Genomic DNA, 56,703 nt, shown 5'->3' with positions numbered 1-56,703 from the left:
CGAATGAGATCGGACCGGGGTTGCGATACGTGACCATGGGTGTCTCTCAGTCCGGGTCTTCGTCGAGTTGGTGGATTGCCGTGATACCGTCGATCGCGGCGAGGACCGTCGGTGCGTTGAGGATGCCGCTGCCCGACAACGTCAGCACCACACCGGAGCGACCCCCGGTGCCGAGCGGCTCACCGGGCGCATCGGCGGCCAGATCGGTCAGCTGCCACTGACGGCGGTCGCACGCCTGCAGGAGTTCGCGCATCACACCACGTCCCTCCTCGTAGGTGACGTGCATACGCACCGATCCGCTGAGTCGGGCCGCGAGCCGCCGGGCCAGTGGCATGAACCCCAGGACGATCACAAAGTGCATCACGGTCACCGTGCAAGCAAGCAACAGCAGGCCGGCACCGGCGGCCATGCCGATCGCGGCCGACTCCCAGACTGCGGCCGCAGTCGTCAGCCCGTGCACCGAGCCGCGGCGGAAGATGATGATGCCTGCCCCGAGAAAACCTATGCCGGAGACGATCTGGGCGGCGACACGGGACGGATCCACCACCACGGTGCCTTCCGCCAGCACATCGCTGAACCCGTACTTGCTGACGAGCAGGATCAGCGCGGCCGCGGTGCCCACGATCGTCTGCGTACGCAGGCCGGCGCTCTTGCCCTGAACCTCCCGTTCGAGGCCGATCAGCGCGGTCAACCCGAACGCGACGAACAATTCGATCAACTGTCGGGTGCCCTGTCCCGGTCCGCCGAAGAAGGGCGCGTCGGCCAGCCAGAGGTCCATGCCGAACAAATTAGCGCGGATGCGATGACTTTCGGGTGCTGAGCGGGTCGATATCGGTGAGGCGATTTTCCGACGAGGAGTGATGCTCATGTCTGCACAACCCACCGCATATCCCGACGTCGCCACGCGCGACGACTGGCTTGCCGCCCGCAAGAAACTGTTGGCCCGCGAGCGCGAAGTCACCCACCTGCGCGATGCCGTCAACGCCGAACGACGCCGGCTGCCCATGGTGAAGGTCGAAAAGGACTATGTCTTCGAAGGTCCGGATGGCGAGGTCCGGTTGCTCGACATGTTCGAGGGACGCAGCCAGCTCTACATCCACCACTTCATGTGGATCGACGCCAACGATGCCGGCTGCCCGAGCTGCACCGCCGCGGCCGATCTCACATTCACCGAACAGGACCGGGCGTTGCTGCACGCCAAAGACGTCACGTTCGCATGCGTGTCGCGTGCGCCGTACGCGAGCATCGCCCGCTACCGCGACCAGCATGGCTGGACCTTCCCGTGGTACTCGTCGCGCGACGGCGACTTCACGTACGACTATCACGTGACGCTCGATCCGGCCCGGGCGCCGGTCGAGTACAACTACATGTCCCTCGGCGACCTGCATGCCGCCGGCTTCAGCGATGACGATTTGCACGGTGACTGGCCGGGTGCGAGCGTCTTCCTCCGGCGCGGCGACGAGGTGTTCCACACCTATTCGGCCTACGCGCGGGGTCTCGACCACTCGTCCGTGGGTTACCCGTTCCTCGACCTGACGCCATATGGCCGTCAGGAGCCATGGGAGGACTCGCCGGCCGGATGGCCGCAGGGCGGAATCGCCGCGGGCATGCCCGTTGCCGGTCCGTCCGAGGGATGCGATCACCACGATTGAAAACCTGGGCCGGTGCCAACCGCCCTGGCACAGTCTGTTGTGACGCGGGTGTGGCTGAGTGGCTAGGCACCGGCCTGCAAAGCCGTTTACACGGGTTCGAATCCCGTCACTCGCTCCAGCACGTCTGCGCCGCCCCGTGCGCAAAGAAGTATGCACCGGGCGGCGTGGACGGTTCGCCGCATCCCGTCGTCGAACTGGTTAGCATCACGGCGTGACCGGCAGTGATCCCATGGCTGCGGTGCGCCGTTACGTCGACGCTTTCAACAACGGAGACGCCGAGGAACAGGTGGCCGCATGCCACGACACGATGCAGATTCTTGACGGGATGTCGCCGCATGTATGGCAGGGCCCGACAGCCGCCCAGGACTGGTGGCGAGACGTGCTTGCCGAGGGCGAGCACTTGGGGGCCTCCGGGTACCGCATAACGCTCGCCGAGCCAACGCATGTCGACGTGACGGCCGACTACGCCTATGTGGTCGTGCCCGCGACCATGACGTTCGACCTTCGGGGGCAACACGTGACACAGAGGGATTCCGTCTTCACGGTTTCGCTGCGCCGAGTCGGCACCGTTTGGCGTCTCACCGCATGGGCATGGGCAAAGGGGCACCGCGCATAATGCTGCGGTGCCCCTGCCGCAGTTAGCCGACATCCTGGCCACACTCGACCTTGCCGGCTCCGGCGACAACACGTTCGTCGCCACGCAACTCGACAATGCCAATCACCACATCGTCGGCGGCCACATCGCCGCGCAGGCGCTCATGGCGGCAAGTCGCACGGCACCCGGACGGCTGCCGCACAGCGTCCACGTGTATCTGTTGCGGGCGGGTGACGCGCGCTATCCGGTCGACATGGAGGTCGTGAACCTGCGCGACGGCGGCGCGCTGTCGACGCGGCAGGTGCGGGCTCAGCAGGGCGGTGAGGTGTTGTTGGAAGCCCTTGTCTCGCTGACTGCCCCGGTGGACGCGATGGACTATCACCAGCCGTTGCCCGATGTGCCCGCCCCCGAGGCGCTTCCCGCGGTCGAGGATCAGCTGCGCGCCTATGCCGACGAGCATCACGGGTTCTGGGTGCGCCCGCAGTGGATCGCGCGACGGTATGTCGATGCCCCGCCGCGGCTGGCCATGGACATGCCCGACCCGCCGCAGCACACCCGGATGTGGTGGCGGCCAATGGAACCCGTCACCGACGATCCGCTCATCAACTGCTGTCTGCTCACCTATGTCACCGGTACCACGATGCTCGAAACCTCGGTGACGATGCGGCGCACCACGCAGATCGACTCGTTCTCGGCACTCATCGACCATGCGGTGTGGTTCCACCGCCCCGCCGACCTGTCCGATTGGGTGTTGTCCGATCAGGTGTCGCCCAGCGGGATCGGTGGCCGTGGGCTCGCCACCGGCATGATGTACAACCGCGCGGGGCAGCTTGTGTGCACGGCGACGCAAGAGATCTACTTCGGCCGTGACCGGCGCGGCTGACGCCTACCGGGTCGATTTCACCACCTGGGCGAAGCTGAATTGCCAACGCTCCACGATGTGAAAGCCGAACCCTTCCGGCACTTGGTAGACCGGTGCCCGCTTGAGCCGGGGCCCCGGATCGAGCGCCTCACCGCTCTGCCGGTCGGGCACCGACGGATCGCGTTCGGACACCGTCCACAGCACCGTGCACTGACGAACCTGTTCGGCAACACCTCGGATGCCGAGGTGGGCGTCCCACAGCCGATTTCGGTCGACGGCTGTTCGTCCGCGGCCCGGATCGACGAGTTGGGCGTAGGCGGCGGGCCGGGCCGCGGTGATGGGCCGGATGGGTCCGGGCTTCCAACTTGCGGTGTTGTCGAGTATCAGGCAGTCACCGGGGGAGGAGTGGGCGGTGATGACGTCGGCGACCTGGCTGTAGTCCATGCCCTCCTTGGCATACGGCCCGCGCTGTACCCCCAGGTAATTGGGTGTCGCAGCGAGCGCGAACAGCGCGAGTACGGCGGTGATCCATTCCCTGCTTCGGGCAACCGCCACGACGCAGGCGGCGAGCAGAAGCGCTGCGGCCGGAGCGGTGAAGGAGAGGTAGCGCGGATAGTAAAGCGGTTGCGCGACAGCCGAATAGGCGAGTAGAACCGCGGTGGGTGCGACAACCCACACTGCGGCGATCACCGCCAACTGCCTGCTTCCGGTATCCGCCACCCGCAATCGCCGGATCAGCAACGGCGCGATCAGGACGGCCGCGGCCAGCAGCGCGAACGCCACACTGCGGTCGAAATACTGTTCCAGTGCCACCTCGGCGAAGGTGTGGGAGCCCAGCGGAGAGATCCAACCGACCTGAAAACTCTGGGAGCGGCACCACAGGATGAACGGTGTCACGGCCAGCACCGCCGGAACCGTCGCGGCGAGCCACGGCGCAACGGCACGGCGCGACAGCAGAACCACGGCGGCGGCATGGGGCAGCACGATCAGAACGACGAAGATGTTCAGCAGCGTCGAGAGGGCAAGCGCCGCACCGTATACCGCCCACAGCGTGCCGCGGCGCATCCGGATGGCGGTGATGAGAAGCACTGTCAGCCACACCGCGGCCAGTGCGGTCCACGCGTACGAGCGGGCCTCGATGCCGGCCCAGGTGACCCTCGGCAGGATCGCGAACAGTATTCCGGCGCAGACCGATAGCGTGCGGCTGGAGAACTGCCGCCCGAGTATCACGACACCGGCCGTGGCTCCGCCGATCGCCAGGCAGCTGGAGAGCCGTGACCAGAACTCGGTGACGGGGAAGATCGAGAACCACCCGTGCATGCCCAGGTAGTACAGGCCGTGCACGGCATCGATGTTGCCGACCAGCGCCCAGAGTTCGGGCACGGGCCGCGTGGCCGCCGAGATCGTGGCGGCCTCGTCGAACCACAGGGACGGTCTCGCCGCGCCCGCCGCGCTCAGTGCGATGGCGAACATCGCGACCGGTATGGCGTCGAAACGGCCGGCGCGTTGCCGCACGCCGAGGCCGGTGGCGCGCGCAGTGTTGAACGACAGATCTGCGTGAATGGCCGTTTACCTCCCCCCAAGACGGCAAAACCGTAACCCGAAGACATGCCATCTGCGTGAAGAGGTGATCGTGAGGCGTACCGTGGCACATCGCCAGCAGATTGCCAGCACGGCCGCGAGCTCTCGTCCGGTTGCGAAAAGTGGTCTGTCTGTGTGCTTTTGGCGTATAGCCATGAGCCCGGTCACTTCTACGTCGGCGGTGGACGTCGGCAACTCGGCCCGGCGCGGCGTCGGCTGTGTCACGGTCGGCACCGATTTGCGGCGAGCTGTGGTTAACATCAGTGCCGATAAACGTCACCGAGACGGATGCCCGACCGATTTGTGAGCTGCACGTACGGGTGTCGTGATTTGCGCCCCTGTCCAGCGGGTAGGGGTTACTGTCTCGGGTGGCGTTGGAACTGACAGTGGGAGGATATGGATGAGCGCCTATCGAACCGTGGTGGTCGGTACGGACGGGTCTGATTCGTCACTGCGTGCGGTGGACCGTGCCGGTCAGATTGCCGCCGGGTCGAACGCGAAGCTGATCGTTGCGACGGCGTACTTCCCCCAAAGCGAAGACCAGCGTGCTGCCGACGTGCTCAAGGACGAGGGCTACAAGATGGCGGGCAACGCTCCCATCTACGCCATCCTGCGCGAGGCCACCGACCGGGCGAAGGCCGCAGGTGCCACCGATATCGAGGAGCGCCCGATCGTCGGCGCCCCCGTGGATGCGCTCGTCGAATTGGCCGACGACGTCAAGGCCGATCTGTTGGTCGTCGGCAATGTCGGCCTGAGCACGATCGCCGGCCGCCTGCTGGGGTCGGTGCCCGCGAACGTGGCCCGTCGGTCGAAGACCGACGTGCTCATCGTCCACACGAGCTAGCGCGGCGTCCTACCAGCCGCGTTCGCGCCATTCGGGCAAGTTGGGGCGCTCGGCGCCAAGCGACGTGTCGTCGCCGTGGCCGGGATAGACGACCGTGCTGTCGTCATAGACGTCGAACACCTTGGCGGTCACATCGCCGAGGAGCCGTTCGAAGTCGCCCGGCTGCCACGTCTTGCCGACCCCGCCGGGGAACAGGCAGTCGCCGGTGAACAGGTGAGTGGCTCCGGTGTCGTCAGCGCCCGACAGGGCCAGCGCCACCGAGCCGGGCGTGTGCCCGCGCAGGTGGATGACGTCCAGGGACAAGTCGCCGATACGGATGGTGTCGCCGTCGGCGAGGATGCGGTCCGGCGGCACCGGCAGCGGCTCGGCATCGAGTTGGTGGGCCGCGGTCGGCGCACCTGTGCTTTTTGCCACTGTTTCCAGCGCCTGCCAGTGGTCGAAATGCTGGTGGGTTGTCACGATCAACGACAGCTTGGGCGCGTGCTGTTCGATGAGCGCCAGCAGGGTGTCGGCGTCGTTGGCCGCGTCGATCAACAGCGTTTCGCCGGTTGACGTGCAGGTCACCAGGTAGCAGTCGTTGTCCATCGGACCCACCGACACCTTGATGATCGAGGCGTTGGCGAGGGTGCGCCGCGCAGCGGTTCCCGGATCCACATGACCGGTGTAGGTGTCGTCGACCGTGATGTTGGTGGGGGTCATATCGCCACCGTATCGGGCTTGTCGGTGCCCGCACATAGCATGGGTGTGAAGTCTGTTCGTGGAAAGGAACCGGGTGTCTGAACGCCTGATCATCAAGGGTGCGCGGGAACACAACCTGCGCGGAGTCGACCTCGACCTGCCCCGGGACTCCTTGATCGTGTTCACCGGCTTGTCCGGCTCCGGCAAATCGTCGCTGGCCTTCGACACGATCTTCGCCGAGGGCCAGCGACGCTACGTCGAGTCGCTTTCGGCGTACGCGCGGCAGTTCCTCGGCCAGATGGACAAGCCCGACGTCGACTTCATCGAAGGGCTGTCCCCGGCCGTCTCGATCGACCAGAAGTCCACCAACCGCAACCCGCGTTCGACGGTCGGCACCATCACCGAGGTCTACGACTACCTGCGTCTGCTCTACGCCCGCGCGGGCACCCCGCACTGCCCGGTCTGTGGCGAGCGGATCGCCCGGCAGACCCCGCAGCAGATCGTCGACCAGGTGCTGGCGATGGACGAGGGGCTCCGGTTCCAGGTGCTGGCCCCGGTCGTGCGCACCCGCAAGGGCGAGTTCGTCGATCTGTTCGACAAGCTCAACACCCAGGGCTACAGCCGTGTCCGGGTCGACGGAGTGGTGCACCCGCTGACCGATCCGCCCAAGCTCAAGAAGCAGGAGAAGCACGACATCGAGGTGGTCATCGACCGGTTGACGGTCAAGGCCACCGCCAAGCAGCGGCTCACCGATTCGGTGGAGACGGCGCTGAACCTCGCTGACGGCATCGTGGTGCTCGAGTTCGTCGACCGTGAGGACGACCATCCGCATCGCGAGCAGCGGTTCTCCGAGAAGCTGGCGTGCCCGAACGGCCACCATCTCGCAGTCGACGACCTCGAACCGCGCTCGTTCTCGTTCAACTCGCCCTACGGCGCCTGCCCCGAGTGCACGGGCCTCGGTATCCGCAAAGAGGTCGACCCCGATCTGGTGGTCCCCGATCCGGAGCTCACGCTGGCCGAGGGGGCCATCGCGCCGTGGGCGGTGGGGCAGAGTGCCGAGTACTTCACCCGCATGCTGTCGGGCCTGGGTGACCAGATGGGCTTCGACATCGACACCCCGTGGAAGAAGCTGACGGCCAAGGCGCGCAAGGCCATCCTGGAAGGCTCCGACCATCAGGTGCACGTCCGTTACAAGAACCGGTACGGCCGTACCCGGTCGTATTACGCCGATTTCGAAGGCGTCATGGCGTTCCTACAGCGCCGCATGGAGCAGACCGACTCGGAGCAGATGAAGGAACGCTACGAGGGCTTCATGCGTGACATCCCGTGCCCGGAATGCGACGGCACGAGGCTCAAGCCGGAGATCCTCGCGGTGACGCTCGCCGCAGGCGACTACGGGGACAAGTCCATCGCGCAGGTGGCCGAACTCTCCATCGCCGATTGTGCCGACTTCCTCAATGCCCTCACGCTCGGGCATCGTGAGCAGGCCATTGCGGGCCAGGTCCTCAAGGAGATCCAGTCCCGGCTCGGGTTCCTGCTCGACGTCGGCCTGGACTACCTGTCGCTGTCCCGGGCGGCGGCCACCCTGTCGGGCGGTGAGGCGCAACGGATCCGGCTCGCCACCCAGATCGGCTCGGGCCTGGTCGGGGTGCTCTACGTGCTCGACGAACCATCGATCGGCCTGCATCAGCGCGACAACCGCAGGCTCATCGACACCCTGGTGCGGCTGCGCGACCTCGGCAACACGCTGATCGTCGTCGAGCACGACCTCGACACCATCGCGCATGCGGACTGGGTCGTCGACATCGGCCCCGCGGCCGGTGAGCACGGCGGCCGGATTGTGCACAGCGGACCGTACGACGAGTTGCTCCGCAATCCCGAATCGCTCACCGGCGCTTACCTTTCCGGCAAAGAGAGCATCGAGGTTCCAGCAATCCGCCGGCCGACGGACCGTCGTCGTCAGGTCACGGTCGTCGGAGCCCGGGAGAACAATCTCCGCGAGATCGATGTGGCGTTCCCGCTGGGCGTGCTGACGTCGGTGACCGGTGTCTCGGGCTCGGGCAAGTCGACGCTCGTGAACGACATCCTGGCGTCGGTGCTGGCCAACAAGCTCAACGGTGCCCGCCTGGTGCCTGGTCGGCACACCCGCGTCAACGGGCTCGACCAGCTCGACAAACTGGTCCGCGTCGACCAGTCGCCCATCGGCCGCACCCCGCGGTCCAACCCGGCCACCTACACCGGGGTGTTCGACAAGATCCGTTCGCTGTTCGCGGCCACGACCGAGGCCAAGGTGCGCGGCTATCAGCCGGGCCGGTTCTCGTTCAACGTCAAGGGCGGCCGCTGCGAGGCCTGCTCGGGTGACGGCACCATCAAGATCGAGATGAACTTCCTGCCCGACGTGTATGTGCCGTGCGAGGTGTGCCATGGCGCGCGCTACAACCGCGAGACGCTCGAGGTGCACTACAAGGGCAAGACCATCTCCGAGGTGCTCGACATGTCGATCGAGGACGCCACGGAGTTCTTCGAACCGATCAGCTCGATCCACCGCTATCTCAAGACCCTGGTGGACGTCGGGCTGGGCTACGTGCGGTTGGGGCAGCCGGCGCCGACGCTGTCGGGCGGTGAGGCGCAACGCGTCAAGCTGGCCGCCGAGCTGCAGAAGCGATCGACCGGCCGCACGATCTACATCCTCGACGAGCCCACGACCGGTCTGCACTTCGAAGACATCCGCAAGCTGCTCAAGGTGATCAACGGCCTTGTGGACAAAGGCAATACGGTGATCGTCATCGAGCACAACCTCGACGTCATCAAGACTTCGGACTGGATCGTCGACATGGGGCCCGAGGGCGGGGCCGGCGGTGGCACCGTGGTGGCACAGGGCACGCCAGAGGATGTCGCGGCCAACCCCGACAGTTACACCGGCAAGTTCCTCGCTGAGCTGCTCGACGTGCCGTCACCGCGGCGCAAGCGGCGCAAGGTCAGCGCTTAGACACCGGAGACGGAAAGCGCGGGTTGACGCGCGCCGCGGCCAGCCATTCCGTGAGCTCGTCGGCTTTGCGCTGCAACGCCCTGCTCATCGCGCTGCCCGTCTCTTCGAGCAGGCACAGCACGACCCGCCCGTTCTCGTCCTGGCGCCAGCCGCCGACGATGCGGCCGTCGCACCACACCGTCGGGCCGGCATTGCCGTTGGTGTCGAACACCTGGCTGCGGTGTGGGCCGACATACCAGTCGCGGTCGAACCATCCCATGGTGGTGACGTCCAAACCGGGGAGCAGGGCACACCACGGGCCGGGATCCGGGTCGTCGTCGAGATCATCGGACAGCACATAGCCGGGGGTTCCCGCTAGATCGACCTCGACCGCCCCGAGGTCGCGCAGCGCGCTGCGGGCCCAGGTCAGGGTGTTGCCGAACCACCATTTGATGTCGGTTACGGTGGCCGGCCCGAACGCGGCCAGCCAGCGCCGCACCAACTCGGTGCGCGCCTCGTCCCCGGGTACCGGCCCCGGTTTACCGTCCAGCCAATCCGCGGTGATGGTCCAGCGCGGCCGCGAGACCGTCCATGCGCCGTCGTTGGGCCCCCGCACAATCTCGCCTTGGACTCCGAGCACGGTCAAAACCCTTGGCCCGAGCGGTATCTCACCACCCCACCGCTTGCCGGGAGCGGGGTCGTGGCTGCCGGACAATTCCGGGAGCGCCGCACGCAACTCCTTGGCGCTCGTCGGCCCGTGCTCCTGGAGGTGACGCAATACCGCCGCGCATGCCGAGCTCACCCATCGCGCGCCGTCCGGTGCGACACCGGACTTCTCGACGTCACCGATCAGCTTGCGAAGTTCGTTGCCGGCGACCCGGTCGCTGGCGCCGGCCTGGATCGCGGCGAGGTCGTGCGTGTGCACCATCCAGAGCGTGCGTCGCATCGCGAGGTGTTTGACGACCGTGCGGCGCTCATACAGCTCGGTGTCGAGGTCGGCGACCGCGAAGCCGGGCAGCCGAGCCCACAGCGACAGGTATGGCGTTGCCGGGTCGGTGGAATGCAGCCCGACCAGACTCGCGGCCGTGCCCGCGATCGAATCGGCAGGCGCCGTCAGGAAATGGCGCCGAGCCAACCGCGCCCGCCGCTCGGCGACAGTGAAAGTTCGCACTGCTCAGTGCTTGTCGCTGTCGTCGTCCCGCATGGACTGCCGGATCTGCTCCAGGCGCTCGGCCGCGGCCCGTTGCCTGGCCTCGTACTGCTCTTCGACTGCGCGGCCCTCCGCAGTCTCGCCCGCGAGCTCCGACGCCCCGATCGAGGTGCCGTAACGGGTTTCGATCTTCTCCCGCACGGACTCGAAGGTCGGCACACCGGCCGCCGTGTAACCGGTCTCCGACGGCTGCGGTGTTGGCGTGGCCGCGGGTGGGACGACCTCGCCCTCGACGACGGGTTCGTCAGGTTCAGCGGGCTGCTCGGGCTGCTCCGTCATGAATTCACCGTACCCGCGGCGACCGACATTTCTTGGGATCGGTAGCCGCCGGCCCCGCATTGACTGAGGGCACGACGGAGCCATCGGGGCGACGCGGAACACGAAGTGGAGGACGGGGAAGATGAATCGAGTTATCGCAGGCGCCATGGGACTGCTCGCGACCGGCGCGGTGCTGGTGGGCTGCTCGGACGACAAAGCTGAGCCGACGGCTTCCGGTGGCGACAAGCCGGTGGCGGCCGCGGGTGCTTCGGACGTCAAAACCGGCGGCAAGACCCAGGTCAAGGTGGACGGGAAGGACTTGGCCGGGCTCGACGTCAACTCGGTGACCTGTGTCAAGCAGGGCGGCAAGATCAACGTCGCGAGCGCCGCGATAGGTGGTCAGCAGGGGCTCGGGGTCGTCATGACCGACGAAGCGACGCCGAAGGTCGAGTCGCTGGGCCTGGTGTACGACGGCAGTGCGCTGGCGGTCAGCGAGAACATGGGCGTCAAGGTCGGCTCGGCCGAGGTCAAGGCCGACGGCGACACCTACACGATCACCGGCGAAGCTTCCGGCGCCGACATGAAAAACCCGATGGCCGGGATGATCAACAAGCCGTTCACCATCACGGTGACCTGCAGCTGACCCATCCCGACGGCGGCGGGCATCCGGGGGATGCCCGCCGCTTCCTATGATGCGACCGTGACGATCGTCGGGGAGCTGGACCGCGCTCGTCACCTCGCGTTGGCCGGCGACGAGGACGCGGCGCGCGACCTGCTGGTCGGGCTCCTGCCGCAGATCGAACGCGCCGACCGCGACGACTACGCACTCGAGGTGTTCGCCCAGCTGGGTGAGATCTATCTCGTGCGCAGTGCCCATGACGGTGTGGTCGAGAGCATCCGGCGAATCCGCGACTGTCTGGCGATCTACACCGCGATCCGGTCCGGGCGGATGCCAGAAGCCGCGGCTCAGGTGACGATGACCGATGCCGAGCTCGATCACATGATCTGCCGATACACGCGCCGGGCCGACTTCCTCGCCGCCGGACTCGCCGCGGCACAGGGTGATCATGACGGCGCCGCAACGCATTTGGCCGCGCTGATCGGGGCCGACGTCGGTTTCGAGGATCTCGACCCCGAGTACCGGCGGCTGGTCTGCCATGGCCGCACGCTGGTGGCCGCAGGGCTGTGCGATGACGATCTGTACGCGCGGTCCGTCCCGCTGTGGGACGAGGTGCTCGCCGACATCGATCGGCCGGGCGACGGCACGGCCGAGACCGATCACCTGTTCGTCTCCGGGGCGTTGGGCTACGCGCGGTTCTGTGTCGAGTCCGGACGGCTGGACGAGGCCCAGCCGTGGCTGCGTCGCGCCGGTGCTCGGGCCGAAGCCCGTGGCTGGCAACTGGCCGCCGCGCGTAGTCAACTGGAACGGGCCGCGGCGTGTTGGTCGTCGGGCGAATACGCCGAGACTCAACGGCTCGTCACCGAGGCGTACCCGGTCATCGCCGCTCACGCCAGGGCGCACGACGTATCCCGAAGCTGGCTGTATTTCGGGCTGATCCGCGTGGGCGTTGGCGCGTTGCAGGAAGCCGATCAGTGCTGGGAGCACGCCGAGAGACACTGGCGCGAGCTGGGCAAGCCGCTGCACATCCATCGGATATTGCTGCAACGCAGCTGGATCGCGATCTTCCGCGGCGCCTTCGAAGAAGCCAGAGACATGGTGGGCCAGGCCAGGGAATGGCTCGACGCGTCGCCCCGGCACAGTTGGCTGCAATACGCCCGGCTGGACTCGCACCTCGGAAACATCTGGCGCGCCGAGGCGCTCGCGGAAATGGGATTCGACGGGCTGGGCGAGCCAGGGCAGGACTGGCATCAGGTCGAGGCCAGGCATGCCGCCGGGACCGCTTACTTCAGCTGCGAGCCCGGCAGTCCCGAGTATGAGAGTGCCATGGTCAAGCTCGAACGCGCCGCCGATCTGAAGGTTCCCGCGGCGCTCGCAGTCGATTCCCTCCGCTACACGATCGCCGACGCCGGGGCCCGCATGCGTTGGGCGAGCAGCGTATCCGCGCCGATGCTGGCCGGTGCGTTCGCGGTGGCCTGGGAGTCCGACAACATCGAGCTGCTCTGCGAACTGGTCGAGTACCACAGTGCGCGAGGAACTTTCACCACGGAAGCTGCCCCGCAGCACGTCAGCGACTGGACCGCCACCGCCACCGCGGCGGTTCCGCTCGAAGCGGAGCTGGCACCTGAACTCGCGATCGCGGCAGCAGCCCCGGCACCGGTCGGCAGCAGTGTGCTGACCCGGCTCGGACCGTTGCCGCCGTTGCGGATGGACCCGGATAGCGCGCCCATTCTGAGCCGGTACCGCGAACTGGCTTCGCAACGCTACGGCCGCGAGGTCACCGCACCAGGGACCGAATGGACGACGTGGCCGTGACTCAGACCCTGGTGCTGCGGTTCGCCGACGTCGGAATCGCGACATATGCCACTCTGCGGGTCGTGGGGGAGCCGCAGCGCTCGGTCACCTGGGTGATCGAGGAGCCGTATCTGCAGGCGGCCTGCGACGCGCTGGACGCCGCGCTACCCGACCCCGGTGACTCCGAGACGCCCGCACAAGCCATCCAACGGGCCGTGGCATCTGGGCCGTTCGCCACTCCAGATGACGAACTCAACCTCGCCCGCACGCTCGGCGCCCAGCTGATCGGCATGGCCGGCTGGCAGCTGCTGGCCGACTGCGTGGCATCGCCGCGAGCGGTGTTGTTCGTGACGCCCAGTCCGCGCCTCGGCCGGGTGCCGTGGGGACAGTTGGCCATGCCGGGTCCCGACGGTTTCCGGTTGATGGAGTTGGCGGACGTACTGATGGCGGTGCCGCCGAACATCGTGCATGCGCCACGGCAGCCGGCGCGCTGGTCCGAGCGCCGCGACCGCCCGGCGGTCCTGGTTCTCGACCCGCGGATCCCCGGACAGCGGCCGGACTCCGCGCTGGGTTCGGTGTTGGGCCGGCCGTCGCCGCAGACTCCACTGGCGCGCCATTTCGGTGGTCTTGTAGGCGACCAGGCGCTGCCGGCCGTCGCGGATCCCGTGGAACTGTTCCGGCGCACCGACACCGACCGGGGCTGGCTGGCGGAGGCATGTGCGCAGGCCCCGGCGCGGCTGCTCTATGTCGGACATGCCAGCGCCGCCGAGCACGATGCGGGCCACGCCGACCGTGCCGCGCTACACCTCGCCGAAAGCCGTCCACTCACCGCGGGTGACATCATGTCCGCGCAACTGCCTGTCCCGCCGCGTGTGGGTCTACTGGCCTGCGCGTCCGGCGGGGACTACCGGTTCGATGAGGCCACCGGCCTGGTCGCGGCGCTGATCCTCGGCGGTGCGCAGTTGGTCACCGCGACCCTGTGGTCGCTGCCGACTACTACCGGCTACCGTCAATTCACCACCAGCCCAACGGATTCGGCTGTCGATCCGATGGCCGACACCGTCGCGGGCGTCGATCTGGCGCACCGCGAAGACGATGCGGGGCTCGCGGTGAACCGCTGGCAACGCGCGCAGCTGCGGCGCTGGCGCGCCGGAGACGCCACCGCGAGCCCGCTGTACTGGGCGGCGCTGGTCACGTTCGCCGTCGACGGCGCCCGGTGACAGTCAGCCCGGCGACACGCACACCGCGATGGAGCTCTCGTCGCCGGGCCGGAAATACGCGTCGATCACGCTGCCCGGCGTCAGCTTCCGCAATGACGATGCCGGTATCAACGCGGTCTGGTGGGCGGGAAACTGTCCGCCGCCGGGTCGGCTCACCATGAGGTCCAGCTCGACCTCGCGGAAATCCTCCAGGGTCGCGCCGGTGGGACGCATACCGGTGACGACGCCGCGGGATCGGATTCCGTTACGTATCAACGCGAGCTGCGTGCTCGTCAGTAAACCCTTGCGGATCAGCATGTGGTCGAACTCGGCCACGAGCTCCTCGATCGTGGCCAGGCGCTCGGTGGCCTCGTCGTCGGGGCGCGCGCAACGGGCGCGGCGCGCGGCGGCGAGCATGGCACTGGCGGCTCCGCCGCACAGCAAGCACAGGACGGCGATCATCATGGCGTCGGTCATGCGACGAGCATCGGGCCGGGTGCGAGCTACCGAACCCAAGTTGGGCCGCTCTATCCTGGTGCCGGTGAGCACCGGTTCCGATACAGCGTCCGCCGGCGCGACGGATCGGGTGAACTCCGCCCGGCCGCGTCGTGCGGTGATCGACCGGGCTTGGCGCGCGATCGGCGCCGGCGTCGAGGTGCTCAGCGGCGACGACGGCGGCCCGTTACGCCGGACCGTCAAGCGGATCATCGACCCGCTGGTGCTGCGGCTGCGCAGCAACACCCAGTACTCGGCGGCGGTGCTCGGCCCCGAAGTGGCCGACGCGATGCACGCGACCATCGTGGGACACGCGGCCCAATTGCGTGCCGCGGCCGCGTGGTTCGTTCTCCTCAAGCAGGAGCGACGGCGTCAGCGCATCACCACCGGCAACGCCCAGGAACTCTATTTTCCGGTGTGTTTCGAGCTTGCGGTCACCGACGGCACCCCGGCCGCTGACGCATCGCAAACCGCGGCTGCCGTGCTCGCCGACATCCACGGCGGCCGCGACCGAACCGCGATCGAGGTGCTGAACCGATACGTTAGCGATCCGCACGTCGTCGCGAAGCTGCGGCGCCAACTCGAGCGCAGCTGGATCGATGTGCAGCCGACGCCCGCCATCACCAGCCCGTTCTTCGCCGGACTCGCAACGGTGCTCGGCCCGGCCGACAGCCACCGCGCCGCGATGGCGCGCCAGCGGGTGTGGTCGGCCCTGGTCGCCGACGCCACCCCGTACAACCTCGGTGCGACGGCACGCGATTCGGTCACCGGACTGCCGTGGTCGATCGTCGACGTCGGGTTGTGTTCGATTGCGCCGCAACAGCCCCCGGTCATCGACGGGGCGACGGATGGCGACCGGCCGCTGGACCGCAGCGTGGTCGATCGGGTGCGTGCGACCCTGCGGCGGGCGCTCGACCGCGACGAGTTGCCCGACGTTCCGCTGCTGTGCGCCGAGGAGGTAGACCGGGCCTGCGCCCCGTGGGGCCTGCTGGCCGAGGACAAGCAGGCGGGGCTGCTCACCGGCATCGAGGTCGCGGCCGACCTGCAGCCGTTGGCGACGAACGTTGCCGCCCGATACGAGCTGTCCGCGCGTATCCAGGCGCGACTGGCCAAGGAGGCCTACGTCCTTCACGCGCGTCGCTATCTCGCCGACGGCGGTCCGATCCACCCGCGCCAGCGGCAGGTGGTCGACGACCTCGCCGCGTTCGCGCGGCCCTATCTTGGCCGGTTGTGGGCCAGGTTGCACGGCCGCGACGTCTGGCAGGAATCCTGCGAGGACGTCGACGACATGCGATCCCTGCTGGAAGGGGTGGCGAGATCGGTGAGCCTCGACCACCGGCAGCGCATCAAGTCGATGCTGGAAATGCAGGTGGCCGGATGACTTCGATGACACTTCGCGTCGACTCCGGTCTGTGGTGCACGGGGTCGCTGTCGGTCCAGCCACCCCTTGTCGCGGTCCTCGAAGTCAGCGGGGCCGTGTTGTCCTGGACGGTGGATGCCGATCCGGCCGAACCGCCGGTGATCGCCTTCACCGATCCGCTTCGGGCCGACTGGCTTTGGCGGGTGATCGGGGAAGCCGGCCATGTCGCCGTCGTCGAGGCGCTGCAGTATCGCGATTCCGAGCAGCCACTCGAGCTGAACGGTGTCGCGGTGCGGCCGGGTTCGGCGGACGGGGCACGGCGACTGGCCCTCGGTCACTGGATGCGGCGTTGGTGGCCGGCCAGTGATCGCGACGGCATCGCGGCCCTCGACCGGGCCGTGCTGGACGCAGAGATCGCGCTGCTGACCGCGGCCGCCGAGGACTACTTCACCGACGACACCATCGACGCCGAGGTGACCGGCCTGCTGCGGCCTCACATGACCGTTCTGAATTCCATTGCGGCTCAAGTAGATCCGCGGATCTCCGCGATCGTGGAGGAGTGCCGCGACCTAGCTGCCGAAATCGGTCTGACCTGGGACACGGACACGGCCCCGGTGCGGCGCCGTGACGACTATGCTCTTGCGGCGGGCTCGGCCGGCGGATCAGCTGGGCGGGCTGCCATTGCCGGCGGAGTCGCGACCGTCAACTGGTCGGCGGTGCCGCCGGCCATCTTCGACGCAGCCGACGACACGGTCGACTGGTCTGTCGTCGCCACGCTCGGCACCGTGAACATCGTTGTCCACGTTGCTTTGTCGGGTCCGGGCCACGCGGCTGGAATCGAGATACGGGTCCGCTGCGGCGACTACCGCGGCACCGGGGTGCTCGACGACGCCGGACGCGCGATCCTGCCGGTGCTCGGCTCCGACGGGCAACCATTGACCGAAACCCAGGCCTGGAACGTCGACTGGTTGTCAGCCGATGTCCGGATCGGCGCCGGCGCCGCGGAATCCGCCTCGACCCGGGACCGGGTCCGAGCGCTCGCCATGGCCCGCCTCGCCACTCCGCGTGACGATGCCTACCTCGCCGAGATCCTGGCCGCCGAATCCGATTACTGAGCCTGGCTGCGGCTACTTCGCCGCGGTCTGCACGTACGCGGGCGAGGCCGGCTGGGCCGGTAGTCCGACCGCGGGCACCTGCGGGGTGCCGATGGCGCCGGCAAGCCAGGGCAGGGCGGCCGAGAACGCGCGGGTGGCGAACGGCCAGTCGTGAGTGCCGGGTTGGGTCACCACCGCACATGCGATGCCGTGTGCCGAGCCCAGTGCGCACAACGAGTCTGCGGCCTTGGCCTGGTCGTTGGACCGGCCCGCGGGTTTGATGGTCGCCTGCGAGTCGTTGACGTCGAACCACCCCGCCACGCCTTGATATTGGCCATGCCGGTTGATGACCGTCGTCGGATCGAACGCGTCCCACGCGGCGGCGTTGCCACCGAAGAGCCGCTCGATCGTCTGTGCCTTGGTACCTGAATTCGGTCCGAGGTCTCCGGCGATGTCGACGAACGCGCTGAAGAGGTCGGGATGCATGACCGCCAGATCGACCGCGCATGTGCCGCCCATCGACCAGCCGACGATGCCCCAGTTGGCCGCGGCCGGGCTCACCCCGTAGTGGGCATTCATATACGGCACGACGTCTTTGGTGAGGTGATCGGCGGCATTGCCGCGTGTGCCGTTCACGCATTCGGTGTCATTGTTGAATGTGCCGCCCGGATCGACGAAGACGAGCACCGGTGCGTATCCGTGGTGGGCGGCGGCGAATTCGTCCATGGTCTTGACGACGTTGCCCGCCCGCATCCAGTCGGCCGGGGTGTTGAACTCGCCGCCGATCATCATGACCGTCGGGAGTTTCGGTGGGGGATTGGTCCCGAACCACGCAGGCGGCAGATAGACGTACTCGCCTCGGTGCCGGAATCCCGATGCGGTGTTGGCGATCTCGACCGGCACCACCGTTCCCTTGGCCGGGATGGAGCCTTCCCTCTGCATGGCCGCGACGGTGACCTGATCGGTCTGGTCGGGCAGCGGTCCCGCCGTCAACTGGTTCCAGGCGGTCTGCACCCACGGGAAATACCCGACCCACAGGTTCAGCGCCAGCGCCGCGCACAACACGCTGAGCGGTATCGCCAAGGCCGAGGCGCCGCGCCGCCACCACCGGCTGCCGCGCCATCCCGCGGCCAGAACCACAACGGCCGCCCCGCTCACCGCGACCCATACCCAAAGCGACCGCGGCGCAGGGTTTCCCGCCAGCCCTTCACTCTGGATGTACCAGTAGGTGCCTGCCGCGAGGACACCGCCGACGAGTGCGGCCGCCGGGAGCCAGACGAGCTGCCAGCGCCAGGCGCGCCAGCCGATCGCGGCGATCAGGACCGCGACGGTGACGGCCTGCACTGTCGTCGGGACCCAGCCGTGCATCAGCGACAGATGGTGGTTGAAGGTCACCGGCTAATCGTGGCTGCCGATCCTTGTGGTCGGCTGTGAGGTTGCTGTCACCGCGGTTTGGCCAACGGGAACGGCAAGGTTTCGCGGATGCTGCGCCCGGTGATCAGCATGACCACGCGGTCCACGCCCATGCCGAGCCCGCCGGTCGGTGGCATCGCGTACTCCATGGCCTGCAGGAAGTCCTCGTCGAGTTCCATGGCTTCCGGATCGCCGCCCGCGGCAAGCAGCGATTGCTCCTGCAGCCGGCGGCGTTGTTCGACCGGGTCGGTGAGTTCGCTGTAGGCGGTGCCCAACTCGACACCCCAGGCCACCAGGTCCCACCGTTCGGCAACGCCGGGGATGCTGCGGTGCGGCCGGGTCAGCGGCGACACCGAGGTGGGGAAGTCCTTGTAGAACGTGGGCTCGGTGGTTTGGTCCTCGACGAGGTGCTCGTACATCTCCAGTACCACGGCACCGGCGTCCCAGTGCGTCAGATACGGAATGCCCGCCGAATCACACAGCCGGCGCAGGGTTGCGAGGTCGGTTTCTGCGGTGACGTGTTCGCCGAGCGCCTCCGATACGGCATCGTGCACGGTCTTGACGGCCCACTCGCCGGAGATGTCGACCGGTTGGAGAACGCCGTCTTCCCGAGGCCGCATGAAGACGTGCGCCCCGTTTGCGGCCTGCGCGGCGTTCTGGATGAGTTCGCGGCAGCCGTCGATCCATACGTTGTAGTCGGCATGGGCCTGATAGGCCTCCAGCAGGGTGAACTCGGGGTTGTGGCTGAAGTCCACGCCCTCGTTGCGGAACGCCCGGCCCAACTCGAAGACCCGCTCGACCCCGCCCACACAAAGCCGCTTGAGATAGAGCTCGGGCGCGATCCGTAGATACAGGTCCAGGTCGTAGGCGTTGATGTGGGTCAGGAAGGGCCTGGCGTTGGCGCCGCCGTGGATCTGCTGCAGGATCGGGGTCTCCACTTCGAGAAAGCCCTTGGCGTACAGCGTTTCCCGGATCGCGTGCAGCGCACCGCTGCGCGCCCGGATCAGGTCGCGGGCCTCGGTGTTGACGGCCAGGTCCACGTAACGGGCGCGCACCCGCGCCTCCTGGTCGGTCAGGCCCTTCCATTTGTCCGGCAGTGGCCGCAGGCATTTGCCGATCAACCGCCAGCTCGTCACGATCAGCGAGCGGGTGCCGTTACGGCTCATGCCCATCGATCCGGTGACCTCGACGAGGTCGCCCAGATCGATGGTCGCGGTGAAGTCCGCGGTGTTTCCGTCGGTGAGCCGCGAATTGTCAAGCAGGAGTTGCACTTCACCGGACCAGTCGCGCAACTGCGCGAACAGGACGCCACCGTAGTCGCGTACCCGGAGCACGCGACCGGCCACCGTGAGGGTCTCGCCGTCGGCGGTGTCGAGCGCGGCCTTGACGGTGTGGCTGGGAGCCTGGCCGACCGGATAGGCGTCGACACCCTTGTCCTGCAACGCCTTGAGCTTGGCCATACGCACCCGCACCTGTTCGGGCAGCCGCGGCGGCTCGGTGTCCTCGGTGACGTCGCCTTCGATTCCGTTCATGTCGGGCGCGCTGCCGTCGCGGTGCAACCGTCCGGACTGGAGCAGGTCGGCGGGCGCGGCGACGTGGTCGCCGGTGTGCTGCTTGTTGCGCCGGGAGAACGGCAGCACCAGGAAGCCCTCGGCGATCACCGACGCCACCCCGACCCGGGGGACGAGGCGGGCATCCTCGTAGCAGGCGTAGCGCGGCACCCATTCCGGCTGGTACTTCATGTTCGAGCGGTACAGCGTCTCGAGCTGCCACCACCGCGAGAAGAACACCAGCAGCCCGCGCCACAACCGGGCCACCGGCCCGGCGCCCAGCTGGGCACCTTGCTCGAAGGCCGACCGGAACATCGCGAAGTTGAGCGAAATGCGGCTGATCCCAATGTCTTCGGACTGCATGCACAGCTCGCTGACCATGAGTTCGATCGTGCCGTTGGGGGACTGCGGCGAGCGGCGCATGACGTCGAGCGACACACCGTTCGAGCCCCACGGCACCAACGACAGCATCGCGACCACCGCGTCTTGGTGCCCGTCGTTCTGGACGGCCTCGACCAGCAGGCAGTCACCGTCGGCGGGATCGCCGAGCCGGCCCAGCGCCATCGAGAAGCCGCGTTCGGTCTCGGTGTCGCGCCAGTCGTCGGCGCGTTTGATCACCTCGGCCATCTCGGCCTCGGACAGCTCGCGGTGCCGCCGGATCCGTACCGCGGCGCCGGCCCGGCGGGCGCGGGTCACGGCTTGGCGCACCGCGCGCATGTCGGGTCCCGACAGCCGGAAGTTCTCCGGGTGCAGGATGGCCTCGTCGCCGAGCTGCAACGCGTTGAGCCCGGCACCGCGAAACGCCTCGGCGGCGGTCGAGCTCGCACCCATCACGCCGGGTGCCCAACCGTACGTCTGGCACAACCGCAACCAGGCTTCGATGGCCTGGGGCCACGCCTTCGGATCGCCGACAGGGTCACCACTGGCAAGGCAGACCCCGATCTCGACGCGGTAGGTGATGGCGGCCCGGCCGTTCGGTGCGAACACCACGGACTTGTCGCGGCGGGTCGCGAAGTACCCGAGCGAATCGTTCTTCCCGTACAGCGTCAGCAGGCCGCGGATCGCCGATTCGTCCTCGCCGGTGAGCGCATTCGTGGCCCGCTGGGACTGGAACAGCACGATCGCCGCGGCGATCAACGCGAGTGCGCCGAACAGGCCGAAGATGTCGTTGAGGAACGTGTGCGAGTACCCCTCGAACACCTCGGTGGGTACGGTCGCGAAGCCGCTGACGCGGTTGATCGCGTATGGCAGCCGCCATTCCGGTGCCAGGGTGCCGGGAAACAGCTCAAGCAGGCCCCACGCCGCCAGGATGCCGATCGCCATCCCGGCCACGAGCACCACGGCCGACTTGAACAGCGCACCGCGGCGCACTTTCGCCCAGAACTGGTTGCGGGCCAGCACCAGGAACGCGATCGCCGCGACGTGGAACACCAGGCCGATCGATTCGCCCAAGTCTTCGGCAGCTGTGTTGCCGCCGCCCCAGATGTCGCCGAGATTCCAGCCGACGGCGCCCACCATGTAGAGCACCAGGATCCACCACGCGATGCGCTTGCGCGCCGCGAGCGCAGCGGCCAGCAGGGCCAGGACGAAGGCCCACGCGAAGCTCGTGTCGGGGAAGTTGAAGATGTAGTCGTTGACGAACTCCCGCGGCACCCTGATGATCCACCGCACCAACGGCGAGACGCTGGCGATCAGGGACAGGGTCGCGATGACGCCGACGGTCCAGCCCGCTGCCGCGGGAACCCAGGAGAACCTGGATGTCGGCCGCGTGGTGGCGCGGCTGATAACGGTCATACGCCGGGAGAATAGGCGCTCAACCCGCGAAAATGGTGGAGCTCACGCGGCCCCGGCGGGCAACCGGCTACCAGACCGGGCCGGTGTACTTCTCGCCGGGGCCTTTCCCCGGTTCGTCCGGGGCGGCGCTGGCTTCGCGGAACGCCAGTTGCAGGCTCTTGAGGCCATCGCGCACCGGCCCAGCGTGTGGCCCCAAATACTCGGCCGATGCGGTAACCAGACCTGCGAGCGCGGTGATCAGCCGGCGTGCTTCGTCGAGATCGCGGTGCGGGCTGTCGTCGGGATCCTCGGCGGACAGTCCGATCTTCTCGGCCGCTGCGCTCATCAACATGACCGCCGCCCGGGTGATCACCTCGACGGCGGGAACATCGGCCAGGTCACGAATGGCGGGGCCGTCCAGATCGTCTGCGTTATTCGCATCGGTCATCGAAGATTGCGGCGCGCTTCCCGTGACTAGTGCCGGGAACCGGACACCGTCTCTCCTTTCAAAAGCGTGTCGGTGGTGGGCGATATGTTGCCACCATGTCGCGATACCGGTTGCTTCCCACGGCTGAGCAAGCTGTGGTGCTGGTTGAGCATTGTCGCCATGCCCGGTATGTGTGGAATCTAGCTGTTGAACAGCAGCTTCATTGGCAGCCGGGACGCCACGCCCCTCGCTACATCGAACAGTGTGCACAATTGACCGCAGCCCGTGCGGAGTACGACTGGTTGGCGGCTGGTTCGCAGACAGTACAACAGCAGGCGCTTCGGGACTTTGCTCAGGCCATGCGGAACTTCTTCGGTGGAACCCACCGCCGGCAGACCTGGCGCAAAGCCGGGATGCATGAGGGGTTTCGACAGGTCGGCGTAAAGCCCCATCATGTCGAGCGGGTGAATGGCCGGTTCGGGCAGGTGTGGATACCGAAGATCGGCTGGGTGCGGTTTCGTCTGTCGCGCCCGGTTCCCGGTTGGTATGAAATCTTATCGGGTGAAACGTGATCGAGCTGGCCGCTGGCATATCGCATTCGCCGCCGTCCCGGATCCGATTACCGGTCCGAATGACGGCTCTGTGGTCGGTATTGATCGCGGCATCGCAGTGTCGGTGGCCTATCGACCGGGGAGCTACTGTGCGCCCCAGACTTGAGCCCTGGTGAGCGCAGGCGGTTACGGGTGTTGCAGAAGCCACTGGCCCGAGCCAAGCGTGGTTCAAAGCGGCGCGCCCGCACCAAGCGAGCGATCGCCAAGTTGAGTGCGCGCGAGAAAGACCGCCGGAAGGACTGGGTGGAAAAGACCACCACGGATATTGCGCGGCGCTTCGATGTAATACGGATCGAGGCACTTGACGTGCGGGCAATGACCCGTCGCACACGGGGAACCTCCAAGCACCCCGGTGTTTGGCGAGCTCAGAAGCGCGGTCTCAACCGGGCCATCCGCAGGAGTGGCTGGGGGATGTTGGCTTTGCGTTTGCAGCACAAGGCATCCGGTCGGGTAGAGCAGGTACCTGCTGCCTACACGTCTCAGCGATGCTCTGAGTGTGGGCACGTCGCTCCTGAAAACCGCAAGAGTCAAGCGGTGTTCGAGTGCGAAGCCTGCGATGCGGGGCCGCGTGACGCCGACGTGAACGCTGCATGCAATATCGCCGCCGGGCGGGCGGTGACAGCACGGGGAGACCTCGGCGTTAGCCGGTCCGGGAACCGTGAACCTCAACTCTGCCCTCCTGCGGCATAGACCGCGGGCGAGGTTGGTGGTTGGAATCCCTCGGCGTGGGCCGAGGGAGGACGTCAAGCCTGATAGACTGTCATGCGCGACCGTCCCGGCGTACGCCAGGGACAGCAAGTGGAGTCCCACTCCCACCGTTGACCACACCGGTTCAGCGGTCCGGTCACCAGCATCCACGATGCTGGTTCTGCGTTTCAGCGCAGGCGGCGCGAGCTGTGATCGGTCGGCATTGGGCCCTGCTTTGAGCAGGGCTTTTCTGTTCTATGAGCAGAAGGTGCGGATGGGGTAGGTCTCCTCGACAGACCAACATAGGAGGCCCCATCAGCACTGAGACCCGCGTCAACGAGCGCATCCGTGTACCCGAAGTCCGCCTGATTGGACCAGGCGGTGAGCAGGTAGGCATCGTGCGCATCGAAGACGCCCTCCGCGTCGCCGCGGATGCCGATCTCGACCTTGTCGAAGTTGCCCCGGACGCCAAGCCGCCCGTGTGCAAGATCATGGATTACGGCAAGTTCAAGTACGAGACGGCACAGAAGGCACGCGAGTCTCGCAAGAACCAGCAGCAGACCGTCGTCAAGGAACAGAAGCTGCGTCCCAAGATCGACCCGCACGATTACGAGACCAAAAAGGGTCACGTGATCCGCTTCCTGGAGGCGGGGTCGAAGGTCAAGGTGACGATCATGTTCCGCGGACGTGAGCAGTCGCGGCCCGAACTGGGTTTCCGGCTCCTGCAGCGCCTGGGCGCCGACGTCGCCGATTACGGCTTCATCGAGACGTCCGCCAAGCAGGACGGCCGCAACATGACGATGGTGCTGGCCCCGCATCGCGGCGCGAAGACTCGCGCCAAGGCGGCGGAGCAGGCCGAGCGCCCAGTCGCGCAGCAGGCCACCCCCGAAGAGCCAGACGTATCGCAGAACTAGATTCACAAGAGAACTGAGGATTCATGCCCAAGGCAAAGACCCACAGCGGTGCCTCCAAGCGGTTCCGCCGCACCGGTACCGGCAAGATCGTGCGGCAGAAGGCCAACCGTCGCCACCTGCTCGAGCACAAGCCCAGCAAGCGCACGCGCCGTCTGGACGGCCGCACAGTCGTCGCGACGAACGACAACGGCCGCATCAACAAGATGCTCAACGGCTAAGTACCGCCCGCTATCCGACGAACGAGAATAGGAACATTCCATGGCACGCGTGAAGCGCGCACTCAACGCCCAGAAGAAGCGGCGCACAGTACTGAAGGCATCCAAGGGCTACCGCGGCCAGCGGTCCCGGCTGTACCGCAAAGCCAAAGAGCAGCAGCTGCATTCGCTGACCTACGCCTACCGGGACCGCCGGGCCCGTAAGGGCGAGTTCCGCAAGCTGTGGATCTCGCGGATCAACGCCGCCGCCCGCGCCAACGACATCACCTACAACCGCCTGATCCAGGGCCTCAAGGCCGCTGGTATCGAGGTGGACCGCAAGAACCTCGCCGAGATCGCCGTGAGCGACCCGACCGCGTTCGCCGCGCTGGTCGAGGCCGCCAAGGCCGCTCTGCCCGAGGACGTCAATGCGCCTTCGGGAGAAGCCGCCTGACGCTCACCGAGCGTTCTGCCCGGGTGGCGGCTGCGGTCAAGCTGCATCGCCACGTCGGGCGCCGCCGCGCCGCACGTTTCCTTGCCGAGGGACCCAACCTCGTCGAGGCAGCGTTGCGGCGCGGACTCGTTTCCGAGGTGTTCGCCACCGAATCGGCCCTGGACCGGTTCGGCGCGATGCTCGACGGTGCCACGGTGGAGTTGGTCACGGAGCGTGCGGCGAAAGCCTTGTCGGACACCGTGACTCCGGTGGGGCTTGTTGCCGTGTGCCGCCTCCCCGACGTGTCACTCGACGACGTGCTGGCCGGCGCGCCTCGGTTGATCGCGGTACCCGTACAGATCTCCGAGCCGGGCAACGCAGGCACCCTGATCCGGGTCGCGGACGCGATGGGCGCCGCCGCGGTCGTGTTGGCGGGCAACAGTGTCGACCCATACAACAGCAAGTGCCTGCGCGCCTCGGCAGGCAGCATCTTCTCGATCCCGGTGGTCAGCGAATCCGATGAGGCAGGCGCGGTGCAGCGGCTGCGTGCCGCCGGATTGCAGGTGCTCGCCACCACCGTCGACGGCGAGGTCGATCTCGACCACGCGGATCTGGCCACGCCGACCGCTTGGTTGTTCGGGCCCGAAGCGCACGGCCTGCCAAGCGAACTCGCCGCGATGGCCGACCACCGCGTGCACATCCCGATGCCCGGCCATGCCGAAAGTCTGAACATCGCGTCGGCGGCATCGATCTGCCTGTATCAGAGCGCGCGCGCCTCTCGGGCCGACTAGCTCCTTTCGCGTATGTAGCGCTGCGGCGATCTTCGCCCCGGTTTTCCGCCACAGCGCTTCCCGCGTGGAGGCCGACGGCCGGTCTAAGGTCGTTGGACACGCCCAGATCGCCGAAGGACGAGCCATGTGCCAGTACTGCGGATGCCGTGACATGCCACTGCTGCGTGATTACATCGCCGAGCACGAGCGCGCGGTCGATCACGGTCGCGAAGCGGTACGAGCACTCGACCGGGGTGAGATCGGGCGGGCCCGCGAGCGCCTCACCGCGATGTTCGACGAGTTGCGTTCCCATTGGCGGGGCGAGGAGAACGGCTTGTTCTCGGTGATGCATCGCGAGGAGCTCTACGCGCAGCACATCGACCCGTTGGTCGCCGAACACCGCGAACTGGCTGCGTTTCTGGAGACCGTGGACCTGTCCGATGCGGACGATCAGGACCGCGTGCGCATGGCTGTCGAGGAACTGTACGAGCACATCGCGAAGGAAGAGGACGGACTCTTCCCGGCCTCGCTCACCGCGCTCGACGGTGCCGATTGGGACGCGGCCATGGCCGGGTGGCGCGAGGCGCACCCCGGCCAGCGCATGATCTAGCTCAGCAGACCCCTTGCGACGTGGGTGATCTGAACTTCGTTGCTGCCGGCGTAGATCATCAACGATTTGGCGTCGCGGGCAAGCTGTTCGACCCGGTACTCGGTCATGTAGCCGTTGCCGCCGAACAACTGCACCGCATCCATCGCCACGTCGGTGGCCGCCTGCGAGCAGTACCACTTGATCGCCGACGCCTCGGCCAACGAGATCTGCTGACCGCTCTGCGCTGACTCGATGACGCGGAACAGCATGTTGCGCACGTTCATCCGGGCCACTTCCATGTTGGCCAGCTTGAGCTGGATCAGCTGGAACTGGCCGATCTCCTGGCCCCACAGCGTGCGGCTCTTGGCGTAGTCCACGCTCAACCGCAGGCACTCCTCGATGACGCCGAGCGCCATGGCGGCCACGCCGATGCGTTCGGCGGAGAAGCTGGACCTGGCGCTTTCCCGGCCGTCGCCGGATTCGTTGTCCTCGGTCTCGCCCAGCAGCCGGTCGCGGCCCAGCCGGACGTTGTTGAAGAACAGCTCGCCGGTGCGGGAGCTGTGAATGCCCATCTTGCGGAACGGCTTCGACTGCACGAAGCCCTCCATGCCCTTGTCGAGGACGAACGTGAGCACCTTGCGGCCGCGCTTGTCCGCGCCGTCGCCCTCGTCCAGCTTTGCGTAGACCACCACGACGTCGGCGTCGGGGCCGTTGGTGATGAACGTCTTCTGTCCGTTGAGGATGTAATCATCACCGTCGCGGACCACATAGGACTTCATGCCGCCGAATGCGTCCGAACCGGAGTCGGGCTCGGTGATCGCCCATGCGCCGATCTTCTCGTAGGTCACCAGGCCGGGCAGCCACCGTTCCTGCTGTGCCAGCGTTCCGCGGCTCTGAATGGTCGGCACCGTCAGCCCCAGGCTCACGCCCATGCCGGTCACCAGGCCCATCGACACCCGGCACAATTCGCTGATCAACACGAAACCCATGCCTGCCGATGCGCTGCCGCCGCCGAACATCCCACCGCCGCCCGAGGACGGCTTGCCGCCCTCCCGCAGCCGGGCCAGCCGCTTGTCGAGCGCCTCCTTGGCCATCGCGTCGATTCCGAAGGCTGCGAACAACTTTCGGACGAGGGGGTAGGGCTCCATCTCGCCGCTCTCGAGCTCGTCGAGGTGCGGGCGGATTTCCTTGTCCACGAATTCGCGTACGGCGTCGCGCACGGCGATGTCGACGTCTGACCAATCAAGCATTCCGCTACCTTATGCCGCGGAATTGCGGCGTGGTGCGGGCCGTCGGGCGGGCCGCAGCGCGGGCAGCGAAAACGTCGTGTGCACCAGCGATCCCGCCCGGTCCAGCAGGGTCTTGCGCTGCGGCACATAGTGCATGGGCAACCCCCACCGATCGCGCGGCGGTGCCATGAAGCCAGGCGCCTCGACCAGCGGGGCGTCGGCCGGCAGCCGCCCGGCCGCCCTGCGGTAAGCCGAGATCGCTCGCGGATGCAGTCTGATCTCGTCCGGTACCGCGACGAACGCGAGCTCGACCATCTTGCCGAATATCCGCAGCAGCACCTCGTCCCCGGGGGTCCAGCGCATGCCGGCCTTTTCGCGTACCGCGGGGTCGAAGAGTCCGGCGGCGATCCAGCGTTGCGCTCCCACCAGAGGTTTGAACAACTGGTCCCAGACCGGCGTCGGCATCAGCACGAACCACGGCTTGGGGATGCGGATACTGAAGATGTCGAGCGTGGCGCGGTTGATCTCCAGTTCGTCGCGGCACTTCGCGTCCCAGTACTCCTGGAATTCCTCCCAGGTGCCCGGCACCGGACGCATGCTCATGCCGTACATGCGGTACCACTGCACGTGTTCGTCGAACAGCTGGCGTTTCTCGGCCTCCGTGAGGCCTCCGCAGAAGTATTCGGCGGTCTTGATGATGAGCATGAAGAACGTGGCGTGCGCCCAGTAGAACGTGTCTGGGTTCAGGGCGTGGTATCGCCTACCCTTGGCGTCAACGCCCTTGATCGTGGTGTGAAAGCCCTTGATCTGCGCGCCGGTCTGCGCCGCCCGTTGGCCGTCGTAGACCACACCCATGATCGGGTACACCGACCTGGCCACGCGCTGCAGTGGTTCGCGCAGCAAAATCGAGTGGTCTTCGACACCGGCGCCCAGTTCGGGATACATGTTCTGGATGGCGCCGATCCACACGCCGAGCATCCCGGTGCGCAGATCGCCGAAATACTTCCAGGTCAGAGAATCCGGTCCAAGTGGTTCGTCGCTGTCGTCGGTTGTCGCTCTCGTGGTCATCGCGTCCTCATTGACTCGTCATGACGTGTATCACAGTTGAGGCCAACGATAGTGATGACAACGGTCGTTGTCTACGACGGCGCGGCGCAGTGTTATCGCCCGGAAATTGTGTTGCTGCGCCGCCGTGACCAGCACCCTTGCCGTGCTTGCGGCGGGTGTGAGCAAACCCGGCGCGGGCGTCATTGCCGGTCGGTCCCAAAGCCACTTACGCTGACGCTGTGAATGGCGAATCGTTCGATGAACGATCCGGCCGAGTCGGGGAAATCGAGGAGCTGCCGCAGGGCCGCCCGGTCCAGCCGCGTGGTCTGCCCGGACCGTTGGGGTGGCTGCAGCGCACGAATCACAGCCCCGCCGTGATCGGCATGGTGCGACGCGTGCGCAGGGCTCTGCCTGGTGACCCGGATTTCGGCGATCCGCTGTCGGCCGCGGGGAACGGCGGGCCGCGGGTCGCGGCCCGCGTGGCCGACCGTTTGCTCGATCGTGGCGCCGCGTCCCGGGAAGTAAGTCTGGGCGCACTGCAGGTGTGGCAGGCGCTCACCGAGCGGGTCTCGGGTGTCCCGCCCAACCCAGAGGTGACCCTGGTCTTCACTGATCTCGTCGGGTTCTCGACGTGGTCGCTGAAGGCCGGCGACGATGCCACTCTGCGTTTGCTGCGGCGCGTCGCCCAATTTGTCGAGCCGCCGTTGCTGGAGTCCGGGGGCCACATCGTCAAGCGCATGGGCGACGGCATGATGGCGGTGTTCTCCGACCCGGAGACCGCGCTGCGTGCGGTGCTGATCGCGCTGGATGCACTGGCCGTCGTCGATGTCGACGGCTACACGCCCCGCATGCGGGTCGGTATGCACACCGGCCGGCCACAGCGCCTCGGGTCTGATTGGCTCGGCATCGACGTCAACATCACCGCACGGGTGATGGAGCGCGCCGCGAAAGGTGGTCTGCTGGTGTCGCACACCACCTTGGAGTCGATCTCCGAGGACCGGCTCGCCGCATTGGGCGTCACGGTCAAACGTGAACGGCGCCCGATGTTCTCGCCGCGGCCGGAAGGGGTCCCTGACGATCTCGTGATGTACCGCATCAGAACCGCGAGGCAACTGCCTGGTGGAGCCGAGAAGGAAGCGCCTGAGGCGTAGCCGTTTCACGGCGCCGAAACGCATTCGAGGGCCCATCGGCGCATCGCCTATGATCGCCGGGTGGCTCAGCAGCCCAGTGATCTCTCCGAAGAAGCCCTGACCAAAGCTGTCAGTGCGGCCCGGCATGCCTTCGATCTGGCCGGTGACCTCGACGCGTTGGCGCGCGCCAAAACCGAGCACCTCGGTGACCGCGCGCCCATCGCACTGGCCCGCCAGGCGCTGGCGTCGTTGCCCAAGACCGACCGCGCCGACGCCGGCAAACGCGTCAACGTTGCTCGTGGCGAAGCTCAGCGCGCCTATGACGAACGGTTGGCCGTGCTGCGCGCCGAACGTGACGCGGCGGTGCTCGTCGCCGAGCGCATCGACGTCACACTGCCGTCGACGCGTCAGCCGATCGGTGCCAGGCACCCGATCACGATCCTGGCCGAGAACGTCGCCGACACCTTCGTGGCGATGGGTTGGGAGTTGGCCGAGGGTCCCGAGGTCGAGACCGAACAGTTCAACTTCGACGCGTTGAACTTCCCGCCGGACCATCCGGCTCGCAGTGAGCAGGACACGTTCCAGATCGCGCCGGACGGCTCACGTCAGGTGCTGCGTACCCACACGTCGCCGGTGCAGATCCGGGCGCTGCTCGAGCGCGAGCTGCCCGTCTACATCGTCTCGATCGGCCGGACGTTCCGCACCGACGAACTGGACTCCACGCACACCCCGGTGTTCCACCAGGTCGAGGGTCTCGCGGTGGACAAAGGCCTGACGATGGCACATCTGCGCGGCACCCTTGACGCCTTCGCGCGGGCCCAGTTCGGGCCGCAGGGCCGCACCCGCTTCCGTCCGCACTTCTTCCCGTTCACCGAGCCGTCGGCCGAGGTGGACATCTGGTTCCCCAACAAGAAGGGCGGACCGGGCTGGGTCGAATGGGGCGGGTGCGGCATGGTGAATCCGAATGTGTTGCGGGCATGCGGCATCGACCCCGATGTCTACTCCGGCTTCGCGTTCGGCATGGGATTGGAGCGAACCCTGCAGTTCCGCAACGGTATTCCTGACATGCGTGACATGGTCGAGGGCGACGTCCGGTTCTCGCTGCCGTTCGGGGTGGGCGCCTGATGCGCATTCCCTACAGCTGGCTGCGTGACGTCGTCCGCGCCGGGGCGCCGGGCTGGGACGTCTCGGCCGAGGAGCTCGAGCAGACGTTCATCCGGATCGGGCACGAGGTCGAGGAGATCATCCCGATCGGCCCGGTGAGCGGTCCGCTGACCATCGGCCGGGTGGCCGAGATCGAGGAGCTCACCGAGTTCAAGAAGCCGATCCGGGCCTGCAAGGTCGATGTGGGTGAAGCTGAGCTTCGCGACATCGTCTGTGGTGCAACGAACTTCGCCGTCGACGATCTCGTGGTGGTGGCGCTGCCGGGAACCACCTTGCCCGGTGACTTCACGATCGGGTCGCGCAAAACCTACGGCCGGCTTTCTGACGGCATGATCTGCTCGTCGGCCGAGATGAACCTCGGCGTCGACCATTCCGGCATCCTCGTGCTGCCGCCAGGTACGGCCGAACCCGGCACGCCTGCCGCCGACGTCCTGGGACTCGACGATGTGGTGTTCCACCTCGCGATCACCCCGGACCGCGGCTACTGCCTGTCCGTGCGCGGTCTGGCCCGCGAGATTGCGTGCGCCTACGACCTCGACTACGTCGACCCGGCCGACGTCGCGCCGCTGCCCGTCGAGGGCGAAGCGTGGCCGCTGACCGTTCAACCCGGCACGGGCGTGCAGCGGTTCGGTTTGCGGCCGGTCACGGGGATCGATCCGGCCGCGGTGTCGCCGTGGTGGATGCAGCGGCGGCTGCTGCTCAGCGGCATCCGCGCCATCTCGCCTGCGGTCGACGTGACCAACTACGTCATGCTCGAACTCGGCCATCCGATGCACGCCCACGACAGCAGCCTCATCACCGGCGGCTTCGACGTGCGGTTCGCCCGCGACGGCGAGAAGGTCGTGACGCTCGACGACGTCGAGCGCACCCTGAACTCCGGCGATGTCCTGATCGTCGACGACGTCGCGACCGCCGCGATCGGCGGGGTGATGGGTGCGGGCACGACCGAGGTGCGCGAGACCACCACCGACGTGCTGCTTGAGGCCGCGGTGTGGGATCCGGCCGCGGTGTCGCGCACCCAACGCCGCCTGCATCTGGCGAGTGAGGCGGGCCGGCGCTACGAACGTTCCGTCGATCCGGCGATATCCGTTGCGGCACTGGATCGTTGCGCGACCCTGCTGGCCGGCATCGCCGGCGGCACCGTGCAGCCGAAGCTGACCGACTGGCGCGACGGCGACCGTGCCGATTGGTCACATCCGGCCATCGACATCCCCGCCGACCTGCCCGACCGCACGGCCGGCGTCGAGTACGCCGCGGGAACCACCGCGCGGCGGCTGACCCAGATCGGTGCGGCGGTGACGGGTGCCGATCCGTTGACGGTCACCCCGCCGAGCTGGCGGCCCGACTTGCGCCAGCGCGCCGACCTGGTCGAGGAGGTGCTGCGGCTGGAGGGGCTGGAGATCATCCCGTCGGTGCTGCCGACGGCTCCCGCCGGGCGTGGCCTCACGCCGGTCCAGAAGCGCCGCCGCGCCATCGGAAAGTCGCTCGCGCTGGCTGGATTCGTCGAGATCCTCCCGACACCGTTCCTGCCTGCCGGGGTGTTCGACGCGTGGGGGCTCGCGGCCGACGATCCGCGGCGCACCACCACCAACGTCCTCAACCCGCTTGAGGCCGACCGTCCGCAGCTGGCCACCACGCTGCTGCCCGGACTGCTTGAGGCGTTGGGGCGCAACGTGTCCCGTGGTACCGCAGATGTCGCGCTGTTCGCGATCGCGCAGGTGGTCGAGCCGACCGAGCAGACCAGGGCCGTCGAGCTCATCCCGACCGACCGCAGGCCGACCGACGAGGAGATCGCCGGACTGGACGCGTCATTGCCGCGCCAGCCGCAACATGTCGCCGCGGTGCTCACCGGCCTGCGCGAACCCGCGGGCCCGTGGGGGCCCGGCCGTCCGGTCGAGGCCGCCGACGCGTTCGAGGCCGTGCGCGTGATCGGCCGCGCCGCAGGCATCGAGCTCACGTTGCGTGCGGCGCAGGAATTGCCGTGGCATCCGGGCCGGTGCGCGGAGGTGCTCGTCGGCGATACGCCCGTCGGCTATGCGGGGCAGCTGCATCCCGCGGTGGTCGAGCGGACCGGCTTGCCCAAGGGCACGTGTGCGGTCGAACTCGACCTCGACGCCATCCCGATCACGGAAACCCTGCCCGCGCCGTCGGTCTCGCCGTTCCCCGCGGTGTTCCAGGACATCAGCATGATCGTCGAGGATGGGGTTGCAGCCGCGGCAGTCGTCGACGCCGTCCGCGACGGGGCGGGTGAGCTGCTGGAGGATGTCCGGCTGTTCGACGTCTATACCGGCCCGCAGATCGGGGAGGGTCGTAAATCGCTCACGCTCGCACTGCGGTTCCGGGCCGCCGATCGCACGCTCACCGAGGATGAGGCCAGTGCTGCCCGCGATGCGGCAGCGGCCGCGGCGGCCGACCGCGTCGGCGCGGTGCTGAGGGGCTGAGTTTCGCGCCGAATTCTCCTGCGCGAGCAGACGCTCCGGTACCGTTGTGTGCGCTTTCGCGGGTACCTAGGTGTCTGCTCGGCGCAGCAATTCGACGCCTTCGCCGGTGAGATGCGGCATGGCTGCCGAGTCGCGACCGGTCGCCAGCATGAGCAGCGCCGAAACCGGCCCCTCGATGAGCGGGCCGGTGCCTGCGGCCCATTCGGCGTCGACCGCGCACAACCGGTAGGGCGCCAATCGCTTGGCGGCGTGGAATGGGAATCGCGGATTCCAGACGCGTTCGAGCGCCAGGTGCGCTGCCGCGGTGGGCATTTCGTGACGTAGGTCGAGCGGCACCGCGATGTCCTGACCATGTACGAGCAGGTCCATCAGCCGATCCGCGGGTGTGGTGCCGATCGCGGTGAAGCTTGACCCGATCGAGTCGCGCAGCTCGCTCAGCAGCTCGCGGTCATCGGTTCGTGACGCGTGGCGTATTGCGGTTTCGCACACCATCCGATTGATGCTGCCTCGGGCACGCAACACGTTGACGAGGATTCGCCCGACGCCGGCCTTGGTCGAGAGCACCACGTGGGCGACGACATCGCGGATCTGCCACTGCTCGCACAGGCTGGCGTGGCGCCACTGTGGTGCCGTGAGTTGTTCAAGGAGATGCTGCAGGTTGCGTCGTTCGGTGTCGACGGCCCGCCAGATGTCGTCGGTGTTCATACGGCCTACGCTAGGAACTCCAGTAGGGTGGAGGATCAAGGGACTGTGATGCGCATCACAACCATCGGAGAGCTGTCGCGGCTGACCGGTGTGCCCGTGCGGACCATCCGGTACTACTGCGATGAAGGCATCCTTGAGTCACGTCGAAGTCCAGGCGGGCACCGAGTATTCGATGCCAGCGCCGTCGAGTCGCTCGTCCTGGTGCGGCAGCTGCGGGCACTCGGTCTCGGCCTGAACATCATCGTCGACGTTCTGGCGGGCCGGGTCTCGATCGGTGAGGCGGCGATGGTCGAGCGGGCCGCGCTCGACGGCGAGCTGGCCATCCTGGCCTGGCGGCGCGCGTCATTGGCGGCGGTCGAACATGCCGCCCCGCACGATCGGTCCGCGCGGCTGCAACTCCTGTCCACCGTGCAGGGCGGACGCGGCGGGTACGACGTACTCATCGACTTCTGGCGGCGGCTGTTCGCCGGAGCGACCTCGCGGGAGATGTTCGACGAATTCGTGGACATGACTGTGCCGCAACCACCGGCCGAGCCGACTCCCGTCAACGTGCTCGCGTACGCCGAACTGGTCGCGCTCGCGCAACGACCGATGTTGAGCGATGCTATGGCGCAACAACTCTGGAGGTTCGATCCGACCCGCATCGCCGATCGCCGAGGGCTGCTCACTGGAATCGCCGAGGCGTGCGATATGGCACTGCCCTTGGTGATCTCCGGCCGACCGCCGTCGGACGGCCCGGCGGTGGACCGGTTCGTCGATGCCCACGCCAGCGCCCGTCGCGAAAAGGACACTCCGGGCTTTCGGCTGGCTCTTGCCGACAACGCGGGTGCCGACGAGGATCCCCTCATCCGGCGGTACTGGTGTTTGGTGGCCGAGATCGCCGGGGAGGTGACCACCGTCGGCTCGCTCCAACGGTGGATCTACGACGCGCTGCGCGGTTACCGCGCGGACGCGGACCGCTAACCCACCGGGTTGGTCAGCGACGCGAGCCCGTCGCCCAGCTCGCAGCGCACGACGTCGCCAGGCGCGATGCCGACCGCACCCGGTGTGCCGGTCGAGAGGATGTCGCCCGGATAGAACGGCATGACCTGGCTGTGGAAGCTGAGAAGCTCGGCGGGGGAGAACGTCATCCCCGACACGGTGTCCTCGCGATGCACCGCGCCGTTGTGAATAGTTGCGACGCGGAGCTTTTCGAGCGGGCCGTGGGCGAGCACCTCGTCAAGCGTGATGAGGTCCGGGCCGAACGCGAAGAACGACGGATAGTTCTTGACCCTGGTCAGGTAGCGCGGGTTCTCCAGCAGGATCCCCTCGGCAGTCTGGTCGAGCACCGCCACCACGCCGGCGACATACGACATCGCATCCTCGACGCTGACTTGGTAGCACGGCTTTCCGATCACCAGCCCCAGTTCGGCTTCCGAGGTCACCTTTCCGATGCCAGGCGGCACCACGATCGGATCTCCTGGGCCGACGATGGTGTGGTCGCCTTTCAGGAACGACGCGGGCGAGGTGCGGGGTGCCTGCTCGCCGAGATCGCCTGCGTGCGCGCCGTAGTTGAGCCCGATGCCGAGGATTTTGCGCGGCCGGGTCCACGGCGCGAGCACCGGCGAATCCGCTGCGACGCACGCGTCGTCGGACACTCCGGCGGCAACCGCCGCGGTCAGCGCCTCAAGGCTGTCGGTCTCCAGCAACGCCAGGAGGTCGGCGGGGGCGCCGGGCAACACCTTGTCGACGCGCGCGTGACGCCCATCGGCCAGTGCAACACGCGCGATCGGGTGGTTATCGAGTAGGACAGTGCGCAGACGCATGAAACTCCTATGAAAGTTGTTGTGATACTGAAAGATCAGGCGACGCTACGGATCAGTCCGCCGTCGACGCGCAGAATCGTGCCGGTGATGTAGGACGCCCGGTCGCTGCACAGGAACGCCGCGGCGTCGGCGTACTCGTCGGGCCTGCCGTACCGGCCCAGCGCCATCGTGGCGGCGCTGTCGCGGGCCACGTCCTCGACGCTGCGCTGTTCGCGCTCGGCACGGCGTTCGTCGAGGAACCGGGTGCGATCGGTGGCGATCCGGCCCGGCACGATGACATTGCTGGTGATGCCGTCACGACCGACTTCGTCGGCAAGCGTCTTGGACCACGCGTGCAGGCTGGCCCGCAGCGTATTGGACAGCCCGAGATTCGGAATCGGGCTCAGCGCACCCGATGACGTCGAGGTCAAGACGCGGCCCCAGCCACGTTCACGCATCCCGGGCAGAACCCGGTCGGTGAGCGCGATGACGGCCAGCACCATCTTCTCGAAGCTGTCGACCCACGTACCGGCGTCCTGCCCGGCCACCGGTGTCGGCGGTGGGCCACCGGTGTTGTTGACGAGGATGTCGACCGGGCCGAGCGTGCGCTCGACCTCCGCGACAGTCGGCTCCATGCGGTCGCGCTCACCGAGATCCCACACGAGCGGAAGGGCTTTGGCGCCCGCCTGCTCGATGCGGGCCGCGGTGGCCGCGAGTGCGTCGGCCGAACGTCCCGTGACCGCGACGTTGGCGCCTTCCTCCGCGAGCCGAACCGCGATCGCGCCGCCCAGCCCGCCGCTTGCGCCGAGCACGAGCGCGGTGCGTCCGGCGATTCCAAGATCCATGAATACTCCTCAGCGCTGTGCGTGGTGGGGCAGGGTGGCCAGGTGTTGATCGAGCAGGCCGACGAGCGACGCGGGTAGCGGCATCGCGGGGCGGCGCACCCGGCTGCCCGCGATCACGCCGCGCCGCCGCAGCACTTCCTTGCGGATGGCAAGCCCGACGCGCAGTTGCCCCTCGAAATTGGCGAGCGGTAGCCACGGTGCGAAAACCTCGCGCGCAGCGGGAAATCCGCCGTCCCGATACGCGCGCAACACCTCGGCGAGGACTGCCGGGTGGCTGAAACCGGTCATCGCACCCGCCGATCCGGCCGCGAGCTCGTCCAGCAGCCCGACGCCGCCGAGGCCGCCGAACACCGGCACGTCGAGCCGAGGCGCCAGGTGGGCGATCGCGGCCGAGGTCGGCGGGGTTTCGGATTTCACGCCGACCGCGAACGGGCAGGCCCGCACGAGTGCGACCAGCTGCTCATCGGTGACCCGCACGCCCGACACGACAGGGTAGTCCTGAACGAGCACGCCGATGCCGGTCGCTTCGTACAGATTGCGCAGCGATTCGGCGGCGACGGCCGGGTTGGGGTCGCCGATCTGAGCCATCACCGCGACGGGGGGACGCGGGACCGCCGCGAGCAACCGTTGCGCCTGCGCGACAACGGCATCCGGATCGCGTTCGGACAGCCCGAGCACATAGGGCAGGTCAGTCGAGGTGGCGACGGTCCGCGCGACCGCGTCGGCCTCCGCCGGTTGCAGCGATGCCGCCTCGCCGAACACGCCGAGCGAGACCAGTCCGTCGCACCCGTCGCAGGCAAACGATGCGACCTCGTTGCGCAACGATTCGAGGTCGATGTCGAGATGATCGTCGAACGGGGTGGCCAGAACTCCCCACAGGCCTTGTGTAAGAGCCGTTTTCACGTTTCGCTTCCCAGTGTGCCGACGACGTGTTCGGCGATCGCGAGCGCCGAGGTCGCCGCGGGGGACGGGGCGTTGCGCAGCACCACGATGCGGTCGCGGACGCTGATCCGGAAGTCGTCGACGAGGCCGCCGTCGGAGTCGAGTGCCTGTGCGCGGATACCGGCAGTGCCCGCCACGACGTCGTCATCGGCCAGTTCGGGGACGTAAGCCCGGGCAGCCGCGACGAACCGCCGCTTGCTCAGCGAGCCGTACATCTCGCGGATACCGGTGCGCCAGTGCTGGCGTGCGAAGCGCCAGAACGCGGGTGTGCGGGCCACCCCGGCCAGATCCGAGACCGACACGTTCTTCCAGGTGTAGCCCTCCCGAGCAAGGGCGAGAACGGCATTCGGACCGATCAGCACCTCGCCGTCCACGCGCGGTGTCACATGCACGCCAAGGAACGGGTATCGCGGATCGGGCACCGGATACACGAGCCCGTTGACCAACCCGCGGCGTTCCGGTTTGAGTGCGTAGTACTCGCCGCGGAACGGCATGATCACCGGATCCGGCCCGTCGCCTGCCATTTCGGCCAACCGGTCACTCTGCAACCCGCCACATGCGATCACCCGGTCGAACGCGGCCTCATCGGTGCCACCTCCGGTCCGGACGGTGATCACGACCTCGGCACCGGTGGCCCGCATGCCGATGACCTCGTGGCCGAGCAGGATCTTCGCCCCGGCGCCGACGGCGTCCGCCGCGAGCGCCTGGGTCACCTCGGCGAAGTCCACGATCGACGTGGACGGCGAATGCAGCGCGGCGACACCCCGCACGTGGGGCTCGAGTTCGCGTAGCTCGGCAGGGCCGATGACCCGGATTCCTGGCACGCCGTTGGCGCGGGCGCGGTCCTCGATATCGGCGAGCCGGGCGCGTTCGACGTCGTTGAGCGCGACAAGCACCTTGCCGCAGGCGATCCGGCGGATTCCGCGCTGCGCGCAGTACTCCTCGAGCAGGCCGACGCCGCGACGGCACAACAGCGCCTTCGCCGAACCGGGCTGGTAATACAGCCCGGCGTGGACCACACCACTGTTGCGGCCGGTCTGATGCGACGCGAGGCGGTCCTCTTTCTCGAAAACCGTGACCTCGACGTCGGGCCGGCGCTGCAGGAGCTCACGCGCGACGGCCACCCCGACAATGCCGCCGCCGACCACTGCGACCCGCTGGGGGCTCGGACTCATCGGGCACCTCCCGCAGGGGCGTATCCGGCGAACACCGCATCCTGGTCGGCGCCGAGTTCCGGTGGCGCGTCGCGGCGGGGCTCGTGATGGTCGGACAGCGTGAGCGGCGACGCGGGCATGTCGATGTCACCCAGCGTCGGGTGTGTCAACGTCGTGACCATCGACGCCCGGACCTGCTCCCAGTCGTAGACCTCCGGCACGGTGCGGATGCGGCCCGCGGGCACACCCGCGGCGTCCAGTGCGGCGAGGACGTCGTCGGCGTGACGGTCGGCCAGCAGCGTGTCGATCTCCTTCTGCAGTTCGTCGGCCCGGCTGACCCGGTCGACGTTGGTCGCGATGTCCGGCCGGGCGGCGTCGAGACCAACGATCGGCGCGAATTTGCGCCACAACGCCTCTGAGCCGACAGCGATCACGATATCGGCATCGGCGCAGCCGAACACCCCGTACGGCGCGATGGACGGGTGACGGTTACCGGTGAGCACCGGCTCGACGCCCGCGGCAAGCCAGCCCACGCCGTGGAACACGTGCACGCCGACGACGGCGGCCAGCAACGAGGTCTCGACATGCTGCCCGCGGCCCGTGCGCTCGCGAGCCCGAAGGGCCGTCATCACGCCGAAGGCACCGAACAGGCCGGCGAGCAGGTCGGCGATCGGGATGCCCACGCGCTGCGGCGGCCCACCGGGCCGGCCCGTCAGCGTCATGAGGCCGCCCTCGGCCTGCACGATCTGGTCGAAGCCGGGTCGGTTGCCATCGGGCCCGCCCTTGCCGAACCCGGTGATCGACAACGTGACCAGCCGCGGGTTGAGCTCGCGCAGACCCTCCAGACCGAGCCCCAAGCGGTCCAGCACGCCGGGCCGGTAGTTCTCGACGAGCACGTCGGCCTGTGAGACGAGCCACCGCAGGCGGTCGGCGTCCTCGGCCGTCTTGAGGTCGAGCACCACCGACCGCTTGTTGCGGTTGGCGCTCATGTAGTACGCCGACTCCCGGTGGCCGTTGCGGTCGACGTAAGGCAACCAGCCGCGGCTGTCATCACCACCGGGCGGCTCGACCTTGATCACATCGGCGCCGGCGTCAGCCATCATCATGGTCGCGTAGGGGCCGGCCAGCGCTCGGCTGAGATCCACGACCCGGATATCGGCAAGCGGTCGACGTTTCGTCACCCGCGTCCTCCCATCAATTTCAGGCCGACCGACATGAGCACGATCACCGAGGTGATCCGCAGTACGTGCACGGTCAGCACGATCGGAACATTTGCGCCCGCACCGGCCGACAACGCACCCATCTGGGCGATGCCGCCGGGTGCGGTGGCCAGTAGTGCGGTCATCGAGTCGAACGGGGTGAACTTCCACAACAGCAGTGCCGCAACCAAACCGAACACCAGGAAGGCCACGACCGTCAGGACGATCGGCACCACCGCCGCACGAAGCTGCGTCAGCGTCTCGTGCGTGACGCCGGTCCCGAGCAGCCAGCCGAGAAGCACGTAGACGATCCACTTGCCTGCTGCCGGTATCTCGAACGCCGAGGTGCTGAGGATGTTGACGAGTGCGACTCCCACCATGGCGCCGAGCAGCGGTGCGGCAGGCAGGTGCAACAGTGTGGCCACCGCCGCACCCACCACGGCCGCGGTCGCCGTGAGCAGGAGTGTGCCGAGATTCATCACACGTGTTCCCGCTCGTTGTCGGCGCGCGCGTCCTCGACCTTGCCGGCTCGGCGCTTTGCCGAAACCAATTGCAGCGCACCCTGACTGGCGCGGCGCAACGGATCCTTGATCAGCGGGATCATGAACAGGAACACGATGAAGCACAGGATGGCCAGCGACGTGCCGCGCTGCACGAAGACATCGAGGCTGCCGCCCGATATCACCATCGTCTGCCGCAGCGACTCCTCGGCAAGGGGACCGAGTACCAGCGCGATGACCAGGGCGGCCGGGGACAGACCGTAGATCCGCATGAAGAACCCGAGCACGCCGCACACCAACATGATCTGAACGTCGAGCAGGCTCTTGTTCACCGCGAACGTGCCGAGCACGCACAGCACGATTACGATCGGGCCGAGGATCCGGAACGGCACCCGCGCGATGCTGGCGAAGCCCGGGATGCAGAACACGTTGACCAGCAACAGCATCACGTTGCCGAGGAACATGCTCGCGATCAGGCCCCAGGCGAATTCGGGATTCTGCTCCATGAGCAGGGGGCCGGGCTGCAGACCCCACATCAGGAACCCGCCGAGCAGGATTGCCGTCGCGCCGCCGCCCGGGATGCCCAGGGTCAACAGCGGCACCATGGCGCCCGACGATGCGGCGTTGTTTGCGGCCTCTGGGCCGACGAGGCCCGGCAGCGCGCCCTTACCGAACTTGCTCGGCGTCCGCGAGACCGATTTCTCGACGTTGTAGGACATCAGCGAGGCCACCGTCGCACCGGCGCCTGGGGTGACGCCGACGCCGAATCCCAGGAACGAACCGCGCAGCGTGGGGCCGACGGACTCGCGGATGTCTTTGCGGTTGGGCCAGAAGGCTCGGCTTCGTGCCGATACGCCGAAGAAGTCGAGCTTCTCCAGATGCCCGCCCCGCCACAACGTGTGCAGCACCTCGCCGACCGCGAACAGCCCGATCGCCACGGGGATGAAGTCGACACCGTTGATCAGGTCCACCGCACCGAACGTGTAGCGCTGCTCGCCGCCGCCGATGTCGACGCCGATGGTGCCGATCGCGAAACCGATCAGCGCCGACAAGGCCCCGAGCAGTTTGTTGCCCCGCAGGATCACGATGACGGTGAGCAGACCCGCCAGCACGATCAGGAAGTACTCCGGCGGGCCGAAGGTCTTGGCGAAGTCGGCGGTGATCGGTGCGGCGAAGGCGATCAGCACCGCCCCGATCGTTCCCGCGACGAACGACGCCAGCGCGGCCATCACCAGCGCCGGCCCGGCGCGCCCCTGTTTCGCAAGTGGATATCCGTCGAATGTGCTTGCCACCGTGGCTGATTCGCCAGGTGTGTTGATGAGCACGGACGTGATCGTTCCGCCGTACATGGCGCCGTAGTAGACGGCGGCCAGCATCACTATCGCGCCGGTCGGGTCGAGGCCGAAGGTCACCGGCAACAGGATCGCGAGCCCCGCCGACGGTCCCACCCCGGGGATGACGCCGACGATCATGCCGATCAGCACACCGCCGAGCAGCAACAGCATGTTTTGCAGCGTCAGCAGTGTCGCGATGCCGGTCATCAAATCAGACATGTCGCTCCTCAGCCGATCGGCAGAATGCCCTGCGGCAGACCGGCGTTCAGGCCGGTCTCGAATGCCAGGTACAGCAGGACGGGGACGGCGACCGCGATGATCAACGCGCGGACGTGGTGTTCACGGTCGAGGAACCACAGGGTCACACCGAGGAACAGCACACCCGACACCGCGGCGCCGAGGATGCCGAACAGCGCGACGAACGCGGTCGCGGCGACGACGAACGCGACGAGCGCGAGCGGGTGGCGGCCGACGTCGGGTTCGGCGGCCTCGTCGGCGGCCTCGGCCGCCGACGAAGGCTTTTCGCTTGGCCGCGAGAAGAACTCGCGGATCAGAGCGATCGCGGTCACCGCGATCGCCGTGACGCCGAGGATCCGGGGAAAGAACCCGGGGCCGATACGCCCGGCGACGGTGCGCCACTCCATGCCCATCGCCATCTCGGTGTAGAACGCGAAACCGATCAGCAGCACACCGAGGAACGCCAGCTTGGGCCAGTTGTGCACGCGCTTGTGCCGAGGGGTCGAAGCCACCGGGGCTGACACGTTCAGCTGTGTTGTCGCGGGCGTCGTGGCCGTCATAGCGCGCCCTGCTCTTTCAGCGTGGACTCGAATTCGGCCGTGGTCTTGTCGAGGTAGGTGGTGAAGTCCGCACCCCAGCGCTCGTCACGGGTGAGGTGGTTGTCGGCGAGGAACTTGGCCCACTGCTCACTCTTGACCACCTGCTGCATCGTCTTGATCCACCAGTCCCGTGCGTAGTCGGGTGCGTCCGGGGGGAGGATCAAGCCGCGCGGCATGGACGGCAGGTCCGTCATGCCCTTTTCTTCACCGGTCGGAACGTCGGGCAGTGCCGCGAGCCGCTCGTTTCCGGTGAACAGCAGTGGCCGCATGTCACCGGACTCCACCTGTCCCAGGATCGAACCGGGGTTGGAGATCATCGCGTCGAGTGCACCTGACAGCAGCGACGTCTGGACCTGGCCCTCCTCGTTGTAGGGCACGTACTCGATCTCGTAGCCGGCGTGTTCGGCGATGATCGACTGCAGGATGAAGTCGACGTTGACCGTGCCGATTCCACCGACGACGACGGTGCCCTTGTTCTTGGCGTAGGCGACCCAGTCCTCGAACGTCTTGACGTCGCTCTTGCCGTCGACGAGCAGCAGTGCATCGTCGGTGGCGAGCAGACCCACGTGGGTGAAGTCCTTGTAGGTCCAGCCCGGATTGGCCTGCAGCGGGGTCGTCAGGAACGAACCCGACGTGGTGGACACGTCGTAGCCGCTTCCGCGATTGCTGAGCAGGTATCCCCACCCGGTGGCGCCGCTTCCGCCTTCCCGGTTCTCGACGGAGATGTCGGCGGGGTAGAGGTTCTCCTCCTGGATGACCTGGACGAGCTTGCGCGCCATCAGGTCGTTGCCGCCACCCGGGCCGAATGCGATTGTCCAGTCGAGGTTCTCGGACGGATAGCTTTCGGCGGACTCGCCGCCGCTCCCGGCGCCGCTACAGGCCGACAGCACCAGAGCGGTGGCAGCGACCAGCGCGGCGAAGATGCTTTTCGGCCTACTCTTCAGTCGCATGGTTGTTTCTCCTCATTGAGATTGAGTGGTGGGGTGGCGGAACCAGGAGCCGTTGGCTGTCGCGACAAGCCGCCCGGCGTCGTCGTGCATGCGAGATTCCAGCTGGACGACGCGGCGACCGCCGTGAACGATCCGTCCGGTGCAGCTCACGTCGGAGGTGACCGGGCGCAGAAATCTCATCTGCATCTCGATGGTCGAACCGGCGGACAGGTAGCGATTGCACGCATGGCCCATCGAGATGTCGAGCACCGTGGACAGCACGCCCCCGTGCACGCCGCCGCCGGCGTTGCACAGATGGTGGGCGAACGGCAGGTGCACGGTGCAGGACTGTTCGTCGTCTTGGTAGGCGATCGACAGTCCGAGGAAGTGAATCAGGAAGTACTGACCGAACTTCGGCTCGGCGACCTCGGCCGCGTAGCGGGCGGCCGCGACCGGATCCGCGGTGGTGCGCAGTGGGTCGGTTGTGGTCATGACCAGGTGAACCTCGGCGGGCGCTTCTCCAGGAACGACCGCACGCCTTCGGCGTAGTCGTCGGTGTCGAACGACGAATTGCGGATGTCTACGGTGACTTCGTCGTCGGCGCTCTGCCCGCCGAGCACGAGTTCGACGATCCGCTTCGACGACCGCACGCTGAACTGTGCGCGGGTGGTGACGAGGCGGGCGAACTCGTAGGTGTGCTTCTCCAGATCCTCGGCAGGCACGAGCTCGTCGATGAGGCCGAGGCGCAGGGAGTCGTCGGCGTAGATGTGCTGACCGGAGAACAGGATCCACTTCGCGCGGGACGGGCCGACGACGTCGACGAGGCGCTTGGTGGATTCCAGGCTGTAGACCAGACCGAGCTTGGCCGGCGTGATCCCGAAGCGGGACCGTTCGTCGGCGAATCGGAGGTCACAGGCCAGTGCCAGCCCGCAGCCTCCACCGATGCAGTAGCCGTGCACCATCGCGATGGTCGGTTTGGTGCAGCCCTCGACGGCATGCTCGGCAGCCGCGACCTGCTCGTTGTAGGCCTTGGCCGATTCACTGTTGCCGCGCACCTGCTCGAACTCGCTGATGTCGGCGCCGGACGCGAAGCTTCGCGTGCCCTCGCCGCGCACGACGACAACCTTGACCTCCGGATCGGCATCGAGTTCTGCGAACACCTCGGGGATGCGCTGGTACATGCCGAGCGAGATCGCGTTGTGGCTGTCGGGATTGCTCAGTACGACGGTGGCGATGCTCGGGGTCTCGGTGTCGCGCTCGACGCGAATGGTTTTGTCGCTCATGCGGATCGTCCTTCCTGAAGTTCTGGGTGGGCGTCGTAGAGGATGCCGTCGGAGAACAGGCGGTCGATCTCGTCGCGATCGACGCCGAGTTCCGCCAGGACGGATGCAGTGTGCTGTCCCAGCCAGGGCGCGGGGGAGCGCACGCTGAAATCGAGCTCGGAGAACCTCGTCGGCGGTGCGATGGTCCGCATCGGGCCGATGATCGGGTGCTCGAGGTCGACGATCATGCCGCGGGCCTGCACGTGCGGGTCGTCGAGGGTCTCGTCGTAGGTCAGCACCGGGCCGCCAGGTACGCCGGCGGAGTCGAGCCGGTCGACCCACGCGCTCGTCGGAAGGGTGGTGGTGATGGCCTCGATCTCCGCTTCGAGTTCGTCGAGATGTGCCATCCGGGCCGGCAGATCGACGAAGCGGCGGTCGTCGGCCCAGTCCGGTCGCTTGAGGACGTCGTTGATGAGCCGCAGCCACAGCCGATCGGTGTTGGCCCCGATCGTGACGTAGCCGTCGGCGGTCCGATACGCCTGGTACGGGGCGGAGCGACGGTGCCGGGTGCCGGTCTGCGCCGGCATCTCGCCATCGCCGAAGTAGGCCCCCGACTCCCACACCGTCCATGCCAGCCCGGCGTCGACGAGTGAGATGTCGATGTACTGCCCGGAACCGGTCTGCCGCCGGTTCAACTCCGCGGCGAGGATCGAGTAGATCGCGGTGGCGCCCGCGGCGATGTCGTTGATCGCGATGCCGACCTTGGTGGGCTTGCCGTCGGGATGCCCGGTCATCCGCAGGAAGCCACCGATGCCCTGGGCCATGATGTCGAACCCCGGCCGGTCCCGGTAGGGGCCGGTCTGCCCGAATCCGCTGATCGAGCAGTACAGGATGTCCTCGCGCAGCGCGCGCAGCGCGTCGTAGTCGATGCCGAGGCGCGTCGCGACTCCGGGCCGGAAATTCTCGATCACGAGGTCGGCTCCGGCCGCCAGCTCGAGGAACAGTTCCCGGCCGCGCTCGGACTTGAGGTCGAGAGCCACGGACCGCTTGCTTCGGTTGGGCATCGCGAACGGATAGCTCTCGCCGTTCACCTTCGGTGCCATGCGCCGTGAATCGTCGCCCGTGCCGGGCTGCTCGATCTTGATGACGTCGGCACCGAGTTCGGCCAGAACCATCGTGCAGTAGGGACCCGACAGAAATCTGGTCAGGTCGAGGACTCGGAATCCGCTGAGTGGTCGCATTGATCCTTCCCGCATTGTGGGATATGTTTTGCGCTGTGCGGAAAGGTTACGGCCGTGACTGAAGTCACGTCAACCCCAACGTGCGATACGTGTCACTGACCGAAGGGTGGAGTCCCTCTCGGCGCCGGGCGGAAGGAGTGGAAGATGTTGGGCGTGACGACGGGCGGGGAAATGGGTGGGGACCGGGCCGAACCCAGGCGAAACGGGGTGCAGTCGATCGACCGCGCAGTCGCGATCCTGCGGTGTTTCGACGGGCGCAGACCCGAGCTCGGCATCAGCGAAATCGCTCGCTCGACGGGACTTTCGACCAGCACGGTGCACCGCTTGCTCGCCGCGATGCAGGAGAACCACCTGATCAGGCAGACCGGGACGAAGCGCTACGGGCTCGGCCCGTTCCTGCTGCAGCTGGCCAACTCGGGCGCCATGCCACGCACGCTGCGGGAGGCCGCCCTGCCGTTCATGACCGAGCTTCGCGACGAGTTCGACGAGACCATCGGACTGCACGAGCTACTGCAGTCCGGGCAACGGATCGTGGCAGCCCAGGTCGAGAGCCATCAGGAACTGCGCCGCACCTACACCGATATCGGCGTGCCCATCAGGCTCGCGTACGGCGGGCCGGGTAAGGCGATTCTGTGCGCGCTTCCCGACGCCGAACGGGCACGCCACCTCGCCGAGCCGATCGATCAGCTGACACCGAGCACGGTGACCGCTCGGGCCGACATCGAGCGTGAGCTCGTCGAAACGCGCACCCGTGGCTATGCCGAATCGAACGGGCAACGCACCGTGGGCATCTGCGCGGTGGCGGCACCGGTGTTCGACCACACGCAGCGGGTGGTCGGTGCGGTCGGCGCGTCGGTTCCCGCGGTGCGGATGAACCCGGAGCGGATGGCTGAGATCGGCTGCCGGGTGCGGGAGGTGGCCTGGCGGTTGTCGACGGCGCTCGGGGCGACCGCCGACGGTGTGCACGAGCTCGTGCCGGACCTCACGCTGGGCTGAGCGCTTCCGTTTGCCCCGATATTAATGAGTTTGCGTTCGCATGCATAACAATGCAGAATCGCTGCATGACATCTGTAGCGGTGGCGGGCGCCAGCGGTTATGCGGGTGGCGAGATCCTGCGGTTGCTCCTCGGCCACCCCGCCTACGCCGATGGCCGGCTGACCATCGGAGCGCTGACCGCGGCGTCCAGCGCGGGCACGAGCCTGGCCGAACACCACCCGCACCTGCTGCCACTGGCGTCGCGGGTGCTGGAGAACACCGACGTGTCGGTGCTCGCCGGCCATGACGTGGTGTTCCTGGCGCTGCCGCACGGACACTCGGCGGCCCTGGCCGAGCAACTCGGCCCCGACACCCTGATCGTGGACTGTGGCGCGGACTTCCGGCTCACCGACGCATCCGACTGGGAGCGGTTCTACGGCTCGGCGCACGCCGGCAGCTGGCCGTACGGGCTGCCCGAACTGCCCGGTGCGCGGGACCGGTTGCGCGGCGCGAAGCGGGTCGCGGTGCCTGGTTGCTATCCGACCGCCGCACTCCTGGCCATGCTGCCCGCAGTTGCCGCCGACCTTGTCGAGCCCGCCGTCACCGTGGTGGCCGTCAGCGGCACGTCGGGGGCGGGCAAGTCGGCCAGGGTCGATCTGCTCGGTTCTGAGGTCATCGGCTCCGCACGCGCCTACAACGTCGGTGGCACGCATCGGCACACGCCCGAGATCGCGCAGGGCTTGCGGGCCGTCACGAGCAAGAAGGTGACCGTCTCGTTCACGCCCGTGCTCATCCCGGCATCCCGCGGAATCCTTGCCACGTGCACGGCGCGGACATCGGCCACCACGTCGGAGATCCGGGCGGCCTACGAAAAGGCCTATGACGCAGAGCCGTTCATTCACTTGCTGCCCGAAGGTCAGCTACCGAAGACCGGATCGGTGATCGGCAGCAACGCCGCCCAGCTCGCCGTGGCCTTGGATGTTGAAGCGCAGACACTCGTCGCGATCGCCGCGATCGACAATCTGGTGAAGGGCACCGGTGGCGCGGCGGTGCAGTCGATGAACCTCGCGCTGGGCTGGCCGGAGACCGAAGGACTGTCGATCGTGGGGGTGGCACCGTGAGCTCGCAGGCGACGTCGGACACCAAGCTGGTCCGTACGCAGGGCGTGACCGCACCGGCGGGATTCCGTGCCGCGGGCATCGCCGCCGGTATCAAAGCGTCCGGTGCTCACGACCTCGCGCTCGTATTCAACGAGGGGCCCGACTACGCCGCGGCCGGTGTGCTGACCCGCAACAAGGTCAAGGCCGCACCGGTGTTGTGGACTAAGCAGGTGCTGACCACCGGCAGGTTGCGCGCCGTCATCCTGAACTCCGGTGGTGCCAACGCCTGTACCGGCCCGCTCGGTTTCCAGGACACCCATGCGACTGCCGAGGCTGTGGCCGCCGCCCTGAGCGACTGGGGCACCGAGACCGGCGCGGTCGAGGTGGCGGTGTGCTCGACGGGCCTGATCGGTGACCGGCTGCCGATGGACAAGATGCTGGCCGGGGTCACCGAGATCGTGCACGAACTCGCTGGCGGCCTCAGCGGCGGTGACGATGCCGCCCGGGCCATCATGACCACCGACACCGTGCCGAAACAGGTTGCGCTGCACCATTCCGTGGCCTCGGGGGAGAACTGGACGGTGGGCGGCATGGCCAAGGGCGCTGGCATGCTCGCGCCGTCGCTGGCCACCATGCTGTGCGTGCTCACGACGGACGCGGTCGCAAGCCCCGAAGCCCTCGATACGGCGCTGCGCCGCGCCGCCGCGCTCACCTTCGACCGGCTGGACGTCGACGGTAGTTGCTCGACCAACGACACCGTGTTGTTGCTGGCGTCCGGGGCGAGCGAAATCGCGCCGAGCCAAGCCGATCTCGACGCCGCGGTGCTGCGGGTGTGCGACGACTTGTGTGCCCAGCTGCAGGCCGACGCCGAAGGTGTCACCAAACGCGTCACGGTCACCGTCACCGGCGCGGTTTCCGAGGACGAGGCACTCGTCGCGGCCCGCACGATCGCGCGTGACAGCCTGGTCAAAACCGCACTGTTCGGTTCGGACCCGAACTGGGGGCGGGTGCTGGCCGCGGTCGGCATCGCCCCGGTGACCCTCGACCCGGAGCGGATCAGCGTGTCCTTCAACGGTTTCCCGGTGTGCATCGACGGTACCGGGGCTCCCGGAGCGCGCGACGTCGATCTGTCGGGCGAAGACATCGCAGTCGTCGTCGACCTCGCGTCGGGATCGGGTCAAGCCTCCATCCGCACCACGGATCTGTCCCACGGCTACGTCGAAGAGAATTCGGCGTACAGCTCATGAGCACACCAGCCATCGAGCGCGGGGTCAAGGCCCACGTGCTCGCCGCGGCCCTGCCGTGGCTCAAGCAATTGCACGGCAAGATCGTGGTGGTGAAGTACGGCGGGAACGCCATGACCGACGACACGCTCAAGGCCGCGTTCGCAGCCGACATGGTGTTCCTGCGCAACTGCGGCATCCACCCGGTGGTGGTGCACGGTGGCGGCCCGCAGATCAGTGCGATGCTCAAAAGGCTCGGAATCTCAGGCGATTTCAAGGGCGGCTTCCGGGTCACCACGCCCGAGGTGCTCGACGTCGCGCGCATGGTGCTGTTCGGCCAGGTCGGCCGGGAACTGGTCGGACTCATCAACGCCCACGGCCCGTACGCCGTCGGCGTCACCGGAGAGGACGCGCACCTGTTCACCGCGGTCCGGCGCAGTGTGACGGTTGACGGGGTGGCCACCGACATCGGCCTGGTCGGCGACGTCGAGCACGTCAACGCCGGGTCGCTACTGGATCTCATTGCGGCAGGACGCATCCCGGTCGTCTCGACCATCGCGCCCGATGCCGACGGCGTGGTGCACAACATCAACGCCGACACCGCGGCGGCGGCGCTGGCCGAGGCGCTGGGCGCCGAGAAGCTGGTCATGCTCACCGACGTCGAAGGCCTGTACACCAACTGGCCCGACCGCGGTTCGCTGGTCAGCGAGATCGACGCAGCCGCGTTGACGCAGCTGCTGCCGTCACTGGAATCGGGCATGGTGCCCAAGATCGAGGCATGCCTGCGGGCCGTGACGGGCGGGGTCCCGAGCGCGCACGTCATCGACGGCCGCGTCGAACATTGCGTGCTGGTCGAGCTTTTCACCGATGAGGGGACCGGAACGAAGGTGGTGAAATGACCCTGCAGGACCGCTGGCAAGCGGTGATGATGAACAACTACGGCACCCCGCCGCTGGCGCTGGTCAGCGGTCATGGCGCCGTGGTGACCGACGCGGACGGCAAGGATTACCTCGACCTGCTCGGTGGTATCGCGGTCAACCTGCTGGGCCACCGGCATCCGGCGGTCATCGAGGCCGTCACCGCTCAGCTCAACACGCTCGGGCACACGTCGAACCTGTACGCCACCGAACCGGGTATCGCTCTCGCCGAGGCGCTCGTCGGTTATCTCGGCACCGGGGCGCGAGTCTTCTTCTGCAACTCCGGCACCGAGGCCAACGAGGTGGCCTTCAAGATCACGCGGCTCACCGGAAAGACGAACATCGTTGCCGCACAAGGCGCTTTCCACGGCCGGACGATGGGCTCGCTGGCCCTCACCGGCCAGCCCACCAAGCAGGCGCCTTTCGAACCGTTGCCGGGCAACGTCACTCACGTGCCGTACGGCGATGTGGCGGCACTGCGTGCCGCAGTCGACTCCGACACCGCAGCGGTGTTCCTCGAGCCGATCATGGGCGAGGGCGGCGTGGTCGTCCCGCCGGCCGGCTATCTGGTCGCGGCTCGCGAGATCACCGCCGAACACGGCGCGCTGCTGGTGCTCGACGAGGTGCAGACCGGCGTCGGCCGTACCGGGGCCTTCTATGCCCACCAACACGACGGCATCACCCCGGACATCGTGACGCTCGCCAAGGGCCTCGGCGGCGGATTGCCGATCGGCGCGTGCCTGGCCGTCGGCCCAACGGGTGATCTGCTCACCCCCGGCCTGCACGGCAGCACGTTCGGCGGCAACCCCGTGTGCACCGCCGCCGCGCTCGGCGTGCTCAAGGCGCTCGCCGACGAGGATCTGATCGCCCGCGCGGGGGTGCTCGGTAAGACACTGAGCCACGGCATCGAGGAGCTCAACCATCCGCTCGTCGGCCACGTCCGGGGCAAAGGCATGCTGCAGGGCATCGTGCTGACCGCGCCGTCGGCCAAAGGCGTGGAGACCGCGGCGCGCGATGCCGGGTTCCTCGTCAACGCGGCCGCGCCCGACGTTGTGCGGCTCGCCCCGCCGCTGGTCATCACCGACGGCCAGATCGAGTCGTTTCTCACCGCACTGCCCGCCATGCTCGACACCGCCGTGGAGGTTTCATGATCAGGCATTTCCTGCGCGACGACGATCTGTCGCCCGACGAACAAGCCGACGTCCTGGCATTGGCCGCCGAGCTCAAGAAGGCGCCGTTCTCGCGCCGCCCGCTCGAGGGTCCACGTGGTGTCGCGGTCATCTTCGAGAAGAACTCAACCCGCACGCGGTTCTCGTTCGAGATGGGCATCGCCCAACTCGGCGGTCACGCGGTCGTCGTCGACGGCCGCAGTACCCAGCTGGGCCGTGAGGAGACGCTCGAGGACACCGGTGCGGTGCTGTCGCGCTACGTCGACGCCATCGTATGGCGGACGTTCGCGCAGGAGCGGTTGACGGCCATGGCAAGTGGTGCCGCCGTCCCGATTGTCAATGCACTGTCGGACGAGTTCCACCCGTGCCAGGTGCTGGCCGATCTGCAGACGCTCGCCGAACGCAAGGGCAAGCTGTCCGGTCTGCGCATGGCCTACTTCGGCGACGGCGCCAACAACATGGCGCACTCGCTCATGCTGGGCGGCGTCACCGCGGGTGTCCACGTCACGATCGCGGCCCCGGCCGGCTTCGAGCCCGACCCGCATTTCGTGGACGCCGCGCAGCGGCGCGCCGCCGAGACCGGGGCGTCGGTAACGCTCACCGCCGACCCGCGCGCCGCGGCCGACGGGGCGGACGTGCTGGTGACCGACACCTGGACATCGATGGGACAGGAGAACGACGGGCTGGACCGCGTGCGCCCGTTCCGGCCGTTCCAGGTCAACGCCGAGCTGCTCAAACTCGCCGACCCGGCAGCCGTTGTGCTGCATTGCCTTCCGGCCCACCGGGGCCACGAGATCACCGACGACGTCATCGACGGGCCCCAGAGTGCGGTGTTCGACGAGGCCGAGAACCGCCTGCATGCCCAGAAGGCGCTGCTGGTGTGGCTGCTGGAGAATCGATGAGACCGCGAGTGATACCCACATGACCGCGGCGACCCGAGCCGGCCGGCAGGCCCGCATCGTCTCGCTGCTGTCAGCGCACTCGGTGCGCAGCCAGAGCGAGCTGGCCACGATGCTCGCCGAGGAGGGCATCGAGGTAACGCAGGCCACGCTGTCGCGCGATCTGGAGGAACTCGGCGCGGTGAAGCTGCGCGGCGCCGACGGCGGGGTGGGCGTCTACGTCGTGCCGGAAGACGGCAGTCCGGTGCGGGGCGTCTCCGGTGGTACCGAACGCGTGGTCCGGTTGTTGGGGGAGTTGCTGGTCTCCACCGATGCCAGCGCTAACCTTGCCGTGCTGCGCACGCCGCCCGGGGCTGCGCATTACCTGGCCAGCGCCATCGACCGTGCCGCCCTGCCCTACGTGGTCGGCACCATCGCCGGCGACGACACCATCCTGGTGGTGGCGCGGGAGCCGATGACCGGCGCCGAGCTAGCCAGCACCTTCGAGAACCTGAACCAGAGCTGAATTAAAGGAGATTGCTCACATGTCCGAACGCGTCATCCTGGCGTACTCCGGAGGTCTGGACACTTCGGTGGCGATCAGCTGGATCGGCAAGGAGACCGGCCGCGAGGTCGTCGCCGTCGCCATCGACCTCGGCCAGGGCGGCGAGGACATGGAGGTCGTGCGGCAGCGAGCGCTCGACTGCGGCGCCGTCGAGGCCGTCGTCGTCGACGCACGCGATGAGTTCGCCGACGAGTATTGCCTGCCGACCATCAAGTCGAACGCCCTCTACATGGACCGCTATCCGCTGGTGTCAGCGATCAGCCGGCCGCTGATCGTCAAGCACCTGGTCAAGGCGGCGCGCGAGCACGGCGGCGGCATCGTCGCGCACGGCTGCACCGGCAAGGGCAACGACCAGGTGCGGTTCGAGGTCGGCTTCGCCTCACTGGCACCCGATCTGGAGGTGCTGGCCCCGGTCCGCGACTACGCCTGGACCCGGGAGAAGGCCATCGCGTTCGCCGAGGAGAACGCGATCCCGATCAACGTCACCAAGCGCTCGCCGTTCTCGATCGATCAGAACGTGTGGGGCCGTGCGGTCGAGACCGGATTCCTGGAGCATCTCTGGAACGCCCCGACCAAAGACGTCTACGACTACACCGAAGACCCCACCGTCAACTGGAGCTCACCCGACGAGGTCATCGTCGGGTTCGAGAAAGGCGTTCCGGTATCGATCGACGGCAGGCCCGTCACGGTGCTTCAGGCCATCGAGGAGCTCAACCGGCGCGCCGGCGCCCAGGGCGTCGGCCGGCTCGACGTGGTCGAGGACCGGCTCGTTGGCATCAAGAGCCGCGAGATCTACGAGGCGCCCGGCGCGATGGTGCTCATCACCGCCCACACCGAACTCGAGCACGTCACGCTGGAGCGCGAACTCGGCCGGTTCAAGCGCACGACCGACCAGAAGTGGGGCGAACTGGTCTATGACGGCCTGTGGTACTCGCCGCTCAAGCGCGCGCTGGAGTCCTTCGTCGAGCACACGCAGGAACACGTGAGCGGTGAGATCCGGCTCGTGCTGCACGGCGGGCACATCGCGGTGAACGGCCGCCGCAGCGCCGAATCGCTCTACGACTTCAACCTGGCCACCTACGACGAGGGCGACAGCTTCGACCAGACCTCGGCCAAGGGCTTCGTGCACGTGCACGGGCTGAGCTCCAAGATCTCCGCCAAGCGCGACCTTGGCCTGTAAATCACCGCGAGCGTGCGTGTCTGCTGCGCGACACGCCGCAAATCCCGTGCAAACGCGCACGCTCGCACGGCAGTGAGGGTGACATGAGTACCAACGAGGGTTCGCTGTGGGGCGGCCGGTTCGCCGACGGACCGTCGGATGCCCTTGCCGCGCTGAGCAAGTCGACGCACTTCGACTGGGTGTTGGCGCCGTACGACATCACGGCGTCCAAGGCGCACGCCCGCGTGCTGCACCGTGCCGGGCTGCTCACCGACGAGCAGCGCGACGGCCTGCTCGCCGGTCTCGACAGCCTGGGTGAGGACGTCGCCGACGGCAGTTTCGGTCCGCTCGTCACCGACGAGGACGTGCACGGCGCACTCGAGCGCGGGCTGATCGACCGCGTCGGCCCAGAACTCGGCGGCCGGCTGCGGGCAGGCCGGTCGCGAAACGACCAAGTGGCCACGCTTTTCCGGATGTGGCTGCGCGACGCGGTGCGACGCGTCGCGTCAGGTGTGCTGCAGGTGGTCGACGCGTTGGCCGTGCAGGCCGCCGCCCATCCGACCGCGATCATGCCAGGCAAGACGCATCTGCAGGCGGCTCAGCCGATCCTGCTCGCGCACCATCTGCTCGCGCACGCACATCCGTTGTTGCGCAACGTCGACCGAATCGCCGACTTCGACGATCGCACCGCCGTGTCACCATACGGCTCGGGTGCACTTGCCGGCTCGTCGCTCGGCCTGGACCCCGATGCCATCGCCGACGACCTCGGGTTCGCCACGGCCGCCGACAACTCCGTCGACGCCACGGCAGCACGGGATTTCGCCGCAGAGGCGGCGTTCATCTTCGCGCAGATCGGGGTGGACCTGTCGCGGCTGGCCGAGGACATCATCCTGTGGAGCACAACCGAATTCGGCTATGTCACCCTGCATGACTCGTGGTCGACGGGCAGTTCGATCATGCCGCAGAAGAAGAACCCCGACATCGCCGAGCTGGCCCGCGGCAAGTCCGGGCGACTGATCGGCAACCTGACCGGTCTGCTGGCCACTCTCAAGGCGCAGCCGTTGGCCTATAACCGCGATCTGCAGGAGGACAAGGAACCGGTTTTCGACTCGGTGGCACAACTGGAACTGTTGCTCCCGGCCATCGCGGGCTTGGTGGCCACCTTGACGTTCGACGAGGCTCGCATGGCCGCACTGGCTCCGGCCGGTTACACCCTGGCCACCGATGTCGCCGAATGGCTTGTCCGACAAGGCGTTCCGTTCCGGGTTGCGCACGAAGCCGCGGGTGCCGCGGTGAAGGCGGCTGAGGGACGCGGGGTCGGGCTCGACGAACTCACCGACGACGAGTTCGCCTCGATCAACGTCGCTCTCACCCCGCAAGTCCGCGAGGTGCTCACCGTCGAGGGGTCGGTGAACGCTCGCAACGCGCGCGGGGGGACGGCGCCGATCCAGGTCGCCAAGCAGCTCGGTGTGGTTCGGAACACGATGGAGGACCTGCGGATCCGGCTGCGCCGGTAGGCCCGTACGTACAGTGGCGGACATGACCGAACGGGTGGTGTTCCAGTCCGGTGGGGTCGACTGCGTCGGGTACGTGCGGCGTGCCGGTGATCAGTCGGGGCCGTGCGTTGTGCTGTGCACGGGGTTCGGCGGAACGCAGGACACCCCGTCGGTGATCGCAACCGCCGAGGCGTTCGCGGCGGCCGGATTCCACGCGATGACGTTCGACTACCGCAGCTTCGGCGAAAGCGGCGGGCAGCCACGCCAAGTCGTCAGCATCGCCGGGCAACTGGACGATATCGCGGCCGCGGTCGGTTGCGCGCGCCGCCTCGACCACGTCGACGCCAATCGCGTCGTGCTGTGGGGAACGTCGCTCGGCGGTGGGCACGTGGTTACGTCGGCGGCCCGCGATCCCGCCGTCGCGGCGGTGATCGCTCAGATTCCGTTCAACGGATTCCCCAAGAAGGTCGAGGGTCGCTCGACGGTGTCGACCGTGCGGCTGCTCGGGGTCATGGCCGGTGACTGGCTGCGGGGGATGTTCGGCCTGGCGCCGCACTACATACCCGCGGTGGGAGCCCATGGCGAGCTCGCGGTGATGGCAAGCGCGGACGCCCAGCGTGCCATCGCCGGCTTGACGAGTCCGACCTGGCGTAACGAGGTGGCGCCCCGTGGGCTGATCGAGATGATGCGTTACCGCCCGGGAGATTTCGCGAAGCGGGTGGCGTGCCCGCTGTTGGTCTGCATCGGAACCGCGGACGCCGAGACGACGCCCGAGATGGCGGGCGCACTCGCCGAGGCGGCTCCGTACGGCGAACTGCTCGAATACCCCGTCGCGCACTTCGACTTCTACACCCCGGAAGTCCGGGAGCGGGTGGTCGCCGACCAACTCGCCTTCCTGCGGCGCGTGGT

Annotated in this window: 56 protein-coding genes and 1 tRNA gene (1 of these 57 only partly in view); 32 read left to right on the top strand and 25 right to left on the bottom strand. The window is 67.6% G+C overall.

The window, feature by feature from the left end:
* A protein-coding gene (locus ACRCUN_RS20095) for a DUF1905 domain-containing protein (RefSeq protein WP_462143388.1) crosses the window boundary here: on the bottom strand, positions 1-37 show its 5' portion. The gene continues 269 nt to the left of window position 1, outside the view; 37 of the gene's 306 nt are visible here — the first part of the coding sequence; its start codon is at positions 35-37; its stop codon lies beyond the left edge, outside the window.
* Between the two features lie 9 nt (positions 38-46).
* Entirely contained in the window at positions 47-778 is a 732-nt protein-coding gene (locus ACRCUN_RS20090) for an MgtC/SapB family protein (protein ID WP_462143387.1), read from the bottom strand.
* A gap of 88 nt (positions 779-866) precedes the next feature.
* On the opposite strand from ACRCUN_RS20090, the gene ACRCUN_RS20085 reads away from it, so the two are divergent.
* From ACRCUN_RS20085 to ACRCUN_RS20070, 4 genes are all read left to right on the top strand, one after another.
* The gene (locus ACRCUN_RS20085; RefSeq protein ID WP_462143386.1) at positions 867-1,652 is read left to right on the top strand and encodes a DUF899 domain-containing protein; all 786 of its coding nucleotides are present in this window, start codon (positions 867-869) and stop codon (positions 1,650-1,652) included.
* Between the two features lie 44 nt (positions 1,653-1,696).
* Positions 1,697-1,770, top strand: a tRNA-Cys gene (locus ACRCUN_RS20080).
* Positions 1,771-1,863: 93 nt separating this feature from the next.
* Positions 1,864-2,268, top strand: coding sequence for a nuclear transport factor 2 family protein (locus ACRCUN_RS20075; RefSeq protein ID WP_462143385.1), 405 nt, complete (start codon positions 1,864-1,866; stop codon positions 2,266-2,268).
* Positions 2,269-2,275: 7 nt separating this feature from the next.
* Entirely contained in the window at positions 2,276-3,130 is an 855-nt protein-coding gene (locus ACRCUN_RS20070; protein ID WP_462143384.1) for an acyl-CoA thioesterase, read from the top strand.
* A gap of 3 nt (positions 3,131-3,133) precedes the next feature.
* Here ACRCUN_RS20070 and ACRCUN_RS20065 read toward each other — a convergent pair whose 3' ends face one another.
* Positions 3,134-4,624, bottom strand: coding sequence for a glycosyltransferase family 39 protein (locus ACRCUN_RS20065; RefSeq protein ID WP_462143383.1), 1,491 nt, complete (start codon positions 4,622-4,624; stop codon positions 3,134-3,136).
* Positions 4,625-5,090: 466 nt separating this feature from the next.
* On the opposite strand from ACRCUN_RS20065, the gene ACRCUN_RS20060 reads away from it, so the two are divergent.
* Positions 5,091-5,534 (top strand): universal stress protein, encoded by a 444-nt coding sequence (locus ACRCUN_RS20060; protein ID WP_462143382.1) that lies wholly within the window; start codon positions 5,091-5,093, stop codon positions 5,532-5,534.
* Positions 5,535-5,543: 9 nt separating this feature from the next.
* Here the strand turns inward: ACRCUN_RS20060 and ACRCUN_RS20055 are convergent, their stop codons facing one another.
* Positions 5,544-6,233, bottom strand: a complete 690-nt coding sequence (locus tag ACRCUN_RS20055; protein ID WP_462143381.1) for an MBL fold metallo-hydrolase — start codon at positions 6,231-6,233, stop codon at positions 5,544-5,546.
* A gap of 73 nt (positions 6,234-6,306) precedes the next feature.
* On the opposite strand from ACRCUN_RS20055, the gene uvrA reads away from it, so the two are divergent.
* Positions 6,307-9,201: an excinuclease ABC subunit UvrA gene (gene uvrA / locus ACRCUN_RS20050; RefSeq protein ID WP_462143380.1), complete on the top strand. Its 2,895-nt coding sequence runs from the start codon at positions 6,307-6,309 to the stop codon at positions 9,199-9,201.
* Here uvrA and ACRCUN_RS20045 read toward each other — a convergent pair.
* On the bottom strand, positions 9,191-10,351 hold the full coding sequence (locus tag ACRCUN_RS20045) for a winged helix DNA-binding domain-containing protein (protein ID WP_462143379.1): 1,161 nt from the start codon (positions 10,349-10,351) through the stop codon (positions 9,191-9,193). The two genes, uvrA and ACRCUN_RS20045, sit on opposite strands and share 11 nt — an antisense overlap.
* A 3-nt stretch (positions 10,352-10,354) precedes the next feature.
* Positions 10,355-10,669 carry a hypothetical protein gene (locus ACRCUN_RS20040; RefSeq protein ID WP_462143378.1) on the bottom strand — a complete coding sequence of 105 codons (315 nt, stop codon included), beginning with the start codon at positions 10,667-10,669 and terminating at the stop codon, positions 10,355-10,357.
* Positions 10,670-10,790: 121 nt separating this feature from the next.
* Between ACRCUN_RS20040 and ACRCUN_RS20035 the strand changes: the two genes are divergently transcribed.
* Genes ACRCUN_RS20035 through ACRCUN_RS20025 form a run of 3 tightly spaced genes read left to right on the top strand, consistent with a single transcriptional unit; the run spans position 10,791 to position 14,281 of the window.
* Positions 10,791-11,291, top strand: coding sequence for a lipoprotein LpqH (locus ACRCUN_RS20035; protein WP_462143377.1), 501 nt, complete (start codon positions 10,791-10,793; stop codon positions 11,289-11,291).
* Between the two features lie 57 nt (positions 11,292-11,348).
* Positions 11,349-13,082 (top strand): hypothetical protein, encoded by a 1,734-nt coding sequence (locus ACRCUN_RS20030; RefSeq protein WP_462143376.1) that lies wholly within the window; start codon positions 11,349-11,351, stop codon positions 13,080-13,082.
* Complete coding sequence (locus ACRCUN_RS20025) at positions 13,064-14,281, top strand: CHAT domain-containing protein (protein ID WP_462143375.1); 1,218 nt, start codon at positions 13,064-13,066, stop codon at positions 14,279-14,281. Before ACRCUN_RS20030 ends, ACRCUN_RS20025 begins: the two co-directional genes overlap by 19 nt.
* Positions 14,282-14,284: 3 nt before the next feature.
* Here ACRCUN_RS20025 and ACRCUN_RS20020 read toward each other — a convergent pair whose 3' ends face one another.
* Positions 14,285-14,725: a hypothetical protein gene (locus ACRCUN_RS20020; RefSeq protein WP_462143502.1), complete on the bottom strand. Its 441-nt coding sequence runs from the start codon at positions 14,723-14,725 to the stop codon at positions 14,285-14,287.
* Positions 14,726-14,801: 76 nt separating this feature from the next.
* Here ACRCUN_RS20020 and ACRCUN_RS20015 point away from each other — a divergent pair, with 76 nt between their 5' ends.
* Together ACRCUN_RS20015 and ACRCUN_RS20010 are read left to right on the top strand one after the other, a co-directional pair.
* Positions 14,802-16,136, top strand: coding sequence for a hypothetical protein (locus ACRCUN_RS20015; RefSeq protein ID WP_462143374.1), 1,335 nt, complete (start codon positions 14,802-14,804; stop codon positions 16,134-16,136).
* Positions 16,137-16,141: 5 nt separating this feature from the next.
* Entirely contained in the window at positions 16,142-17,230 is a 1,089-nt protein-coding gene (locus ACRCUN_RS20010; RefSeq protein WP_462143501.1) for a hypothetical protein, read from the top strand.
* 12 nt (positions 17,231-17,242) lie between these two features.
* On the opposite strand, the gene ACRCUN_RS20005 is transcribed toward ACRCUN_RS20010, so the two are convergent.
* The 3 genes from ACRCUN_RS20005 to ACRCUN_RS19995 all read right to left on the bottom strand — a co-directional run bounded on the left by ACRCUN_RS20005 (position 17,243) and on the right by ACRCUN_RS19995 (position 22,393).
* The gene (locus tag ACRCUN_RS20005) at positions 17,243-18,604 is read right to left on the bottom strand and encodes an alpha/beta hydrolase (protein ID WP_462143373.1); all 1,362 of its coding nucleotides are present in this window, start codon (positions 18,602-18,604) and stop codon (positions 17,243-17,245) included.
* 47 nt (positions 18,605-18,651) lie between these two features.
* A complete protein-coding gene (lysX, locus tag ACRCUN_RS20000; RefSeq protein WP_462143372.1) occupies positions 18,652-21,966 on the bottom strand; it encodes a bifunctional lysylphosphatidylglycerol synthetase/lysine--tRNA ligase LysX in 3,315 nt (1,104 codons plus the stop codon).
* A gap of 67 nt (positions 21,967-22,033) precedes the next feature.
* Positions 22,034-22,393: a DUF1844 domain-containing protein gene (locus ACRCUN_RS19995; protein WP_462143371.1), complete on the bottom strand. Its 360-nt coding sequence runs from the start codon at positions 22,391-22,393 to the stop codon at positions 22,034-22,036.
* Positions 22,394-22,488: 95 nt separating this feature from the next.
* Here ACRCUN_RS19995 and ACRCUN_RS19990 point away from each other — a divergent pair, with 95 nt between their 5' ends.
* From ACRCUN_RS19990 to ACRCUN_RS19960, 7 genes are all read left to right on the top strand, one after another.
* Entirely contained in the window at positions 22,489-22,944 is a 456-nt protein-coding gene (locus tag ACRCUN_RS19990; RefSeq protein ID WP_462143370.1) for a helix-turn-helix domain-containing protein, read from the top strand.
* 141 nt (positions 22,945-23,085) lie between these two features.
* Positions 23,086-23,673: an RNA-guided endonuclease InsQ/TnpB family protein gene (locus ACRCUN_RS19985; protein ID WP_462143369.1), complete on the top strand. Its 588-nt coding sequence runs from the start codon at positions 23,086-23,088 to the stop codon at positions 23,671-23,673.
* A 311-nt stretch (positions 23,674-23,984) separates the two neighbouring features.
* The gene (gene infC, locus ACRCUN_RS19980) at positions 23,985-24,584 is read left to right on the top strand and encodes a translation initiation factor IF-3 (protein ID WP_462143500.1); all 600 of its coding nucleotides are present in this window, start codon (positions 23,985-23,987) and stop codon (positions 24,582-24,584) included.
* Positions 24,585-24,607: 23 nt separating this feature from the next.
* Entirely contained in the window at positions 24,608-24,802 is a 195-nt protein-coding gene (gene rpmI, locus ACRCUN_RS19975; RefSeq protein WP_067852730.1) for a 50S ribosomal protein L35, read from the top strand.
* Positions 24,803-24,842: 40 nt separating this feature from the next.
* Positions 24,843-25,232, top strand: a complete 390-nt coding sequence (rplT, locus tag ACRCUN_RS19970; RefSeq protein WP_067852728.1) for a 50S ribosomal protein L20 — start codon at positions 24,843-24,845, stop codon at positions 25,230-25,232.
* Positions 25,229-26,002 carry a TrmH family RNA methyltransferase gene (locus ACRCUN_RS19965; protein WP_462143499.1) on the top strand — a complete coding sequence of 258 codons (774 nt, stop codon included), beginning with the start codon at positions 25,229-25,231 and terminating at the stop codon, positions 26,000-26,002. The genes rplT and ACRCUN_RS19965 overlap by 4 nt, the downstream gene beginning before the upstream one ends.
* A gap of 151 nt (positions 26,003-26,153) precedes the next feature.
* Positions 26,154-26,591: a hemerythrin domain-containing protein gene (locus tag ACRCUN_RS19960; protein ID WP_462143368.1), complete on the top strand. Its 438-nt coding sequence runs from the start codon at positions 26,154-26,156 to the stop codon at positions 26,589-26,591.
* Here ACRCUN_RS19960 and ACRCUN_RS19955 read toward each other — a convergent pair.
* Together ACRCUN_RS19955 and ACRCUN_RS19950 are read right to left on the bottom strand one after the other, a co-directional pair.
* The gene (locus tag ACRCUN_RS19955) at positions 26,588-27,820 is read right to left on the bottom strand and encodes an acyl-CoA dehydrogenase family protein (protein WP_462143367.1); all 1,233 of its coding nucleotides are present in this window, start codon (positions 27,818-27,820) and stop codon (positions 26,588-26,590) included. The genes ACRCUN_RS19960 and ACRCUN_RS19955 overlap by 4 nt on opposite strands.
* Positions 27,821-27,829: 9 nt before the next feature.
* Positions 27,830-28,867, bottom strand: coding sequence for an oxygenase MpaB family protein (locus ACRCUN_RS19950; protein WP_462143366.1), 1,038 nt, complete (start codon positions 28,865-28,867; stop codon positions 27,830-27,832).
* A gap of 218 nt (positions 28,868-29,085) precedes the next feature.
* Here ACRCUN_RS19950 and ACRCUN_RS19945 point away from each other — a divergent pair, with 218 nt between their 5' ends.
* The 3 genes from ACRCUN_RS19945 to pheT are packed head-to-tail and all read left to right on the top strand — an operon-like array spanning position 29,086 to position 33,581.
* Positions 29,086-29,997, top strand: coding sequence for an adenylate/guanylate cyclase domain-containing protein (locus tag ACRCUN_RS19945; protein WP_462143365.1), 912 nt, complete (start codon positions 29,086-29,088; stop codon positions 29,995-29,997).
* Positions 29,998-30,057: 60 nt separating this feature from the next.
* Positions 30,058-31,101 (top strand): phenylalanine--tRNA ligase subunit alpha, encoded by a 1,044-nt coding sequence (gene pheS / locus ACRCUN_RS19940; protein ID WP_462143364.1) that lies wholly within the window; start codon positions 30,058-30,060, stop codon positions 31,099-31,101.
* Positions 31,101-33,581, top strand: coding sequence for a phenylalanine--tRNA ligase subunit beta (gene pheT, locus ACRCUN_RS19935; RefSeq protein ID WP_462143363.1), 2,481 nt, complete (start codon positions 31,101-31,103; stop codon positions 33,579-33,581). The genes pheS and pheT overlap by 1 nt, the downstream gene beginning before the upstream one ends.
* A 66-nt stretch (positions 33,582-33,647) precedes the next feature.
* On the opposite strand, the gene ACRCUN_RS19930 is transcribed toward pheT, so the two are convergent.
* On the bottom strand, positions 33,648-34,286 hold the full coding sequence (locus ACRCUN_RS19930; protein WP_462143362.1) for a maleylpyruvate isomerase family mycothiol-dependent enzyme: 639 nt from the start codon (positions 34,284-34,286) through the stop codon (positions 33,648-33,650).
* A 48-nt stretch (positions 34,287-34,334) separates the two neighbouring features.
* Between ACRCUN_RS19930 and ACRCUN_RS19925 the strand changes: the two genes are divergently transcribed.
* Positions 34,335-35,249, top strand: a complete 915-nt coding sequence (locus ACRCUN_RS19925; RefSeq protein ID WP_462143361.1) for a MerR family transcriptional regulator — start codon at positions 34,335-34,337, stop codon at positions 35,247-35,249.
* On the opposite strand, the gene ACRCUN_RS19920 is transcribed toward ACRCUN_RS19925, so the two are convergent.
* From ACRCUN_RS19920 to ACRCUN_RS19865, 12 genes are read right to left on the bottom strand one after another with little or no spacing between them, the layout of a single operon-like run.
* Positions 35,246-36,091 carry a fumarylacetoacetate hydrolase family protein gene (locus tag ACRCUN_RS19920; protein WP_462143360.1) on the bottom strand — a complete coding sequence of 282 codons (846 nt, stop codon included), beginning with the start codon at positions 36,089-36,091 and terminating at the stop codon, positions 35,246-35,248. The genes ACRCUN_RS19925 and ACRCUN_RS19920 overlap by 4 nt on opposite strands.
* A gap of 35 nt (positions 36,092-36,126) precedes the next feature.
* Positions 36,127-36,915, bottom strand: coding sequence for an SDR family oxidoreductase (locus tag ACRCUN_RS19915; protein ID WP_462143359.1), 789 nt, complete (start codon positions 36,913-36,915; stop codon positions 36,127-36,129).
* A gap of 9 nt (positions 36,916-36,924) precedes the next feature.
* A complete protein-coding gene (locus ACRCUN_RS19910) occupies positions 36,925-37,818 on the bottom strand; it encodes a dihydrodipicolinate synthase family protein (protein WP_462143358.1) in 894 nt (297 codons plus the stop codon).
* A complete protein-coding gene (gene lhgO / locus ACRCUN_RS19905; protein ID WP_462143357.1) occupies positions 37,815-39,032 on the bottom strand; it encodes an L-2-hydroxyglutarate dehydrogenase in 1,218 nt (405 codons plus the stop codon). Before lhgO ends, ACRCUN_RS19910 begins: the two co-directional genes overlap by 4 nt.
* Positions 39,029-40,192 carry a CaiB/BaiF CoA transferase family protein gene (locus ACRCUN_RS19900; protein ID WP_462143356.1) on the bottom strand — a complete coding sequence of 388 codons (1,164 nt, stop codon included), beginning with the start codon at positions 40,190-40,192 and terminating at the stop codon, positions 39,029-39,031. The genes lhgO and ACRCUN_RS19900 overlap by 4 nt, the downstream gene beginning before the upstream one ends.
* Positions 40,189-40,689, bottom strand: a complete 501-nt coding sequence (locus ACRCUN_RS19895) for an AbrB family transcriptional regulator (RefSeq protein ID WP_462143355.1) — start codon at positions 40,687-40,689, stop codon at positions 40,189-40,191. The genes ACRCUN_RS19900 and ACRCUN_RS19895 overlap by 4 nt, the downstream gene beginning before the upstream one ends.
* Positions 40,689-42,263 (bottom strand): tripartite tricarboxylate transporter permease, encoded by a 1,575-nt coding sequence (locus tag ACRCUN_RS19890; protein WP_462143354.1) that lies wholly within the window; start codon positions 42,261-42,263, stop codon positions 40,689-40,691. The genes ACRCUN_RS19895 and ACRCUN_RS19890 overlap by 1 nt, the downstream gene beginning before the upstream one ends.
* Before the next feature lie 8 nt (positions 42,264-42,271).
* Positions 42,272-42,841, bottom strand: coding sequence for a tripartite tricarboxylate transporter TctB family protein (locus ACRCUN_RS19885; RefSeq protein WP_462143353.1), 570 nt, complete (start codon positions 42,839-42,841; stop codon positions 42,272-42,274).
* Positions 42,838-43,830, bottom strand: coding sequence for a tripartite tricarboxylate transporter substrate binding protein (locus ACRCUN_RS19880; protein ID WP_462143352.1), 993 nt, complete (start codon positions 43,828-43,830; stop codon positions 42,838-42,840). Before ACRCUN_RS19880 ends, ACRCUN_RS19885 begins: the two co-directional genes overlap by 4 nt.
* 12 nt (positions 43,831-43,842) lie before the next feature.
* Positions 43,843-44,301, bottom strand: coding sequence for a PaaI family thioesterase (locus tag ACRCUN_RS19875; RefSeq protein ID WP_462143351.1), 459 nt, complete (start codon positions 44,299-44,301; stop codon positions 43,843-43,845).
* Positions 44,298-45,092, bottom strand: coding sequence for an enoyl-CoA hydratase-related protein (locus ACRCUN_RS19870; protein WP_462143350.1), 795 nt, complete (start codon positions 45,090-45,092; stop codon positions 44,298-44,300). Before ACRCUN_RS19870 ends, ACRCUN_RS19875 begins: the two co-directional genes overlap by 4 nt.
* On the bottom strand, positions 45,089-46,312 hold the full coding sequence (locus tag ACRCUN_RS19865) for a CaiB/BaiF CoA transferase family protein (RefSeq protein ID WP_462143349.1): 1,224 nt from the start codon (positions 46,310-46,312) through the stop codon (positions 45,089-45,091). Before ACRCUN_RS19865 ends, ACRCUN_RS19870 begins: the two co-directional genes overlap by 4 nt.
* Positions 46,313-46,456: 144 nt before the next feature.
* On the opposite strand from ACRCUN_RS19865, the gene ACRCUN_RS19860 reads away from it, so the two are divergent.
* The 10 genes from ACRCUN_RS19860 to ACRCUN_RS19815 all read left to right on the top strand — a co-directional run.
* Positions 46,457-47,308, top strand: a complete 852-nt coding sequence (locus ACRCUN_RS19860) for an IclR family transcriptional regulator (protein ID WP_462143348.1) — start codon at positions 46,457-46,459, stop codon at positions 47,306-47,308.
* Positions 47,309-47,358: 50 nt separating this feature from the next.
* Positions 47,359-48,408 (top strand): N-acetyl-gamma-glutamyl-phosphate reductase, encoded by a 1,050-nt coding sequence (argC, locus tag ACRCUN_RS19855; protein ID WP_462143347.1) that lies wholly within the window; start codon positions 47,359-47,361, stop codon positions 48,406-48,408.
* On the top strand, positions 48,405-49,634 hold the full coding sequence (argJ, locus tag ACRCUN_RS19850) for a bifunctional glutamate N-acetyltransferase/amino-acid acetyltransferase ArgJ (protein ID WP_462143346.1): 1,230 nt from the start codon (positions 48,405-48,407) through the stop codon (positions 49,632-49,634). Before argC ends, argJ begins: the two co-directional genes overlap by 4 nt.
* A complete protein-coding gene (gene argB, locus ACRCUN_RS19845) occupies positions 49,631-50,509 on the top strand; it encodes an acetylglutamate kinase (protein ID WP_462143345.1) in 879 nt (292 codons plus the stop codon). The genes argJ and argB overlap by 4 nt, the downstream gene beginning before the upstream one ends.
* Positions 50,506-51,678 carry an acetylornithine transaminase gene (locus tag ACRCUN_RS19840; protein ID WP_462143344.1) on the top strand — a complete coding sequence of 391 codons (1,173 nt, stop codon included), beginning with the start codon at positions 50,506-50,508 and terminating at the stop codon, positions 51,676-51,678. The genes argB and ACRCUN_RS19840 overlap by 4 nt, the downstream gene beginning before the upstream one ends.
* The gene (gene argF / locus ACRCUN_RS19835; protein WP_462143343.1) at positions 51,675-52,598 is read left to right on the top strand and encodes an ornithine carbamoyltransferase; all 924 of its coding nucleotides are present in this window, start codon (positions 51,675-51,677) and stop codon (positions 52,596-52,598) included. Before ACRCUN_RS19840 ends, argF begins: the two co-directional genes overlap by 4 nt.
* The gene (locus tag ACRCUN_RS19830; protein WP_462143342.1) at positions 52,555-53,100 is read left to right on the top strand and encodes an arginine repressor; all 546 of its coding nucleotides are present in this window, start codon (positions 52,555-52,557) and stop codon (positions 53,098-53,100) included. The genes argF and ACRCUN_RS19830 overlap by 44 nt, the downstream gene beginning before the upstream one ends.
* 19 nt (positions 53,101-53,119) lie before the next feature.
* Positions 53,120-54,319 carry an argininosuccinate synthase gene (locus ACRCUN_RS19825; protein ID WP_462143341.1) on the top strand — a complete coding sequence of 400 codons (1,200 nt, stop codon included), beginning with the start codon at positions 53,120-53,122 and terminating at the stop codon, positions 54,317-54,319.
* An 83-nt stretch (positions 54,320-54,402) separates the two neighbouring features.
* Complete coding sequence (argH, locus tag ACRCUN_RS19820) at positions 54,403-55,815, top strand: argininosuccinate lyase (protein ID WP_462143340.1); 1,413 nt, start codon at positions 54,403-54,405, stop codon at positions 55,813-55,815.
* 22 nt (positions 55,816-55,837) lie between these two features.
* A partial coding sequence (locus ACRCUN_RS19815) for an alpha/beta hydrolase (protein ID WP_462143339.1) occupies positions 55,838-56,703 on the top strand: 866 nt, incomplete at its 3' end.

It is taken from the genome of Mycobacterium venezuelense (genome assembly GCF_054919535.1).
This window is presented reverse-complemented; position numbering and strand designations above follow the sequence as displayed.

Bases quoted from the DNA above. Each gene is read 5' to 3' on its own strand.
- ACRCUN_RS20090 (WP_462143387.1), bottom strand. From the start codon at position 778: ATGGACCTCTGGCTGGCCGACGCGCCCTTCTTCGGCGGACCGGGACAG.
- ACRCUN_RS20085 (WP_462143386.1), top strand. From the start codon at position 867: ATGTCTGCACAACCCACCGCATATCCCGACGTCGCCACGCGCGACGAC.
- ACRCUN_RS20060 (WP_462143382.1), top strand. From the start codon at position 5,091: ATGAGCGCCTATCGAACCGTGGTGGTCGGTACGGACGGGTCTGATTCG.
- ACRCUN_RS20055 (WP_462143381.1), bottom strand. From the start codon at position 6,233: ATGACCCCCACCAACATCACGGTCGACGACACCTACACCGGTCATGTG.
- ACRCUN_RS20040 (WP_462143378.1), bottom strand. From the start codon at position 10,669: ATGACGGAGCAGCCCGAGCAGCCCGCTGAACCTGACGAACCCGTCGTC.
- ACRCUN_RS20035 (WP_462143377.1), top strand. From the start codon at position 10,791: ATGAATCGAGTTATCGCAGGCGCCATGGGACTGCTCGCGACCGGCGCG.
- ACRCUN_RS20025 (WP_462143375.1), top strand. From the start codon at position 13,064: ATGGACGACGTGGCCGTGACTCAGACCCTGGTGCTGCGGTTCGCCGAC.
- ACRCUN_RS20020 (WP_462143502.1), bottom strand. From the start codon at position 14,725: ATGATGATCGCCGTCCTGTGCTTGCTGTGCGGCGGAGCCGCCAGTGCC.
- ACRCUN_RS20010 (WP_462143501.1), top strand. From the start codon at position 16,142: ATGACACTTCGCGTCGACTCCGGTCTGTGGTGCACGGGGTCGCTGTCG.
- lysX (WP_462143372.1), bottom strand. From the start codon at position 21,966: ATGACCGTTATCAGCCGCGCCACCACGCGGCCGACATCCAGGTTCTCC.
- ACRCUN_RS19995 (WP_462143371.1), bottom strand. From the start codon at position 22,393: ATGACCGATGCGAATAACGCAGACGATCTGGACGGCCCCGCCATTCGT.
- ACRCUN_RS19990 (WP_462143370.1), top strand. From the start codon at position 22,489: ATGTCGCGATACCGGTTGCTTCCCACGGCTGAGCAAGCTGTGGTGCTG.
- rpmI (WP_067852730.1), top strand. From the start codon at position 24,608: ATGCCCAAGGCAAAGACCCACAGCGGTGCCTCCAAGCGGTTCCGCCGC.
- rplT (WP_067852728.1), top strand. From the start codon at position 24,843: ATGGCACGCGTGAAGCGCGCACTCAACGCCCAGAAGAAGCGGCGCACA.
- ACRCUN_RS19960 (WP_462143368.1), top strand. From the start codon at position 26,154: ATGCCACTGCTGCGTGATTACATCGCCGAGCACGAGCGCGCGGTCGAT.
- ACRCUN_RS19955 (WP_462143367.1), bottom strand. From the start codon at position 27,820: ATGCTTGATTGGTCAGACGTCGACATCGCCGTGCGCGACGCCGTACGC.
- ACRCUN_RS19950 (WP_462143366.1), bottom strand. From the start codon at position 28,867: ATGACCACGAGAGCGACAACCGACGACAGCGACGAACCACTTGGACCG.
- pheT (WP_462143363.1), top strand. From the start codon at position 31,101: ATGCGCATTCCCTACAGCTGGCTGCGTGACGTCGTCCGCGCCGGGGCG.
- ACRCUN_RS19930 (WP_462143362.1), bottom strand. From the start codon at position 34,286: ATGAACACCGACGACATCTGGCGGGCCGTCGACACCGAACGACGCAAC.
- ACRCUN_RS19925 (WP_462143361.1), top strand. From the start codon at position 34,335: ATGCGCATCACAACCATCGGAGAGCTGTCGCGGCTGACCGGTGTGCCC.
- ACRCUN_RS19920 (WP_462143360.1), bottom strand. From the start codon at position 36,091: ATGCGTCTGCGCACTGTCCTACTCGATAACCACCCGATCGCGCGTGTT.
- ACRCUN_RS19915 (WP_462143359.1), bottom strand. From the start codon at position 36,915: ATGGATCTTGGAATCGCCGGACGCACCGCGCTCGTGCTCGGCGCAAGC.
- lhgO (WP_462143357.1), bottom strand. From the start codon at position 39,032: ATGAGTCCGAGCCCCCAGCGGGTCGCAGTGGTCGGCGGCGGCATTGTC.
- ACRCUN_RS19895 (WP_462143355.1), bottom strand. From the start codon at position 40,689: ATGAATCTCGGCACACTCCTGCTCACGGCGACCGCGGCCGTGGTGGGT.
- ACRCUN_RS19890 (WP_462143354.1), bottom strand. From the start codon at position 42,263: ATGTCTGATTTGATGACCGGCATCGCGACACTGCTGACGCTGCAAAAC.
- ACRCUN_RS19885 (WP_462143353.1), bottom strand. From the start codon at position 42,841: ATGACGGCCACGACGCCCGCGACAACACAGCTGAACGTGTCAGCCCCG.
- ACRCUN_RS19880 (WP_462143352.1), bottom strand. From the start codon at position 43,830: ATGCGACTGAAGAGTAGGCCGAAAAGCATCTTCGCCGCGCTGGTCGCT.
- ACRCUN_RS19875 (WP_462143351.1), bottom strand. From the start codon at position 44,301: ATGACCACAACCGACCCACTGCGCACCACCGCGGATCCGGTCGCGGCC.
- ACRCUN_RS19870 (WP_462143350.1), bottom strand. From the start codon at position 45,092: ATGAGCGACAAAACCATTCGCGTCGAGCGCGACACCGAGACCCCGAGC.
- ACRCUN_RS19865 (WP_462143349.1), bottom strand. From the start codon at position 46,312: ATGCGACCACTCAGCGGATTCCGAGTCCTCGACCTGACCAGATTTCTG.
- ACRCUN_RS19860 (WP_462143348.1), top strand. From the start codon at position 46,457: ATGTTGGGCGTGACGACGGGCGGGGAAATGGGTGGGGACCGGGCCGAA.
- argC (WP_462143347.1), top strand. From the start codon at position 47,359: ATGCAGAATCGCTGCATGACATCTGTAGCGGTGGCGGGCGCCAGCGGT.
- argB (WP_462143345.1), top strand. From the start codon at position 49,631: ATGAGCACACCAGCCATCGAGCGCGGGGTCAAGGCCCACGTGCTCGCC.
- ACRCUN_RS19840 (WP_462143344.1), top strand. From the start codon at position 50,506: ATGACCCTGCAGGACCGCTGGCAAGCGGTGATGATGAACAACTACGGC.
- argF (WP_462143343.1), top strand. From the start codon at position 51,675: ATGATCAGGCATTTCCTGCGCGACGACGATCTGTCGCCCGACGAACAA.
- ACRCUN_RS19830 (WP_462143342.1), top strand. From the start codon at position 52,555: ATGCCCAGAAGGCGCTGCTGGTGTGGCTGCTGGAGAATCGATGAGACC.
- ACRCUN_RS19825 (WP_462143341.1), top strand. From the start codon at position 53,120: ATGTCCGAACGCGTCATCCTGGCGTACTCCGGAGGTCTGGACACTTCG.
- argH (WP_462143340.1), top strand. From the start codon at position 54,403: ATGAGTACCAACGAGGGTTCGCTGTGGGGCGGCCGGTTCGCCGACGGA.